Annotated in this window: 35 protein-coding genes and 3 pseudogenes; 22 read left to right on the top strand and 16 right to left on the bottom strand. The window is 71.1% G+C overall.

Going from position 1 to position 45,122, the window contains the following annotated elements:
• Nucleotides 1–743, bottom strand: a pseudogene (locus tag ACFVYS_RS38945) (Fe-S oxidoreductase); the annotation flags it as partial.
• A 364-nt stretch (nucleotides 744–1,107) separates the two neighbouring features.
• On the opposite strand from ACFVYS_RS38945, the gene ACFVYS_RS38940 reads away from it, so the two are divergent.
• Complete coding sequence (locus ACFVYS_RS38940; RefSeq protein ID WP_389509962.1) at nucleotides 1,108–1,449, top strand: DUF5713 family protein; 342 nt, start codon at nucleotides 1,108–1,110, stop codon at nucleotides 1,447–1,449.
• A 314-nt stretch (nucleotides 1,450–1,763) separates the two neighbouring features.
• On the opposite strand, the pseudogene ACFVYS_RS38935 reads toward ACFVYS_RS38940, so the two are convergent.
• Together ACFVYS_RS38935 and ACFVYS_RS38930 are read right to left on the bottom strand one after the other, a co-directional pair.
• Nucleotides 1,764–2,054, bottom strand: a pseudogene (locus ACFVYS_RS38935) (transposase); the annotation flags it as partial.
• A gap of 255 nt (nucleotides 2,055–2,309) precedes the next feature.
• Complete coding sequence (locus tag ACFVYS_RS38930) at nucleotides 2,310–2,948, bottom strand: flavin reductase family protein (RefSeq protein WP_389509961.1); 639 nt, start codon at nucleotides 2,946–2,948, stop codon at nucleotides 2,310–2,312.
• Nucleotides 2,949–3,169: 221 nt separating this feature from the next.
• Here ACFVYS_RS38930 and ACFVYS_RS38925 point away from each other — a divergent pair, with 221 nt between their 5' ends.
• Entirely contained in the window at nucleotides 3,170–3,394 is a 225-nt protein-coding gene (locus ACFVYS_RS38925; protein WP_389509968.1) for a hypothetical protein, read from the top strand.
• Here ACFVYS_RS38925 and ACFVYS_RS38920 read toward each other — a convergent pair.
• A complete protein-coding gene (locus ACFVYS_RS38920; protein ID WP_389509959.1) occupies nucleotides 3,391–4,227 on the bottom strand; it encodes a DJ-1/PfpI family protein in 837 nt (278 codons plus the stop codon). The two genes, ACFVYS_RS38925 and ACFVYS_RS38920, sit on opposite strands and share 4 nt — an antisense overlap.
• A 91-nt stretch (nucleotides 4,228–4,318) precedes the next feature.
• Between ACFVYS_RS38920 and ACFVYS_RS38915 the strand changes: the two genes are divergently transcribed.
• Complete coding sequence (locus tag ACFVYS_RS38915; RefSeq protein ID WP_389509957.1) at nucleotides 4,319–5,656, top strand: PLP-dependent aminotransferase family protein; 1,338 nt, start codon at nucleotides 4,319–4,321, stop codon at nucleotides 5,654–5,656.
• A gap of 726 nt (nucleotides 5,657–6,382) precedes the next feature.
• Nucleotides 6,383–7,135: a DUF2637 domain-containing protein gene (locus ACFVYS_RS38910; protein WP_389509955.1), complete on the top strand. Its 753-nt coding sequence runs from the start codon at nucleotides 6,383–6,385 to the stop codon at nucleotides 7,133–7,135.
• A 1,133-nt stretch (nucleotides 7,136–8,268) separates the two neighbouring features.
• On the opposite strand, the gene ACFVYS_RS38905 is transcribed toward ACFVYS_RS38910, so the two are convergent.
• Complete coding sequence (locus ACFVYS_RS38905; protein WP_389509953.1) at nucleotides 8,269–8,466, bottom strand: hypothetical protein; 198 nt, start codon at nucleotides 8,464–8,466, stop codon at nucleotides 8,269–8,271.
• Nucleotides 8,467–8,506: 40 nt separating this feature from the next.
• Nucleotides 8,507–8,776 carry a hypothetical protein gene (locus ACFVYS_RS38900; RefSeq protein WP_389509951.1) on the bottom strand — a complete coding sequence of 90 codons (270 nt, stop codon included), beginning with the start codon at nucleotides 8,774–8,776 and terminating at the stop codon, nucleotides 8,507–8,509.
• A gap of 659 nt (nucleotides 8,777–9,435) precedes the next feature.
• On the opposite strand from ACFVYS_RS38900, the gene ACFVYS_RS38895 reads away from it, so the two are divergent.
• Nucleotides 9,436–9,576: a hypothetical protein gene (locus tag ACFVYS_RS38895; protein ID WP_389509949.1), complete on the top strand. Its 141-nt coding sequence runs from the start codon at nucleotides 9,436–9,438 to the stop codon at nucleotides 9,574–9,576.
• 294 nt (nucleotides 9,577–9,870) lie between these two features.
• Here the strand turns inward: ACFVYS_RS38895 and ACFVYS_RS38890 are convergent, their stop codons facing one another.
• Nucleotides 9,871–10,308 carry a hypothetical protein gene (locus ACFVYS_RS38890; RefSeq protein ID WP_389509947.1) on the bottom strand — a complete coding sequence of 146 codons (438 nt, stop codon included), beginning with the start codon at nucleotides 10,306–10,308 and terminating at the stop codon, nucleotides 9,871–9,873.
• A 171-nt stretch (nucleotides 10,309–10,479) separates the two neighbouring features.
• On the opposite strand from ACFVYS_RS38890, the gene ACFVYS_RS38885 reads away from it, so the two are divergent.
• The 7 genes from ACFVYS_RS38885 to ACFVYS_RS38855 all read left to right on the top strand — a co-directional run bounded on the left by ACFVYS_RS38885 (nucleotide 10,480) and on the right by ACFVYS_RS38855 (nucleotide 15,982).
• On the top strand, nucleotides 10,480–10,830 hold the full coding sequence (locus tag ACFVYS_RS38885) for a VOC family protein (protein WP_389509945.1): 351 nt from the start codon (nucleotides 10,480–10,482) through the stop codon (nucleotides 10,828–10,830).
• A 1,018-nt stretch (nucleotides 10,831–11,848) separates the two neighbouring features.
• Complete coding sequence (locus tag ACFVYS_RS38880) at nucleotides 11,849–12,202, top strand: ferrous iron transport protein A (RefSeq protein ID WP_389509944.1); 354 nt, start codon at nucleotides 11,849–11,851, stop codon at nucleotides 12,200–12,202.
• Between the two features lie 597 nt (nucleotides 12,203–12,799).
• Nucleotides 12,800–13,399 carry a hypothetical protein gene (locus tag ACFVYS_RS38875; protein ID WP_389509942.1) on the top strand — a complete coding sequence of 200 codons (600 nt, stop codon included), beginning with the start codon at nucleotides 12,800–12,802 and terminating at the stop codon, nucleotides 13,397–13,399.
• 67 nt (nucleotides 13,400–13,466) lie between these two features.
• Nucleotides 13,467–13,700: a hypothetical protein gene (locus ACFVYS_RS38870; protein ID WP_389509940.1), complete on the top strand. Its 234-nt coding sequence runs from the start codon at nucleotides 13,467–13,469 to the stop codon at nucleotides 13,698–13,700.
• A 478-nt stretch (nucleotides 13,701–14,178) separates the two neighbouring features.
• On the top strand, nucleotides 14,179–14,595 hold the full coding sequence (locus tag ACFVYS_RS38865; protein WP_389509938.1) for a hypothetical protein: 417 nt from the start codon (nucleotides 14,179–14,181) through the stop codon (nucleotides 14,593–14,595).
• A gap of 457 nt (nucleotides 14,596–15,052) precedes the next feature.
• The gene (locus ACFVYS_RS38860) at nucleotides 15,053–15,766 is read left to right on the top strand and encodes a M23 family metallopeptidase (RefSeq protein ID WP_389509936.1); all 714 of its coding nucleotides are present in this window, start codon (nucleotides 15,053–15,055) and stop codon (nucleotides 15,764–15,766) included.
• Nucleotides 15,767–15,826: 60 nt separating this feature from the next.
• The gene (locus tag ACFVYS_RS38855; protein ID WP_389509935.1) at nucleotides 15,827–15,982 is read left to right on the top strand and encodes a hypothetical protein; all 156 of its coding nucleotides are present in this window, start codon (nucleotides 15,827–15,829) and stop codon (nucleotides 15,980–15,982) included.
• 6 nt (nucleotides 15,983–15,988) lie between these two features.
• Here the strand turns inward: ACFVYS_RS38855 and ACFVYS_RS38850 are convergent, their stop codons facing one another.
• Both ACFVYS_RS38850 and ACFVYS_RS38845 read right to left on the bottom strand, forming a co-directional pair.
• Nucleotides 15,989–17,539 (bottom strand): serine/threonine-protein kinase, encoded by a 1,551-nt coding sequence (locus ACFVYS_RS38850; RefSeq protein WP_389509966.1) that lies wholly within the window; start codon nucleotides 17,537–17,539, stop codon nucleotides 15,989–15,991.
• A gap of 11 nt (nucleotides 17,540–17,550) precedes the next feature.
• On the bottom strand, nucleotides 17,551–18,351 hold the full coding sequence (locus ACFVYS_RS38845; RefSeq protein WP_389509933.1) for a serine/threonine protein kinase: 801 nt from the start codon (nucleotides 18,349–18,351) through the stop codon (nucleotides 17,551–17,553).
• A gap of 781 nt (nucleotides 18,352–19,132) precedes the next feature.
• On the opposite strand from ACFVYS_RS38845, the gene ACFVYS_RS38840 reads away from it, so the two are divergent.
• The gene (locus ACFVYS_RS38840) at nucleotides 19,133–19,987 is read left to right on the top strand and encodes a LysR family transcriptional regulator (RefSeq protein ID WP_389509931.1); all 855 of its coding nucleotides are present in this window, start codon (nucleotides 19,133–19,135) and stop codon (nucleotides 19,985–19,987) included.
• Between the two features lie 82 nt (nucleotides 19,988–20,069).
• Here the strand turns inward: ACFVYS_RS38840 and ACFVYS_RS38835 are convergent, their stop codons facing one another.
• Both ACFVYS_RS38835 and ACFVYS_RS38830 read right to left on the bottom strand, forming a co-directional pair.
• Complete coding sequence (locus tag ACFVYS_RS38835; RefSeq protein WP_389509929.1) at nucleotides 20,070–20,261, bottom strand: hypothetical protein; 192 nt, start codon at nucleotides 20,259–20,261, stop codon at nucleotides 20,070–20,072.
• Nucleotides 20,262–20,356: 95 nt separating this feature from the next.
• Nucleotides 20,357–20,662, bottom strand: coding sequence for a hypothetical protein (locus ACFVYS_RS38830; protein ID WP_389509927.1), 306 nt, complete (start codon nucleotides 20,660–20,662; stop codon nucleotides 20,357–20,359).
• Between the two features lie 15 nt (nucleotides 20,663–20,677).
• On the opposite strand from ACFVYS_RS38830, the gene ACFVYS_RS38825 reads away from it, so the two are divergent.
• The 4 genes from ACFVYS_RS38825 (at nucleotide 20,678) to ACFVYS_RS38810 (ending at nucleotide 23,373) form a co-directional block, all read left to right on the top strand.
• Nucleotides 20,678–21,253, top strand: coding sequence for a dihydrofolate reductase family protein (locus ACFVYS_RS38825; RefSeq protein WP_389509925.1), 576 nt, complete (start codon nucleotides 20,678–20,680; stop codon nucleotides 21,251–21,253).
• A 91-nt stretch (nucleotides 21,254–21,344) separates the two neighbouring features.
• Nucleotides 21,345–22,091 (top strand): SOS response-associated peptidase, encoded by a 747-nt coding sequence (locus tag ACFVYS_RS38820; RefSeq protein ID WP_389509923.1) that lies wholly within the window; start codon nucleotides 21,345–21,347, stop codon nucleotides 22,089–22,091.
• A 70-nt stretch (nucleotides 22,092–22,161) separates the two neighbouring features.
• Nucleotides 22,162–22,437, top strand: a complete 276-nt coding sequence (locus ACFVYS_RS38815; protein WP_389509921.1) for a GNAT family N-acetyltransferase — start codon at nucleotides 22,162–22,164, stop codon at nucleotides 22,435–22,437.
• A gap of 603 nt (nucleotides 22,438–23,040) precedes the next feature.
• Entirely contained in the window at nucleotides 23,041–23,373 is a 333-nt protein-coding gene (locus ACFVYS_RS38810) for a hypothetical protein (RefSeq protein WP_389509919.1), read from the top strand.
• A gap of 471 nt (nucleotides 23,374–23,844) precedes the next feature.
• On the opposite strand, the gene ACFVYS_RS38805 is transcribed toward ACFVYS_RS38810, so the two are convergent.
• A complete protein-coding gene (locus ACFVYS_RS38805) occupies nucleotides 23,845–24,459 on the bottom strand; it encodes a TetR/AcrR family transcriptional regulator (RefSeq protein ID WP_389509917.1) in 615 nt (204 codons plus the stop codon).
• A gap of 198 nt (nucleotides 24,460–24,657) precedes the next feature.
• Between ACFVYS_RS38805 and ACFVYS_RS38800 the strand changes: the two genes are divergently transcribed.
• Entirely contained in the window at nucleotides 24,658–25,182 is a 525-nt protein-coding gene (locus ACFVYS_RS38800; RefSeq protein WP_389509915.1) for a cysteine hydrolase family protein, read from the top strand.
• Nucleotides 25,183–25,355: 173 nt separating this feature from the next.
• On the opposite strand, the pseudogene ACFVYS_RS38795 reads toward ACFVYS_RS38800, so the two are convergent.
• Nucleotides 25,356–25,646, bottom strand: a pseudogene (locus tag ACFVYS_RS38795) (helix-turn-helix transcriptional regulator); the annotation flags it as partial.
• Nucleotides 25,647–26,248: 602 nt separating this feature from the next.
• Nucleotides 26,249–27,496 carry a helix-turn-helix domain-containing protein gene (locus ACFVYS_RS38790; protein WP_389509913.1) on the bottom strand — a complete coding sequence of 416 codons (1,248 nt, stop codon included), beginning with the start codon at nucleotides 27,494–27,496 and terminating at the stop codon, nucleotides 26,249–26,251.
• Nucleotides 27,497–27,920: 424 nt separating this feature from the next.
• Between ACFVYS_RS38790 and ACFVYS_RS38785 the strand changes: the two genes are divergently transcribed.
• Complete coding sequence (locus ACFVYS_RS38785; protein WP_389509911.1) at nucleotides 27,921–28,571, top strand: LuxR family transcriptional regulator; 651 nt, start codon at nucleotides 27,921–27,923, stop codon at nucleotides 28,569–28,571.
• 435 nt (nucleotides 28,572–29,006) lie between these two features.
• Here ACFVYS_RS38785 and ACFVYS_RS38780 read toward each other — a convergent pair whose 3' ends face one another.
• A complete protein-coding gene (locus tag ACFVYS_RS38780) occupies nucleotides 29,007–29,525 on the bottom strand; it encodes an RNA polymerase sigma factor (RefSeq protein WP_385256534.1) in 519 nt (172 codons plus the stop codon).
• Between the two features lie 53 nt (nucleotides 29,526–29,578).
• Nucleotides 29,579–30,871, bottom strand: coding sequence for a condensation domain-containing protein (locus tag ACFVYS_RS38775; RefSeq protein WP_389509909.1), 1,293 nt, complete (start codon nucleotides 30,869–30,871; stop codon nucleotides 29,579–29,581).
• 425 nt (nucleotides 30,872–31,296) lie between these two features.
• Between ACFVYS_RS38775 and ACFVYS_RS38770 the strand changes: the two genes are divergently transcribed.
• The 3 genes from ACFVYS_RS38770 to ccrA are packed head-to-tail and all read left to right on the top strand — an operon-like array spanning nucleotide 31,297 to nucleotide 44,997.
• Nucleotides 31,297–39,894: an amino acid adenylation domain-containing protein gene (locus tag ACFVYS_RS38770; protein WP_389509907.1), complete on the top strand. Its 8,598-nt coding sequence runs from the start codon at nucleotides 31,297–31,299 to the stop codon at nucleotides 39,892–39,894.
• Nucleotides 39,887–43,765: a type I polyketide synthase gene (locus ACFVYS_RS38765; RefSeq protein ID WP_389509905.1), complete on the top strand. Its 3,879-nt coding sequence runs from the start codon at nucleotides 39,887–39,889 to the stop codon at nucleotides 43,763–43,765. The genes ACFVYS_RS38770 and ACFVYS_RS38765 overlap by 8 nt, the downstream gene beginning before the upstream one ends.
• Nucleotides 43,766–43,767: 2 nt before the next feature.
• The gene (ccrA, locus tag ACFVYS_RS38760) at nucleotides 43,768–44,997 is read left to right on the top strand and encodes a crotonyl-CoA carboxylase/reductase (RefSeq protein WP_389509964.1); all 1,230 of its coding nucleotides are present in this window, start codon (nucleotides 43,768–43,770) and stop codon (nucleotides 44,995–44,997) included.
• Nucleotides 44,998–45,122 lie beyond the last annotated feature (125 nt).

Genomic DNA, 45,122 nt, shown 5'->3' with positions numbered 1-45,122 from the left:
CAGATGTTCGGGAACGCCAGGAAACGGTGCCAGGCCACACCCATGTTGGTGTTCAGCGAGACCACGATCATCCAGATGAACGACGTCCCGATCTTCAGGCCGGCGAAGAAGTAGGTGAGGGTGTGCAGGGTGGGCGTGCTCATTCCCTCGAACCAGGCGAGCAGCGGGTAGGAGATGAAGAACGAGGCCTCGTAGTGCTCGACGTGGTGCAGGGCGCCTTCCAGGGCGTGCAGCACCACGATGCAGACGCCCACGGTGAGGATGACGTACTCGACGAAGTAGGCCTGGCCGGTCTTGGAGCCGGCGAAGCGTGACTTGCCGCCCGCGCGGCCGGCCCGGCTCAGTTGCCGGACGGCGATCAGGGTGATGATGCCCAGCGCCGTCATCGTGCCGAGGAACTCGACGAAGACGTTGTAGGGGGTCCAGTCGCCGATGACCGGCAGGAGCCAATCGGGCTCGAAGAGCTGGCCGGTGGCGTTGACGATGGTCAACAGCAGTGTGTAGAAGCCGACCGCCACGAACCAGTGCGCCACCCCGATGACACCCCAGCGGTTCATCCGGCTGTGGCCGGCGAACTCCCGGACCACGGTGAGGGTGCGTACGAGGGGGCGGTCCGTGCGGGTCTGGGCGGCGACGGGCTGGCCGAGCCGTATGAAGTGGTAGATCGCCAGGACGGCCCGGCCGAACAGCGCTGTACCGACCACGATGAGGACCAGCGACACGATGATCGCGGCGAGTTGCATGGGCGGACTCCTCGAACCTGCGAAAACGGAACTACTAAGCGGTAACTTAGGTGGTTCGGTCTGAGACTACCCATTTCCCGCGCCGGGCTGTAGTCGGGGGGTGTGGTGATTTGCGTCGCTCAACAGCCCGCCCGGCCCGCCGTCCCCGGCCGCATAACGTGCCTTCTGTCGCGGGGAGTTGGCTCCAGGCCGGGCGGGCGCCCGCGGCCGGACGGCCCCCCCCCGCCTCCGGATGGCTTGAGGGCTGAGGGCCTGTTGCGAGAGGGCTGGTCGCGACGCACCCAGGCGCACCTGGGCGGCGTCGCTTTGTCAGTGGTCTGGTGCATGATCGGCGCGTCAGTTCTTCTATGCGGGGTGGGGTGCTATGTCGATCACAAACGAGCAGGTAGCGGGACGTGCGTTTCTGCAGCCGCTGTACGCGGACACGTACTTTCCCCATCACGTCGTCGACAAGGGCAGGGCGATTCTGCTGCGGCTGTGCGAGCGGATTGAGGCTGAGCGGCCTTCGGATCTGGCGGCCCTGTATGTGCTCACACAGGCCGCGACGGATGAGTTCAACCTGCTGCAGGCGGAGTTCGAGGCGGCCGGGAGTGAGATCGAGACGGTAGCGCGCGAGGAGATCGCTGAGAACTTCTGGTTTGTCGCGGCGGCCTATGGCTTCACGGATGCGGACGTGGAGGAGCTGATCGTCACCCGGGACTGGTGAGCGACAGCGACAACCCGGCTGCTGGTCACGGCCGCTCGTTGAGGACTGCGACCGGCACGCACGCCAGGCCGTCGGTGAACTGTTGGCGTTTGGGCTCGTTGCCATGGCAGTTCTGGTGATGACTGGTACGAGCCATGCTCAAGGTCTGTGGATCCAGCTAGGAGCTTGGGTCAGTAACGAGCAAGCGTCGGCTTCCTGTGGTCGGCGGATCGGTCGCGGCGGCCCTGTCGCGGCTTGTGGAGCTCCGGTGGGGGTCTGCCCCGCAGGGTGTCCGGCCGGCAGGGCTCGTGATGTGGCCGGGGAGGCCAGGCTGGTCAGCCGGCCAGGGCGGGGGTCCCTGCTGTGCCGGTGTGCCGGAAGATCTTACGAAGGTTGTGGCAGGCGGCAAGGAGGCGCAATTCTCTTCGAGCGTCTTCCTCGCCGCGCAGGAGGAGTTGGCGGCCGTTCTGGCAGGTCATGATCTGTCCGAAGACGGGTTCGACGATGGCCTTGCGACGACTGTTTGCCTTCCGGCCGGGCTTGGTCCGCAACTTGCGGGCCAAGCGCTCCTTGAGCGTGGCGTTCTTGGGGATGCGCCCGCGTGGTGCGGGCGGGACCTGTTCGTCGAGCGCCTGGTCAACCAGGTCGGTGACGAAGCGGGCCAGGTGGTCTTCGGGCAGCCAGTCGTCCAGTGACGGCGGCAGCAGCAGGACCTGGTGCGGGTCGCATGCCCGGAACCGCTTGTCCACCACCGTCGGACGTGCCCGCGGCTGCTTCGGCTCGACCGGCTCGGCATCGAAAAACCCGTCCCTGTGGCGCATACCATGATCATCTCGCACGAATGGTCACGAGATGCAGGCGGGTGGCCGCCGGATGCCTGCTCAGGCGGCCGTCGACTGGAGCTGGTGCGGCATGTTCCAGCCCTCGGCGAGCCTCGACGGGTGAACGTTGTGGCCGCCGCCGAAGAACTCGCAGAACTTCATGATCAGCGGGTCCCAGCCGAGCGGGTCCACGTAGTGCGTCCCCGGGATGACCAGGTCTTCCGCGACATGGGCGCGAAGGACTTCGACCTCGAAGGCGGTGGCGTGCGACTCGGGGCCGCCGAAGGGATGGGCCGAGGCGACCTTGCACTCCAGCTGGACCGGACATTCCGCGGCTCTGGGGGCCCGGACCAGGTCCGATGCCTGCTCGGTCAGGTGGGCTGCCGAGAACTTTTCCGGCTCGTACCGGTAGCCCTGCTCCTTCTTGTAGTCCGGCACGGCCTGCTTCCCGGTGGTGAGCGCGATCCGGTCGACAGCATCGACCATCGCCGACGAGGGCAGGTTGAGCACGCACTCGCCCTCCCGCAGCAAGTTCCCGGTGGTCTGGGCGTTGTTGCCGAGACCGAGCATGCAGGACTGGCCCAGCCACCACGCCGAGGACATCGGCGCGAGATTCGCCGTGCCGTCTTCGTTGAGTGAGCTGATCAGCACCACCGGAGTTCCGAAGTACAGGACCTTGAGCTCGGGAACGACGTGCATGCGCTGTGCCTTTCGCGGAGTGCCAGACGGACAGGCCCGCGATCGGGAACACGAGCCTTCGCTGACTCTCTCGTGAGCGAGCCACTGGCACTGGCGGAAATGCGGCATCGCGTTTCGGGCGAGGGAACGATCATCCGATGCCAGAACCAGCCCGGCGTCGGTTACTGGGACACGCTCCTAGGGGAGCACGCGAAGGGCGTACCTTCCCGAGTGATCGACTGATGGTCATCGAGTGGGCCGGTGTTCGCAGCACCGGTCGGGAAGGCATGCCCGTGCTCAGCGTAGTCAACGACGACGGCACCACGCCGAACGGCTTCTTGATCGACGCGATCGTCCGGGAGGGCGCCCGACGGATGCTCGCGGCAACCCTGGAAGCCGAAGTCAACGCCTCTATTCGTGCCAGGTGCCGGCCCATCAGCAGGTCGGCGAGCTTCGAGTCCCCCTAGCTCTTGTTGGGGCTGGAGCTGCGCTGCTCCCAGTGCAGGTCGTCGAGTCGGATCCGGCCGAGGCTGGCCAGATTGCTGCTCATCATGGTCGCTCGGTTCATTCGTGGTCTCCCTGTCCAAGAGTCCGGTAGGTGGGCGGGCCGCGAACGAGCGGCCAGGCTGCCGGGGGGCGTGGCTTCCTGGCCGGTGGCTGCTTGCGACTGGCTGGTCAGACGCGCGCCGGTGCGGGGGGCGGGAAGGTAGGGGGTGATGTTGCGCCAGGCGCGCTCGACGTATTCCTCCTTCTCGCCGACGGGGGCGACGTAGTGCAGCGCGCTTTCGGCGGCGTCGTTGCCCTCAAGGCGGGCGATGATCCAGGCCGCGAGGTAGTGCGAGGCCAGGCAGCCGCCTGCGGTGGCGATGTTGCCTTTGGCGTAGAAGGGCTGGTTGAGCACCTCGACGCCGGCGGCGACGACCCAGGGCTTGGTGATCAGGTCGGTGCAAGCGGGGATGTCGTTGAGCAGGCCGAGCTTGGCCAGCACGAGCGCGCCGGAGCACTGCGCCGCGATGAGTTGGCGCGCGGGGTTCAGCCCACGCAGGATGTTCATGATCGCCGGGTCTTCGACGACCTCGCGGGTAGCGATGCCACTGCCGATGACGACGGCGTCAGCGGCGCACGCCTCCTCAAGAGTGGACATCTGTTCGATAACCACCCCGTTCATCGACGTCACCTTGGGGCTGGGGGTGGCGATGGTGACGCGCCAGTCGTCGGTCTTGATGCGGTTGAGCACGCCGAGCGCGATCAGGGAGTCGAGCTCGTTGTAGCCCTCGAACGTGAGGATGGCGATGTGCACGGCAGCTGTCCTTCCGTATGTGGGGTAGGTCCTGACGGTATGAACCCACGAACAGGACAGTCAAAGAATTGTCATGGATACAATTCGGTGCATGGCAGCCTCGCGGTACAAAAAGCTGGTCGACGCTCTCGCGTCCGACATCCGGGCGGGGCGGCTCGCCGCGGGCGTGCGGCTGCCGACACACCGCGGGCTCGCCGCCCGCGAAGGCATCGCCGTGGTGACCGCAACCCGGGTGTACGCCGAGTTGGAAGCGGTGGGCCTGGTGAGCCGGGAACAGGGCCGCGGCACGTTCGTGCGTGATATCGCGGTTTCCGCCGGTCACGGCATCGATCAGCAGGTCGTCGCCACGGATGCGGTCGACCTCAACTTCAACTATCCATCGGTGCCCGGCCAAGCCGATCTCCTACGGCAGGCCCTGCGCGAGGTGGCCACCTCCGGTGATCTCGACTCACTGCTGCGCTACCAACCACATCGAGGCCGTCCCCAGGACAGGGCCTCGATCGCACAACACCTGAGGTGTCGAGGGATCACCACTGACGCGGATCGGATCCTCATCGCCAGCGGCGCGCAGCACGGCCTGGCCATCACCGTCATGGCCACGCTCAACGCCGGCGACGTCGTGGCGGTCGACGCACTCACCTATCCCGGTTTCAAGGTGCTCGCGCACGCCTTTCATCTCGACCTGGAGCCCATACCGACAACCACCGACGGACCGAATCTCGATGCCCTCGAGAAGCTGTGCGCGACCCGCCCTGTGCGCGCGATCTACACCATGCCCACCTTGCACAACCCTCTGGGCTGGGTCATGCCGGCAACCGACCGAACCCGCCTGATCAAGATCGCTCGACAGCACGGTTCGCTCATCATCGAAGACGCCTCCTATGCCTACCTGGTCGAGAACCCTCCGCCACCTCTGGCCGCAACCGCGCCGGACATCACCGTCTACGTCTCGGGACTGTCCAAGAGCATCGCCACCGGCCTGCGGGTCGGCTTCGTCGTCGCCCCGCCTTCCGCGGTGCCCTCGCTCGAACGCGCCATCCGGGCGACTACCTGGAACACCCCCGCCCTCACCACCGCGATCGCCTGCCGCTGGCTCGACGACGGCACGGTGGACCACTTGGAAGCGCAGAAGCGAGACGACGCCACAACGCGCCAATCACTCGCCAGACAAGAGCTGGCAGGCCTACCACTCATCAGCCATCCCTCGTCCTACTTCACATGGCTGCCGCTGCCCGACGATGCACGCGCCGATCGCCTGACCGCCACCCTCGCGCGTCGGCACATCTCGGTCACCACGGCGGAGCCGTTCACCACCTCGACGCACACGCCGCAGGCGATCCGCCTCGCTCTGGGCTCGACCGATCTGGACAGTCTCAGGTCGACGCTGCGTACCGTGCGACGAGTCGCCGTCGAGGACGCCTACGCCTGAACTCCCCTCGAGCGGACGAGCCTTGCCCGCACCGACGTCTGCGTACGAAACCGCGTCAGCGCTGAAGGCATGGGGGTCCGGTAGGCCTGACACCCGGAACCGATGAGGGAATTACGGCACGGACCAACTGGCGGAAGAGCAGTCCGGCCGGCCTGTCCTCGGAGAGCGCGAAGCGGACGGTGTCCGGGACGGTGTCGCGTCCGGTCGAACGCGCCGCCGGGGTCACGCATTCCTTTCTATCGGCGGCGAATCCTATTTACCGCTCTGGTGAATCCGAGGACAAGCCTCTCGGCCCATAAAGTGCGAAGTGAGATACGTAGGACTTGATCAAGGTGCACTCACTCATACAGGTGTCGCGGTCACTCATCTGCCCGCGCACCTGGAGGAGAAGGAGCGGCGTTAGCGAGATATGACAAAGGCAACGCCCCCTGGTCTCCCGCAACGCAACGCAAGGCCGGGTAATGTACCTGAGGCCCCTGGCTTGACAGGGAGGAAATTCACTTGGACGCCTGGGGTGACTTACTCGGTGCTTGCGGCCCAAGGTGCCGCGATCGGGGACGACGTGTGGGTCGAACGCCGGATTACCGAGCCGCTGCTACGCGAATTTCTCGGGCTACTGGAGGCAATTCAGGAGGAATTCAATTCTCGGTGGAACGGCCAAGAAGACTCTGACCGTCATGCGAACTCTGACCGTCGTGCGAACAGTGCGTGACGGAAGAAAATATCATGAATCATGACTATGTGAATCCTCCATCGGCGCAGCGTGAGTGGTACTCCGATGCGTACTCCTATGGCTGGAACGGGGGGCCTGACGACAGCGTCCACGCAGGGGTTCCCTACACTGCACCGCACCCGGGGGGCTGGGACCCGGTCGAGGAGCTTGCCAATCTCCTGCAGGAAGCTGTTCCTGCGGAGCAATCGGCAAGGGTGCCGCCACTTCGCAGGGAGCATCCATCCGATGTCGACTTCAGCGACCCGCTGGAGAGCCTGGGTGCTCAGCTACCGCCTCCCCGACGCTCTTCTGCCGGGCATCGCAAGATGCAAGTTCGAAAAGCCCGCCTCAAGTGGTTGCAGACCGGCAGCTTCGCCCTCGTCGCCCTCGTCGCCGTCATCGTGGCGATGGTGAGCGTTTTCGGCGGCATGGTGGCCTACAAGCCGCTGCAGAACATCACGTCCGGAACAGGTGCCGACATCGCCCCCTCCTGGCCTCTTCTCGTGTACGGCCCCTGGATGGTGGCGTCTCTGTCCATCCTGCGCACTGCCCTGCATCAACGCCGAGCGGTGCACTCGTGGTTCATCGTTCTGCTCTTCTCCTCCGTCGCGGTAATGCTGTGCGTAGCACAGGCAGATAAGACCTTCACCGGAATTGCTGGAGCTGCCCTGCCTGCCCTCGCATCTCTCGCATGCTTTCAGCAACTCGTCCGGCAAATCACACTGACCCTGCCACCACGACAGGCCACGCGCCGCCACAGGCAGTAGCGGACCGAGTAAGCCGTGTTGGGCTGCTGTGCGTAGGCAGCCAGGACCAGGACGGGTGTGGTCACCGTGGTGGTCGGAGTCCGCAGCAGGTAACGGGAGCCGAGCCTGCGGCCTCAAGCCGGCCGGAGGGGACACGGGTGACGCCTGGCAGGGCGGCAAGCGCTGCTTCGAGGGTGACCAGCCAGCGCCGGGCATCGAGGTGCGCCTCGCCGGGGTGTGGAGGGCGCGCAAGGGACGCTCGGCCTTCAAGGGCCGTAAGCCGGGAACAGCGGCCGGGTCGACGTCCTCGACAGGCAGTCCGTGTTCGCAGCCAGGACGAACGTCCCGTAGCCGTACCCGTCCTGCGGGGCACGGCAGCGCCTGCCGCTTCCCGTAGGGCTCCCCGCCAAGCCGGCCAGCGCCGCGCCGCATCTACGGCCGTGGCCAGGCGCGACCGCCGGTGCCGGGTACGGACCGAGGCGGCCGTCACTTCACCGAGGACGCCGAGCATCGCCCCGGCCGCACGCGACACCCCGGCCGCGCGCCGGCCCACCACCATTACGCGCAATCGCGGCTCTGCTGTAGCGAGTGCGAACGCGATCGGCTGCCCCACCACCCCGTCACCGACTACCAGCACATCTGCCGGCCCCGTTCCTGCACCCAGGCTGCCTCGGCCACCGGCTCTATCCCTGCCCCTGCGAGGCATCCGAGGGGCCCGGGCCGGGCAGGGTTCGGGCCCCTCGTCTGCCGCACGCGTCCAGGGGGAGATGTACGCGTCGCGGTGCCCAACGACGGGTGTGCAGAAAGGTCACACCAAGCAGCGTCACCGCCGCGGCGGCCGCGACTGACCCGCCCGGACCAAGGCCGTGCCGACCACGCACCGGTGAGGCGGCATGACCGGCATCCTGCGCGCCGCCCCCGTCCATGGGCGGCCCGCCGCTGGCGTGTTCCGGGCCTACATCTGTACTTGCTCGTAGGTGACGGTGGTGTCGGGGCGGGCTGCGGCGAGGTGGGTCAGGGCGTCGTGTTCGGCCGGGTCGGCGGGCAGCTGCCAGCGCAGTTCGGTGGCGGTCCAGGCGTCGGCGTACTCGCAGCAGTAGGTGTTGACGGGGAGCCTGTCGGCGGGGTCCTTGTCGCTCTTGGAGCGGTTGGAGCTACCCGAGACCGCGATCAGTGAGGTGGGGGGCTCCTTGGTCGTTGGCGTAGGCCTCGCGCCGGGCGGGGGTCCACGCGGGGGCGCTGGAGTCCCAGGCTTCGGTGAGGGGGACCATGTGGTCGACGTCGAGGGAAGACGCCGCGGTCACCCACACCTGGTCGTCCTCGGAGAACCAGCGCCCGCCCGACAGTGCCACCTCGCGCCGACTTCCGGGGCGAGCTTCGCCTCGGACAGGATCACTCCCGGCGGGTGTCACAGCCGTCGCCGAGGTCGAGGCCCCTGTTCCGGTGCTTGAACTGCCCGCGGCTGTAGCCGTCTCGGCTCTCCGGCGCCTCACCGATCCACTCCAAAGCCTGGAACAGCGGAACATCCTGAGCGGTTGCCGGGGTCGACCCGGCGATGGCCGGACCTACGACTGGAAGTGCGGGCGCGGCGGTGGCCGGCGCGGCGGGGGACAGCAGCGCGAGAGCGAGCACGGCGGTCATGCGGGACAGTTTCTTGATCACACCCGGGTTGTAGCGGCCAGCCCTCTGGAGCAGATAGTGCGGGAAGACCGGTTCTCCCAGGCGGGCGCCGGAGTTCACCTGGATAGACGCCGCATCAGATCGGATTGGCGAGTGCGCGGTCGTCGGCACTGGTGACTCTGCCACGACGTCGGACCGGGCTTCAGTGCCTGCTCCTGAACCTCGTCTCACCTGGTCGCGGCGGTAAGCGCGAAGTGAGAGCTTTGAGCAAGTTCGGGGAACAGTCACGGTGACTGTTCCCCGAACGGAAGCTCCGCGAAGACGCGGCAGCAGAGCGTAATCAGAAGGGAATCGGCGCGAGGTGGACGGTCCGGATGTGGTGTCTTGTCCCAACCCGAACACCCGGTTCGCCTGTCATGCCGTGAACGACGGGTGAGACCGGCTAACTGGCGGGAGTAGGTGAGGGTCCGAGTGGAGCTCCTGGCTCAGGTAACTTCCCGAAGCCGACCCGAGGACCCTCCCCGCCCCCCGAATCGCTCAACCTCTGTACGCAAGAAGGATGTTGCATGGCAGCGGTCGCGGGCAGTCGATGGACAGGAGGGAGAGGATCTATGAGGCAACGCTCCGATCCGCACGCAGTGCCGTCATGGGCCAAGGCAGGTAACCGGTGGACCCCATGGGTTTTCTGGCCGCTGCTCTGCTTGAGCATCGCTTTGCTGGTGTGGCGGCTGATTGATGGCGACAGTGCGGTGCGCATCATGGTGGCGGCCGGCCTGGTCGCGCTGTACGCCTGGCTGCTGATCGCCAACCGGACCGCGAGGCGCAAGCGGGACAGACGCTGACACGCATCGTGTCAGGGTCCTTCGGGTCAACGAACTCGACTGCCCGGCCTCGACGGCGAGGGGAGGAGGCAGTGTTCCGACCCTGCGCTATTCCTGGGTTGGACGGCCGCTGGGAGGCTATTGGGCGACCGGCCGCGTGGTGCCGCCCGTGGCTTCTGCGGTGCAGCACGCCTGGTGCCGGTGCCGCCTCGCTCGTTACTGCTCGCCGCCTTGGGCCGTCAGGTCCAGGGCGGGACAGCGCGGGCAGGGCGGTGGATGGCTCACGGCGGTGTGCGGCGTTGCTGATGCCTGGCTTCAGGCACGGGAGATGCCCCAGTCGGCGACGTTGCCGGTGCGGTTGAAGTAGGCGTTGGTGCACACGTCGTACATGCCGCCGGCGGGTCCGTGGCCGTTGGTCACCAGGAAGCCGCCGTTGCCGGCGTAGGTGTTCCACAGGTGGACGACGTCCCCGATGTGGAGGTGGGTGTCCTGCGGGGTGGAGGTCAGGCCGAAGATCCGCCACTCGGCGGTGCCGCGGTCGGCGGTCTTGGCGGTGTGAACGTCGTACTTGGCGCCGGCCTTCTTCTGGTCCGCAGAGGCGACCTCGTTGGTGTCCAGGTAGCTGCCGGCCTGGTAGAGGTTGCGCAGGGTGATGAGGTCGCCGCTGGCGACGGGCGTGCCGGCGGTCTTGCCTTCGGCGGAGCCGACTTCCCAGGTTCCGGCGCCCGGGCCCCGGGTGGGGCTGTCGGACAATGGTCACAGGCCTTGACCTGCCTAAATGCAAACTTGTGCAACACCCTTCAGTGCTGTCCGTTGACTTTCTCAGTCGCCGTGTCATCGAACCCAGTCGAAGATCTTCTTGGCCTTGGCGTGCCAGGATGCCGGGGACACGACCGTCAGCACGTCGATCGACCGGAGCCAGCCATGATCAGCGGCGCGCATGTCATCCTCTACAGCCAGGACGCCGAGGCGGACCGCGCCTTCATCCGTGACGTCCTCGACTTTCCCGGCGTCGACGCGGGTGGCGGCTGGCTCATCTTCAAGCTGCCCCCGGCCGAAGTCGCCGTGCACCCGACCGATGGCCCGCCCCAGCACGAGTTCTACCTGATGTGTGACGACCTTGATTCCCAGCTCGGCGAGTTCCGCGCCAAGGGCGTTGAGATCACCCGCCCGGTCAGCGAACAACGCTGGGGCAAACTGACCGCTATCCGGCTCCCCAGCGGCGCCGAACTTCCGCTCTACGAACCGCTGCACCCCATCGCGCACAGCCTGTGACCCCACAGCACTCAACTCGGCCCATCGCGCCACGCTCAGATGCTGTGTCAACGAACTCAGTCGTTGCAGGGGAAGGCGTCGCGACCGACTCACCAGCAGGTATGCGCCCTCATGGACGCGGCTCTTGTCGTGGCCGCCGCAGTCGGCGAACCACTGGACGAGAAGGCCGGCCGCCGGGCGGTCGGGGGGCGCCGGTGTCGGACGCCGGGCACAGCTCCAGGTGGATCGGCCGCCCGTGTTCGTTGTCCTGCCGTGCCACCCCACCACTGTCATCCTCGCCCGGTTCAGCACTGGCATGGGGCAGAGGCTCGACCCTAGGCGCCCCCGCCTCGAGGAGCAGCCCGCTCCCGGTACGCGTCCACGTTGTCCAGGATGCTCGGCCCACCAGACACGGGCGCTGTTCCGGACCGACGTCGCCGTTCTCAGGTGTGGGCGGCATTCGGGCGGGGGAGAACCTAACGGCCCGCTGTCTGCAGTGAGTTGGCAGGGAGAGTAGTGGGCCGTACCGAGGGAGGGGTGACCGCATGCCGAGGCGTGGTCTTGCACCAACGAAGGTGTGTGTCTGCCCTGAGTGCGGGGCCTCGACCAAGGCGAGTCTGCGCAACGGCCACCTGTATGAGCACTCGGCGCCGGGGTGCCCCGGCATTTGCCCGAAGTCCGGGGAAGTGGTCCTGACGGGCCCGGAGCTTCAGAACAGCTATGAGTGCGCGTGCGGTACGTGGGCCCGGATCACGCACAAGGACACTCTTGCCCAGCACTCCATGCCGGAGGGGGAGCGGTGCCCCCTGTCCGGAGAGCCGATAGCGGCTCCTGCCGCTCCCCGTCCCGTCGTGGACGGGCTGTTGCGCATGGTGCCCGCCGCGCCGGCCCGGGGGTGGGCGAAGCCGGTCACCGGCAGCGGCGGTTCCAGCGTCTACGCGATCCTGGCCGGCCTGCCAGGCCACGGGCGACGTCGCCGCTGAGCTTGTCTCTTTTTATCTTCTGGCGCTCCTGAAGCGATGCGGGCAGGGTGGGCGGCATGTCAGAAAGCTCCGGCCCTGTTCCTGCGGACGTAGACGACCGCCAGGCGATAGAGCACATCCTCGGCCGCCCCTTGAGGCCGACATGGCCGATGGGTGCACTGGCACCGGGCAGCCGCGTCACGGTCATTCGCGACCAGGAGTGGGATGGACCTTGGCAGCTCGAGTTTGCTGGAACGATCGATGCCCTGGGTGCACCCGAACCCAACGAACATGCCCAGTCGCTCAGCGGCGAGCTGCTGTACTGGGTCACCTTTGACGCACCGCAGTACGACTGCGACGGGGCCGGTCCCTACCGCAAGGCCCAGATTTGGGGTCGTTACCTACGGACCGAGCAAGAGCCCCAAGCGTAGGGACACCCGCAAGGCCCGCCCGCCCGGAACCGCGGCTGGCCCTGCTCCTCTGTTCACCGGAGCGGGCGGGCTGTCCGTCACGGCCGGATGGTCGCCCGCCCGTGCTTGATGGCGGGGGCGGGCGCGGGCGGCGAGATGCTCGCCGAGCACCTGGGCACCCGTCGTGGTGTCGCCGATCAGTGGGTGGTGGGCGGTGATGCTTGCAGGGTCACTTCGCCGAGCACCCGCTGAAGGCCGAAGGGCCCTTTCTGCGCGGCGGCCTGCGCATCCACTTCGGCCGCTGCCGCCAATCCTGGCCCCCGCCCAGCCCGTGGAGTCCGATAGGCCGTCCGACGCCGCTCAACGCGCCCTGCACGTCCTCGATCGCGGGCCGTCTCCTCGAGCTCGAAACCGTGCCGCCGTCGAGTATCGCCACCGCGCGGACGCTGGCCTGCTGTTCATGGTCTCCAGCTTGGCCCTCGTCTCATGGCCGCCCTTCCCCATCGGGCTCGGAATCACCGCAGCCCATCCGGGGCCAGTGTGTGAGCGGTCGAAACCGACAGGCTCCTCGGGGGTGGGTCATGAGAAGGTGACCTTCGGCGTAGCAGAGGGGGGAAAATGGGGCTGACCTACGGCTACGACATCTACTTGCGTCCCCGGAACGTCGCCAGGGCACTGGCCAATCTGGCCGAGCTGGCGCCACCGACCCGTGACGTACCGCCGCTTGAGCTCACGCTGCCCGGCGGGGACCGGCTCACCCTTCCGTTCACGTCCCACTTCATGAGCGAGCCGCTCGACTGCTCCACAGGCAGCACGCTTGAACTCGACACGTCCATCATGTTCGGCGCTGATGACGCGGTGCGCGAGTACGGAGAGGTACACGGCCATGAAGCCGACGCGGAAGGGCGAGTGAAGATCGGCTATGTCTACCTGACGGTCCGGTTCGAGTCCTTGCTGAGCCCTCGTTACGCATCGGTGGAGTTCTGGGCAGCGACGTCGGCGATGAGCCGCTTGTTCGCGCAATCGGCCCGTGTCAGGGAGGTGTTCACCGGACTCACCGCAGCCAGCGGCGGAGTGTGCTGCCTGTTCGACACCGGCGACGGTGGCCCCGAGCAAGTGTGCTGGCTCAACGGTAGGGCGACCCAGGAGATGGTCCCCGGTCCCCGCTTTCCAGATCGGCAAGCCCTGGTGGCGACTTGGCCCGACCTCGACCAGTGAGCACCGGTGCCCCTTTGCGCGGCACAACCCTGACAGACCATCCGGAAGCAGTTTTGAGGGAGAGCCCGTGCCTGGACTTGGTCGCCTGCAAGGGCGAGTCGAGTCCTCGGTCTCGCGTGTCTCTCTCAAGCCGCTGACGCAGATCCGGGCAGGTGAGCACGTCGAGGCCACCGTGTCGATCGTCGCGGTGCAACGGTTCGCCGGGCGGGTACGCCTGCTGCTGAAGAGCGACGACGGCGAGTCGGCGCATGCCCGGGTGTCCGCCGCTCTGCGGGGGTGGCGGACACCCGGGGGGCGGTAGGCCCACCGGCGCATCCGGGGCAGCGGGGGAGGGGCGGGGCCGGCCTGCCCGGCCCGCTGGCGTGGTGCCGGCCGGAGACACCGCGCCGAGGTTCGGGCCGACGTGATCACCACCACCGAGCCGCCGGCCCGCCTGCGGCACCCGAACTTCATGCGTATCGACGACCGTCACACGGGGGTGGCGAGATCATCTGGCGGCATGGCGGCATGGCGGCATGGCGGCATGGCGGCATGGCGGTCTGGCCGGGCCTGGCCGGCGGGCGGGCTTCATGACCTTCGACTGCCTGTTATCGGAGGCGTGTCACTCCGGAATCTTCCGGATGCCGCTCCCTGTGTTGCCCCGGATACCTTCCAGGCACTGGTCCCGGCCAGGGTGGCGAGGACCCGGTGACGGCGATCGCATGGCGCACAAGGCGGCCGGAACCTGTCTGGTCACAGCCCTGCCCCGGAAGGCGCCGGTAGGCGACGAAGGAGAAATCATGATCGTGAAACACATCAAGGCGACCGCGGCATCCGTCACGGTGGCCGCAGCGATGGCCGGAATCCTGGCCGCTCCCTCGGCCCAGGCCGCGACGTCGGCCCCGGCGGCGGCAGCGGCGGCCGAGTGCGGCGTGCGCGCTCACGACAATCGGTTGTGGTGCGGGAACAGTGGATCGGCGCCGACCCGGGCGGAGCCGTTCCACGAAAGCCCCATCACCGGTCTGCTGCAGTCGACGTTCAGCTACTTCACCTGCTGGTCGCCGGGCGGACTGCACGGCGGCGGCAACACGACCTGGTACCGCACGGTTCCCGACTGGAGCAGCGACGGGCGGGAGGGCTATGTGCCGGCCGACTGGGTGTTCACTCCCAGCTGGTTCGACGCCGACCCGAGCAGGTACGGCCTGCGGCGCTGCTGACATGGCGACCTCGGCCCCACCGGGACGCACACCCCGGTGGGGCCGGCCGTGGCCGCAGTGACCTGATGCGCCCTCATATCAGCTCATCGGCAATGGAGTCGACCATGCCCGGCATGGACCTCCGGCGCACTCGCCCTACTCCTCGCCACGGCCGGTTCGGCCTCGCCGAACGCCCGGCGAGCCGGTCCCGGCCACGGGCATACACAGCGAGCTGACCGACCCGGAAAACGGTCTCCGCGTCGACGTCGTCGTCGAGGTCCGCCTGACCTTCCGCGGAGTCCAGGGCGGCAAAGCCCCTACGTGTCGCGCCTCGTGACTCAAGGGCCACACGACCGGGGGCGTCACCCGGCAGTGCTGACGACGCTCGTCCGGGACGGGTCGGGCCGGGCCCGCCCGGCCCGGAGCACCGTACGAAACGACCGCCCGGCACCGAGTCGGGCGGGCAAGGAGGGATTCCATGCGCACACCCCGCAGCAGACACGCCATCGGGTCGCCGCTGCCCAGGCCGTTCGTCCTCGTCGTCGCGGCCGTCCTCGCGGTGTTCGGGATGTGGGCGGCTTCGGGGACGGCCCCGGCGGCCGCCACGCCGACGCAGGCGACCGCGGGCGCCCGGCCCGACTTCCGGCTGCCCTTCGCCTGCGGCGAGACCTGGCAGTTGCAGACCTACCAGGGACACGCTCCCGACGACAAGAAGCTCGACATGTACCGCGTCGGGGGGCAGACCCTCGGCGCTTCGGTCGTCGCCTCGGCCGCCGGCACGGTCACCGAGTTCTTCGAACCTGGAGGCCTGGAGATCAATCACGGAGGCGGCTGGTTCTCGGTGTACCTTCACCTGGACCGCATCGACGTGCGGCTGGGTCAGCAGGTGTCCTCGGGCGCGCCGCTCGGCAGGCTCGGGCTGGTCGGGACCACCTCGGCGCACCTGCACTACGAGCAGCTGTACGACACCAACGGCGACGACGACGGCGAGACGGACGAGATGGTGCACCCGGTGCTGCAGGGCACCGAGTACCGGCTTTCCCCCTCCGGGCCGTTCCCCCGAGTCACCAGCACCAACGCCTGCGGCGGCAACCCTGTTCCGGAGCGGTTCTGGGTGGACACCTTCGCCGACGCCCCCGGTTACGCGGCGGTCGACTGCGTCGGCGACACCAGCCCTCGTTGCGCGGTGTAGGGCAAGCTACTCAAGGGCACCAACTACGTCCTGTGCAAGAAGGCGGGCGACGAGGTGCGCGTGGGGAACTCCTACAACCACTGGTGGCTGCTCACCGACCTCGACCAGGTGGTGCCGGGCGGCTCGGGCCGCGCGTACGTCTCCGCGTACTACCTCCAGCGCTGGGGCAATGACGAGGCGAAGGACAACGAGGGGCGCGACATCCGGCTGTGCTGACCGACGTCAGCCCGGAGAGGGCCGGGCCGGGCACTCCGCCAGCGCCGGACGATCCTTCGTCCGCACCGCCGGCAGCCAGGCCGTGGTCCGGCCCTTCTCCGCCGTGAGGCGCACCCTGTACCACTGCACCGAACGCGTGCCCGCTTCGTCGGCGACCGGCATCCCTTGGGGGAGTTGGCAGTCGGCGGTCAGGACGTCTCCGTCCCACACCCTGGTCAGCACGACGTTGTCGATGTCGTACGGCAGCAGGGGGTCGATCGCGAGTCCGAGGCTGCACAGGTTGTCCCGCTCACCGGGCCGGTGGCACGACCGCTCGGCGTTGTACACCTTGACGCGCGCGTTCGGCACGATGCTCGGCGTCGCCGCACCGCCTCGGCCGGAGCCGGAGCCGGAGCCGCTGCCCGGTGACCGCTCCTCGTCGTCGTACTGGAGCCACCCGACGGAGCCCAGGCCGCCCGCCGCCACGATCAGCGCGGCGGCGGCCAGGATCATGCGCCTGTTCCGGGCCCCTGGGGGCGCTGCGGACCGCTCCTGCTCGGCCCGGATACGACCCAGCAGGCTCTCGACGGTGTGCGCGGCACGGTCGGTGTGTGCCGGACTGAGGCAGTCGGCCGCCAGATCACGCCAGAAGGGCGGCACGCGCGGGTCCATGCGCAGCGGTGCGCGTCCGTCGGCGTACTCCTGGGCGGCGGCTCCGCGGGCCGCGGGCGTGGCCCCGGGGAAGGGCGCGGCACCTCCGGTGAAGACCTGGTGGATCATCACGCCCAGTGCCCAGATGTCGGTGCTCTGCCGCACCTGTACGCCCCGTTCGCCCAGCGACGCCTGCCAGCGTTCCGGCGGCAGGTAGTCAGGGGTGCCCAGGGGAGGGATGTAGGCGTGGGTGCCGGTCAGCTCCACGGAGAGACCGAAATCCGCCAGCCGTGCCGATCCGTCCGCCATGATCAGGACGTTGTCGGGCTTGAGGTCCCCGTGCACCCAGCCCAGTCCGTGCAGGTGCGCGAGCCCTTCGCAGACCTCGGTGAGCAGCCGAGCTCCCTCTCGCGCCGACAGCGGCACTTCGCCGGACGGGGCGGAGGATCGCGCAGCGGTCGACGAGGGGCCGCCCCGACCGGAGGGAGAGGAAGCCTCCAGCCGCTCACGCAGGTTGCGTTCGGCCCGCTCCATGACGAGCACGACGGCCCCGTCGAAGGCCGAACCGGCGGACTCGCCGAGCGTGATGGATTCGAACAGCCTGATCAGCCGGGGATGCCGGGTGCGCCGACTGAGCTCGGTTTCGCGCCGGGCGGTCTCCACCAGCCCGCGCGCCTGTCGCGGCGCGAGCCCGGCCGTGGGCAGGAACTTGAGGGCGACCTCCGACGGGGTCGTCTCCCCAGGTGCGGCTGACCCGCCCTCGTTCGGGTCGCCGCCGCGCCCGCTGTCGCCGCCGTGTCCGCCGTCACCGCCGCCGTTCGGATCGTCGACGCGCCTGGCCGCGTACACCGTCCCCCATCCACCAGCTCCGATCAGGCCGGTGACCTCCCATTCACCGACCCGGTAGCCGCGTGGAACCATCTCCATGGATTCGCTGTTCACCCTCCCGCCACCCCCGTCCGGTGCAGCGACGATCTCCTCGACGGCAGGAGTCTTAAGTGCTCCTCGCGCACGAGCCCGAAACGCAGGGCGAGTCCTGCCACCGCCTCCCGCTTGCCGTTGCGTCGCACGCCCTGACCCGGTCCGGTCGTCGCCGGGGCGGTGATGCGCAGCTTTTCGTCCGCCAGATAGTCGATGTGGGAGCTCACCGCCCGGTTGGTCAGCCGCTCGCAGCCCGGCTGGTTCCGCAGCCGTTCCACGATCTGGGGCGTGGTCGCCACCGCCACCGTGGACTCGTCGCGCAGGCGCGGCTCGCACAGCGCGACCAGGACGAGGAAGTACGTGGAGGTCTCGTCCAGGGAGAAGCCGGCGAGCGTCCCGGTGCCCGTCAGACCCGCCACGCCGCTTCCGCCGAGGTACACGTGGTCGGGGGCGAACACCTGGAAACTCACGGCGGAACCCCGGGTGGGCAGGACGATGCGTGCGAACTCGAAGGGCACGGGGGCTCCGGCCCTGCGGGGCGGGACCCTGAAGTATTCCCCCGCTCCTTCAGGGTTCTCCACCAGATAGGTCTGGTTCGTACTGAGGTTGCTCAACTGCCAGTGGTCCTCCGTCACCCGGATCTCTCCGGCGAGCCGGGATACCGCCGGATTCGCCATGCGCAGATCGACGGGGACGGACGCGGAGCCGCGCCCGAAGCGGGCGACCTCCCCCGGGCCGAGCCGAAGGCTCACCGGCTCCGACGCGGGCGTGGTCTCCGCGCTCCCGTCCGACGGCAGATGAACCAGTACGCCGCTCATGGTCTCCTTCTCCTCCTCGAAATCCTGGCACCGGGCCGCGCATCCGCCCCTGTCCGGACGGTATTCATGAGCTGTGGGGTTCGGCCCGGCCGGCGCGGGGCTCGGGTGCGAGCTTCAGTAGTCGCTTCGTCGAAGTTCCGGGACGGCCGAAGGCGTTCAGCCCGCTCCGGCCCCTAAGAGGCGACGGCGGCAGTACCGGTTCCCGACCGTTGGCGCTCTCTGCGGAGTCGTGTTCGAAGGGTCAACCCAGCGCTGCCGAAAGGCCGTTGGGCGTGGGGAGTGCGTGCCGTCGGAGCGTCCCGCGAGCAGGCGGGGGCGTGCCGCATCGGCCCGGGGGACGGCAGTCCGGTCCGGCCGGGCGTCCGGCACGTACGGGGAGCGGGCACAGGCCCGGAACTCGCGGTGCGCGGCAGAGCAGTCCTCAGACCGTGCCCGCGCGCGGTGTGCGCCGCGTGCCCTTCCGGGTGAGGATCGTGCCCGCGGATCGGCAGTGGTGCTGCGGCGGCCTGCTGGTCTCGGTCATGGTCGGTCCCCCGTCTGATTCCCTGCAACGAGCGGTGCGGCAGTGCCCGGCGCGCAGCCGGGAGGGTCAGTTCCGGCGACCAGGGCAGCGCTCAGAACACTCACACGGCGGCACCCTCGTTGTCATGGGATTCAGGCATGCGGAATCCCATCGTGTCGATAAGGTAATCCTCATGAATGAGGAAAGAGGGCAACTGCCATAGCCGCCACGGGATCCGAGAGGCCTGCGGAACCGAGCGTTCACCAACTGCGTCTGTTCGTGGTACTCAGCGAGGAACTCCATTTCGGGCGCGCCGCCGCCCGTCTGTTCATCACGCAGTCCGCGCTCAGCCAGCAGATCCGGGACCTGGAACAACGCCTGGGTGTAAGGCTGTTCGAGCGCACGAGCCGTGCGGTCGCTCTCACCGTCGCCGGGCGGGCCCTGGTCCCCGAGGCGCGAGCAGCGGTCGACGCCATCGCCCGGGTGCGCAGGATCGCCGACGCCCAGGCACGCCGGATTTCGGTCCAGCTCGTCGTGGGAACCATCGGGGCCGAGGCTGCCATGCCGCACACCCGCGCCGTCCTGCGTACCCTGCTGGACCGGCACCCGGGGATGACACTGCAGGTCGTCAACCTGAACTTCGCCGACCACCTTGCTGCTCTCGTCCGGCAGGAGGTAGACGTGATGTTCCTGCGGCCCCCTGTTCCGGACGGCATAGAGGTGCGTCATCTCGCCACCGAGCCCCGCGTGGCGTGCGTTCCCGCCGGCGATCCGCTGGCCGCCCTGCCCAGCGCGAGCCTGGCGCAGTTCGCCGGCCGACCCGTCGTCGCCATGCCCGAGAAGGTGCCGCGGGTGTGGTGGGACTTCTGGGCGGTGGACCCGCGCCCCGACGGCAGCCCCGTGCGGTACGGGCCGGTGGTGACCGACATGGAGTCCCTGCTGCACGCCGTGGCCGGCGGAACTGCGATGTGCTTCCTTCCGGCAGCCGCACGCGACCTGTTCCCCCGCCCCGGCATCCGCTACATCGACGTCACCGATCTCACCCCGTGCAGTGCCGCCCTGGCCTGGCTCGCCGAAAGGCGCGACGAACCCGGCATCGCGGCCATACGCAAGGCAGCCCGCGCCGTTCCCTGAAGCCGGCGGGGGAGGGCGGGCGATCGGGTGACACTGGACGCCGGCCCAGGGGAGCCGATCGCGTCCGGCGTACGCCTCACCGTCAGTCCCTACAGAGGCGCGGCGGGGGCGCCGGGGGCTCGGGGTGCTCGTCCTCCGCGTAGTCCTCGGCGAGTTCCTGCACGTCCGCGTCCGGGGACGCGCGGGCCGCCTCACGCCACTGTCCCAGCAGGCCGGGCGCACCCACCTCGTCCAGCAGCATCGCCAGGGCCTGCATGGCGAAGACGTCGGTCACCTCCTCGCGCAGCGTCGCGGCCGTCAGCGGTGCAGCCCGGCGTGCAGGGCCTCGGCGTACGCGTGTCCGGCGTGCAGGACCTCGGCGTGCGCGTGTCAGGAGCCGCTCAGCCGGCGCAGCACGAGCCGGGCGAAGATGCCGGGCGGTCCCAGGCCCAGGGAGCAGGCGTAGAGCTCGAGTACGACGACTTGTGCCAACTCCGGGCGGTCCCAGCCCACGTCCTTGAGCAGATGCAGCGGGGCGAAAAGGTCGCCTCCGCCGTTCAGCGCCTTGCGCAGCGCCGGCAGTGGGTCGGTCTCGAACAGCACCCGCCGGGCCTTGCTGTACGAGTTGCTCGCCCGGACGTAGTCGTCCCAGGCATCCTCTGCCTCGCTCTTCTCCTCCTTGCAGAACCAAGCCATCGCGTTCCCCTCGGCGTGCAAGCTCTTCCCGGCCGACGACCCGGCGTCCGCCGACCACTGCGCCCCGTACCTCAGACCAACCGACCACCGGATAGTCGCTCTTGCGCTCCGAGACGCGGGCAACCGCTCCGTGCACACCTTGATCGCGCCCGCGATGCGCCTCAACCACAGCTCTGCCGATGGATATTGACGGGGTATCCGATCGTGCCTACATCGAAGCGCTCCGGTGAGGAGAGGTCGTCGAGTCTCGCGCGGCGCGCTCGCTACGACCGGGTGACGAGTTCGGTACCGGCGACTGCTGCCGAGGCCGTCGGCGCTCCCGTCAACGACGGCATCGAGCACGCCGTCGACCGGGCCCGCGAGGCGGCCGGCGACCGCGATGTCCGCATCGCCGGCGGCGGCGCGACGATCCTGGAGCACCTGAACGCCGGCCTGGTCGACGAGTTCTCGATCACGCTGGCACCGGTACTTCTCGGCGCCGGGACCCGGCTGTTCGAGGGCGTGGACGCGTCAAGGATCGCGCCGGAGCCGGTCCGTTCGGAGCCGTCGTCGCGGGTGACGCACCTGACCTACGCCGTGCACCCACGGTAGCCGCGCCGCCCACTCCACCGGCCTGGTCGGTGCGCCGAGCGGACCCGAATGGTCGGTGACGGCTCCCGGCCGCGGATGGCACAGTGGCGGCATGTGCGGCCGATACGTCTCCACCCGCAGCCCCCAGGACCTCGCCCCCCTCTTCCACGTCTCCGACCCGCCTCCCGAGGAGACGCTCGCACCGAACTGGAACGTCGCCCCCACCGACAATGTGTGGGCCGTCCTCGAGCGGGCGCCCCGCGACAGCGACGACCGCACGGGAGTCCTGCGGGAGCTTCGGTCGCTGCGCTGGGGGCTGGTGCCGTCGTGGGCCAAGGACGTGAAGATCGGCTCTCGGTTGATCAACGCACGGGTGGAGACCGTGCACGAGAAGCCCGCCTACCGCCGCGCGTTCACGCGTCGCCGCTGCCTGCTGCCCGCCGACGGCTTTTACGAGTGGGAGCAGGTCAAGGAGCCCGACACCGGCAAGACCCGCAAGCAGCCGTACTTCATCCACTCCGAGGACGACCAGGTGATGGCCCTCGCCGGATTGTACGAATACTGGCGCGACCCGGCCGTCCCACACGACGACGACCCGGACGCCTGGCTGATGACCTGCACCATCATCACCACCGAGGCCACCGACGCAGCCGGCCGCGTCCACCCCCGCATGCCGCTCGCCCTCACCCCCGACCACTACGACGCCTGGCTCGACCCCACCCACCAGGACGCCGACGACCTGCGCGCCCTCCTCGGCCAGCCCGCGGGCGGCCACCTCGACGCGCGTCCCGTATCCATGACGGTCAACAACGTCCGCAACAACAATCCTCACCTCGTCGACGAAGTCACCATCGGGTGAGGGGACTTCACCCGGCCTGGACCGCTCGAACGCCTGCGCCGACCTTCGGCGAAGTCGAGATTCCGATGGCGTGACGCAGCATCCGGCGTCAAGCATCGCCGGATGCACGAAGTGCGGTTGTCCGTCCTGGAGGGGGTGCGGCCTGGCCACCCGTGCGGTCCTTCTGGTCTCCCGGTACGCCGCACACGAGGGCGGGAAGGAGGCGGTGATCCGGGTGGAGCCGGAGAACGCGACAGCTGCCGCGGTCGCCGAAAGGGCGGGGTTCACTCCCGGCAAGCGCACACACGGTAAGGACGGGACCCGTCTCGACTGGTACATCAGGCGCCTGCGCAGCGAAACCCGGTGACGACCCGGTGCCCCCAGCCGGCACGGGGACGTTTCGCACCGCCGGATCAGCGACCACATGACGGCCCTTGACGTCCGTTTCCCAACTCCCTTCCAGGCAAGGCACGCAGCAGTGCAAGGGCCGGATACTGCACAGCTCCTGTGGGGTGCCGTCGGAGACGGAGCCGCGTGGGGAGCCGGGAGTGTCGCCCGCCCGCGATCCCGTATCCCAGGCACTCACATATCTGCACGTCAGGTGGGCTGGGATGATTCCATCGTCGCCGAAGGGGCGGCAGTCGTTGCGCCGGACTCCGGTGGCCCCCGATGCTCTTGGTGTCGCCACCTGCCGGGGCCGGACCAACCCACCGTGTCAGGGCGACGTCCGGACACGTATGCACCAGCGGTTGGTCCCACGGCCGCCGCTCTTGATACGTCGTCACCCATGCCCATGCCCATGACGCCGCTTGCCGTACTCGTTGCAGCACCGGCCTCGCCCTGCTGACCAGCGGCATCCGCAAACGGATCACCATCCGGCTGCCATGCCGGTTGATCCACCTAGTTACCAGTTACTGGAGATTCGATGAAGTCCGTCATCCGAAAGGCAGCATGCTTCGCGGGGGCGAGCGTGGCCGTCGCAGCCATGTCCGTGACCGGCGCATCGGCAGCCCACGCGGAGTCCCCCACCCACGGCTGCCCGTACCCCTACGTCTGCTTCTACGTGGACGAGCAGGCCTACAACGCGGGCACACCGATCACGAAGTACCGCGATGTCACCAGCTCCTATCAGACGGTCAGGTCCCGCCCGCACTACCACGTCGTGAACACCCGGAACGACGACGTGGCCTATCTCCGACTCCAGGACGGGAACTCGATCTGCCTGCCCCCGAACAACGAGACCGTGTTGGCGAACGCTTACAGCGTCACCGGAATAAAGATCTCCAGCAGTTCCACCTGCTGATCTGCTCGAACGTCCGTTGCGCGGTTCCGTGGTGCAGCAGGACGGCACGGCTCCAGGGCCACTCCTGAACGCCCGGCTCGCTCCGCTGGATAGGGTCGGGGCGTGGACCGCAGCAGCAGACACCCGGCCGACGCGTTCGCCGGGGGAGCAGGGCGCGAGCCGTCGCCCCGCACGACTCGGGGGCTGTGGTGGGGATCGGCCGGGCTGGTGCTCGCCGTCCCGGGCACCTCGGTGCTCGTCGCCGGTGCGGAGCACGGCAGACGACTGCCCGTGGCGGTGGCCCTGGTCCTGGCACAAGCTGGCGCCGTTCATGTCGGCGTCGACCGTGCGCCGCCGGCCGGCCCAGGACGCGCTCAAGCCGTGGCAGCACCGCTCTTGCCGACTGCCCAGCGCCGATCCGTGATCGGCGATCTTCGACGCCTCCCGTGCCCGAACACCGTCGGCTATGAGCACCTGGGATGCGCCTGTCCGTCATGCGCTCGAAGTCGGACCGCCCTGTGCTACGCGGGCGCCCGCCCGTAGGCCGTCGTACAGGATGGCCACGACCTTCTCGCGGGCAGCACCGGCATGGAGGTGACGCAGGGCGTACAGGACTCCGCCGAGAACGGCCATGAGGTCGGCGATGCCGATGTCACCGCGGACCGCATCGTTGTCCTGGGCGCGGATCAAGAGATGGCCGATCTCGTCGTGGAGCCGGGTGACATCCGGCGCCAGCGCCGTCCTGATCTCGACGCCGGAGCCGGCCAACGTGTCGACGAGATCCGCCTTCGCCGCCGCGTCCTCGACAACCTGGTCCAGCAACGTGAAGAGGGCTGCTGCGGGGTCTTCACCATGTCGCAATGCCTGAGCGCGATCGACCAGACGTCGAAGACGCTCCCGCACGACGGCTTCGAGCAGTGACTCCTTCGTGGGGAAGTGACGGTACAGGGTTCCCGGCCCCACGCCCGCCCGGCGCGCGATCTCGTCCAGGGGGACCGACACTCCCTCGGCGGCGAACGCCCTCCGGGCTACCTCCAGAAGCCGGTCCCGGTTCCGACGGGCATCAGCCCGAAGTGGCCGCGGCTCGTTTTCCACGACATCTCCCATGCTCGGCAGAACAGTAAGCGGGGCGTACTCTCCGATTCGATGTTAGCTTAGCGGGGCGCACTCTCCGGATCCCGTGGAGGCCCCGTCGAACGGTGGGTTGTCGTGTCAGTAGAGCCTGACCTGCGCCCCCCTGCGCACGCGAGGCCGCCGCGCCTCCGATCACCACCGGTCTCACCCATGAAGGAAATCCGAGGTTCCATGACATTGGACAACGCAGCCGACCGGACGCAAACCGCCTTCCTTGCGCTGGACTACGCCACCCGCATCGTCGAGAACTACAGCCACGACCCGGGCGTCACCGACCGGGCGGCGCACGCCCTCGCCTCCGCCCGGCAGGCGGGCGCACCTGTTTTCCACATCACCCACGAGGCTATGCAAGACCAGTTTCACCCTTTGCTCGGCCCCCGTGGCGACGAGCCGGTGCTGGGCAAACGGACCCTGGGCGCCTTTGCCACCACTGACCTGCACGAGCGCCTGCAGGCGGCCGGTATCCGGCGGGTCATCCTCGGCGGCGTCGCGACTTCCGGCGCGGTGCTGTCCACTGCGCGGTGGGCCTACGACATCGGGTACGAGGTCCTGGTCTGCGTTGATGCCTGCGCAGACCCCGATCCGCAAGCGCACGCGGCCCTGGTGGACGATTCGGCCTTCCCCGACAGCTGGCTGGGCCTCTGGCGCATCGCCCGCATGGTGGATTCGAACGCCATCACCAGCCTCCTCTCCTGACGGGCGACGGACTGTTCACCTCACCTGACGCGGTACTCGAGTGCGCATCGACAGGTCGGCGGCAAAGGAGTCCGGCACCTCGCCCGCCGAAGTCGAGCGAATCGCGAAGGTGACCGCCGGTTCCCTTTCCAGGAGGGGTGGCCGCGCCGCGCAGCCGCCCGCCGCCGCGCTGTCTACAGGTTGTTCAAATACGTCAGTACCGCGAGCACCCGGCGGTGCCCGCTGTCGCTGGGCGGGAGGCGCAGCTTCAGGAAGACGTTGCCGATGTGCTCGCTGACCGACCGTTCCGTGACGACGAGTGTGGTGGCGATGCCGGCGTTGTCCTGTCCCTCGGCCATAAGCGCCAGCACTTCGCGCTCGCGGGGGGTCAGCGAGTCGATCGGCGAATCCCGGCGGCGGCTCATCAACTCGGTCACGACCTCCGGGTCGAGGGCGGTGCCGCCGGCCGCCACCCGCACCACCGCCGGATTGGAGTGGCTCCGGCGACCCTGGGAGACGGGCGCCTTGAACAAGAGCGCGGGCCGCCCGAGCTCCTCGCACGCGATGACGGTCGTCGCGACGACCCGCCCGAAGCCCGGCCGTCACTTGGTGGCCGTGAACCGGCCGAAGCCTTCGCAGGCCGCGCGGCCTGTGTCGATGTCCGACGGGATCGGTACATCACTGAGGGGCGCCGGCCCTCCCAGCGACGGGTACGTGGAAGGGCCCCGGCGCGGGGTGTGCGCTGGCCAGACACCAGCCTCATCGCCCCGAAGGCAGGAGGTGCCGCTGTTGTCCGTCGAGGCCGACGACTGCACCGAGGAAGCCCCGGTCGGCGCAGCCGAGTTCGGCAAGCACGCGGGTCACCTCCGCCGTGAGGTGAAGGACACCGACGGCCGGCCCCGTTGCTCGATCAGCTTCTCAGGGCGCCCACGGCCCGAGCATGGTGCGCCGAGGCCATCTGGGTTTTCGGCGGCGGGCGGCGGGCGGTCCGGTGGCCGGGGCGTGCCGCGGCCCACGCCTGCCGTGCCGGAGCGGACCCGTCACCCGGGACCACGGACTCGCCGTCGTCCGACCGGAGGGACGGCGTCTAGCGCACGGCGCCTCCGACGCCCGGGGCGCGTACGTCGGCCAGTGTGGTGGCCAGGGACCGCCAGACGTGGGTGGCCAGATCGAGGTTGTGGGCGTCCGTGGCCTGCTGCCCGAGGCGGCGCAGGGCCGCGACGCCCTGGTCGACCCGGCCCTCCAGGATCATCAGACGGCCCTCCAGGACCGCCAGCCGTAACCGGTCCCCGTGCGGCAGCCGGAGTTCGCCGTCCGGCGGCAACGCGCCGCACAGCGTCCGGGCCTCGTCCAACCGGCCCTGGTGGAAGGCGAGATGGGCGCGCAGAGCGCCTACCTCCTGCAACTGGATCGGGGTGCCGATGAGTGCGAGGACCACGTCGGCCTCGCCGAGCCAGCGCTCCGCCGCCGCCACGCACGGCGGTGACATCTGGAGCGCGGCGGCCGTCGCCGCCGTACGCAGCCGGGTCCACAGGATCAGGTCGTCGCCTCCCCGGAGCAGTGCCAGCGCCCCCTCCAGCCGGGACCGGGCGGTTTGGTGGTCGCCCCGCCGATCGGCGACCACCGAGGCGGTCCACAACGCCTCGGCGGCCGGCTGGGGGGCGGCTGTGGGCAGCAACTCGCTCTCCAGCTCACGTACATGGCGCTCGGCCGCGTCCAGCCGGCCGAGCTCGGTCTCGACGGCGATCAGGACCGTCTGGGCGGCCATGACGTCGGCGACCGGCAGCCGCTCGGCGCGTGCGACGGCGAGCGCGGTGACGGCGACCGGTTCCGCCGCCCGCGCCTTGCCCAGGGCGTACAGACAGCGCGCGTACTGCACATGGGACCGCACCCGGAGGTCGGGTGCCGTGATCAGTTCGCTCAGTTCGATCAGCTCGCGCAGATGACCGCACTCCTGCTCGAAGTCTCCCTGGCCGCCGCTGATCCGGCCGAGCAGCCACAGCGCCTGCCAGCGGCCGACGGGGTCGTCGTGCTCGTCGTCGCGCACCGCCTGGAGGAGGGCGGTGGCGCTGTCCGTGCCCGGCGGTGCCGAGACCGCGGCGGCGAGCGTGCGGCTCAGGCAACCGCCCGCGCGCGGTTCGGTCAACGCGCTGACGTCCACGCCGAGTTGCTGTGCCAGATAGCTGACGGTTCGTCCGGTGGGCCGGCGTTCGCCCGACTCCAGACGGGAGAGGTATCCGGTGGACATGCCCTCACCGACGACCACAGCCTGGCTCAAGCCCCGCTCGAGCCTGAGCTTCCTCAGCTGCCGGCCGAAGTGCGGCTGCTCAAGCATTTCGCCCTCTGATCCCCTGAGGTCCTTTTGAGTCTTCTGATCGCCCCGTGTTTCCGAGGCCACGTCCGGAAGTTGCCCATACTTTAGGGAGGCTGGGCAATGGGGGCAACATGGTTGCGCACGCGAGGTTTCTCCTGTCATTTGCCATGGCTCCCTGCGTACCGAGTTTCGGAACGACCGGGCAGAGGATCCTGTTTGGCTGAAATTGCCCCATGGCCAGAAGAGTTGGCAATGGACACGGCCGGATAGGCAAACACTTGCCAGGCGGGTTGTCCGGCCATAGCCTCCGAGCTGCCGACCTGATGTGATATCGCCCCAACCCGGTGGCGGCCGCGCGAAAGTGACGCGCGGACAACGTTGTCTCGCGGGGTTGCCGGAAAGGGCGGGGTGCATCGAAACCCCCATGTACAGAGGGAAAGACGGTATGTCCGTGGTGACCACAAGCATCACCGCCTCATCCACCACCGTCGTCAAGGCGGGCGGCGGCGTGAACCGCCGCCGCACCTACACGGCCCATGTATGTCCGAAGGGCATGACCATCACGGCCGCGGAAGCCGATTTCGCGGCACAGTTCGGGGCGAGCCCCGGCGAGATCTGCGACCGCACGCTGAGCGATCTGCTCCGGGCAGGCACGCCCGAGTTGCTGCGTCATCGTTTCACCGACCTTTCCGAGGGCCGCACGAGCTGGTTCACCGAGCGGGTGGTCGGTCGGCACGACAGTGGCCGTGTCTTCGCCGCCGACCTGACGGCGATAACGGTCACCGGCGCGACCGGGCCGGCCGGACTGGTCCTCCTGCTGAGCCCCCTGGGGGCGGCGGGCGAGCCGTACCCCCGCGACCTGACGCTCAGCGAACTCGACGTGCGGGTCCTGGAGGGCGTGGCGGGCGGTGCGTCGACCGTGCAGCTGGCCGGCCGCCTGTACCTGAGCCGTCAGGGCGTCGAGTACCGCGTGCGCCTGCTGCTGCGCCGTTTCGACGCTCCCAACCGGCCCGCCCTGGTGGCCCGCGCCCACGGGCTCGGGCTGTTCGCGCCCGGCCAGTGGCCCCCACGGGTACTGCCGGAGCTCATCGAGTAACGGGCACGACGGGGGACACACGGCGGGCGGTGGCCGTCGGCGGGATCGTCCCGCCTACGGCCACCGTCGCGTCCGTCCCGGGGCCCCGGCGGGGGGCGAGGTCCGGTGCGTGCTCCGTCGGGCACCTGCTCGAAGCGCTCGGGGGAGTGCCGGCCGGCCGTCCTTGTGCGGCGTGCACCCGGGCCCGGGCGGAAGCGGAGTACGGGCGTGCCGGGCGGCGCGACGGGACGCCCGCCGCCCGCCGGGACTCCAGGGCCTTTCTCCCCGGTCCCGCCGCGGGGCGCGGCGTCGGCAGGTGCCTCCGCCGCGTCGCCGTCACGCCCCGGACACTCCGTACGGACTGCCTCCTCCGCCTCGCGTCCGCGCGCAGCGGATCCCGCTCGGGCCGGCCGGAAGGCACTGCCTCCGGGCGCGGCGGGATCCACAGGAGGTGCCTCAAGCCGCCGAGGGCTGCCAGGCCTCCCGGAAGCGCAGTCGGGCGCGGTGCAGCCGGGACCGTACGGTGCCCACCGGCAGTGACAGGACACGTGCCATCTCCTCCTCGTTGAGGCCGTAGGCGCGCAGGGTGAGAACCTGCCGGTGGGACATGGACAGCCGGTCCAGTACGTCGCTGATGTGCACGGCGTCCAGCGGGTTCGCCTCCTGCCCCGGCTCGACCCGCTGGTACGGCCCCTCCTCGCCGGCCCGTTTCACCGTGCGCACGGCCTCGCGGACCGTCACCGAACGCACCCAGCCGTAGAACGCGGTCGGCTCCCGCAGTGTGCGCAGACCCCGGTAGACGGCGAGGAGCGCCTCCTGCGTGGCGTCCGCGCCGTCGTCGTGCGTGATGGACCGGCACAGTCGTGCGACGTACGGGACGATCCCGGTCAGCAGTTGGTTCATGGCCTGTTCGTCGCCGGCCTGGGCGCGCGGCAGCAGCGCCAGGGGCGTGGGGATGTCGCTGACGTTGCTCATGTCGGCGCAGGGCTCCTTACGGTGGCCGGTGAGGTGCGGTGCGGTGGGCCGCCTCAGCCCGCCGCCGTGGCGACGGGCTCCGCGGCGGCGGCGCAGGCATCGAGCACCGCACCGACCCCGTCGCGGAAGGCCCGGACGAACTCCGGGCTGAAACAGGCGGTGAAGTACGGGAACTCGATGGCCAGCCGTCCCTCGAACGAGACGACACAGGCCATCACCGGGCTGCGCCCGGCCGCCGGGAAGTACTGCTCCCGGGCGGGCACCAGCCGGACGTCGGTGGCCTCCAGGCCCTCCGGCAGCCGGGGCCCCGGGACGACGCCCATGTTCGTGGCGATCACCGTCGCCAGTTGCAGCGTGGGGTTGCGCGGGATCTCGGGCGTGATCCGCATCTCGTGGTAGGGGCCGTCACCCGCGACGAAGTCGCCGAGCCGGGAGTGGACGGTGCGGGCCAGCTCGACCGGGTCAGACTCCGGGGCGACGTCCAGGGCCTGGAGGTGGCTGGTGACGGCGGGCACCATCACCAGGGCGGGCACCGGGGGCGACAGCCGCGAGCGCAGATCGACGGGGGAGAGACAGCGCAGGGCACGCGGCTCGCCGCCGGGCAGACGCCGGCGCGCCGTCGTGAGCAGGGCCGCGGCGACCAGGGCGTGCACGGTCACGCCCGCCGTGCGGGCGGTGCGGCGCAGCCGGCCGGTGCGTTCCTCGTCCAGCGTCAGCCGGCACACCTCGATACGGCCCTCGACGGCGGACGGATCCGTGACGTCGTACGCCACCAGCTCCGCCGGGTGCCGGCGCGCTTCGTCCACGCGCCGTTCCAGGTACGTGGTCGTCGCCGCCGCGTCCACCTCGGGCAGCAACTCGCTCACGGGCACCGCCCAGCCGGGAAAGCCGGCCGCGGCGCCGGGCCGCTCCTCGCCCTCGGCCAGGGCCCGGTACCGTTCCCAGATCTCGTTGTGCAGGGCGATGCCGCTGTGTCCGTCGACGACGGTGTGGTCCACCGAGAGCACGAACAGGTGGCCGTCTTGCTCGGGCGCGCTCACCAGGACCGCCCGGCTCAGGGGGCCGCCGACGGACAGCGGCGTGTTCAGCTCCGTGGCGTAGGCGTCCTCGGCGGCGCCGGTCCGGGTGCTCAGCCGGGGGCGCGCGGCCTCGTCCAGCAGGTCCAGTGCGAAGCCCTCGCCGTCCGGCACGATGCGGGTCCGCAGCGCCGGATGCGCCTCGGTGACCGCGTCGAACGCGGCCGACAGCGCGTGGATGTCGAGACGGCCGCGCAGGGTGCAGGAGAGCACCGCTCGGCTTCGCTGCCCGACGTACAGCGTCTCTACCGGACACAACGCACGGCGCATGACCCAGGCCCTCTTTTCGTCCGCTCATTCCCGAAACCGCGCGCCGACCATCGGTCGGTGCCGCGGATCCGGCTCAACGTCCTTTCGAGAGTGCACGGTCGGGCCGGTGCGAATCCAGCCGATGCGGAGCGCCCGGGGAAAGTCTCGTGTTTTCCCTAAAGTTCGTCGCGGGCGCGGCTATCCCGTGACCCGCGTTCTTTAGGGAAAAACCTGAATTCCGTTCGCAGGGCCGGATCGGGCTTGACCGGGTTCGCCCGGAAGCCCCAGCGTGAGGACCTCGTGAACCGGCGGCGGGCCGCGATACGGCCACGTCCCCGGAGCGCGGCCGTAAATGCCCGGCCCGGTGGGCCGGGGCCGCTTCCCTGTCAGACCGACCGGGTTCTTTCCGGCCGGGCCGTTACGGCTTGCCACGTGAGGGTTGTGCTATGTCACTCCACGAGGAGTCTCTCCCCGAGGACGAACGTCGACCGCTGTCCGGCGCCCAGGAAGGCCTCTGGTACGCGCAGCGGCTCGCCCCCGACAGCGCCGCGTACAACACCGCGGAGGCGGTGGAGATCCACGGCGGCCTGGACACCGCTCTGTTCGAGGCGGCGCTGCGCCGCACGGTCGGCGAGGCCGGCACCTTCGCGCTGCGCTTCCTCGACACCGACGACGGCCCCCGCTGCCGTCCGGCGCCGGACGCCGACGACTGGCCGCTGCACCGGGTCGACGTGAGCGACGCCGCGGACCCGGAGGCCGCCGCCTGGAAACTGATCCGCGCGGACCTCGCGACCCCGGTGGACACCGACAAAGGCCCGCTGTTCGCGCACACCCTCCTCACCCTCGCCGCCGACCGCCACATCTGGCTGCTGCGGGCCCATCACCTCCTGCTCGACGGCTACAGCTACAAGCTCCTCGGCCGCCGCCTGGCCGACGTCCACAACGCGCTGGCCGAGGGCCGCGACCCCGGCCCCGGCGGCTTCGCGCCCGTCGGCCGGCTGCGGACCGAGGAGGCCGCCTACCTCGCCTCCGAACGCCGTGACCGAGACCGCGACCACTGGACCCGCCGCCTGGCGGACCTCCCGGAACCGGCCCGCCTCACCCGCCGTACGGCCCCGCCGCGCGCCCCGTTCCTGCGCCACACCGTCGAACTCGGCCCCCGGGACGCCGAGGCGCTGTCCGCCGCGGCTGCCGGCCTGGGCATCACCCGCGCCGACCTGCTCGCCACCGCCCTCGCCGTCTACCTGCACCGCATGACCGGCACGGACGACCTCGTCCTCGGCATGGCCACCATGAGCCGGCTCGGCAGCGCCGCCCTGCGCACCCCGGGCACCGCATCCGACGTGCTGCCCCTGCGCGTCACCGCCCGACCGGGCACCCCCTTGGCGGAGTTCGCGCGCACGGTGGCCGACGAGCTGGCCGCACTACGACGGCACCAGCAGTACCGGGGCGAGTTCATCCGCCGCGACCTCGGCCTCCTCGGCACCGGGCGCCGCCTGCACGGACCCGTGCTGAACATCGTCCCCTTCACCGAGGAACTGGACTTCGCCGGCAGCACGGCGACCTGGCACCACCTGTCGGGCGGCGCCGTGGACGACCTCCAGATCAACGTCCGGCCCGGCACCCGGCCCGGCGCCCTCTGGCTGGCCTTCGACGCCAACCCCCACCTGTACGAGGCGGACGAACTCGCCCTGCACGGCGAACGGTTCCTCGCGCTGCTGCGGCGGCTGGCGCAGGCGGCACCCACCACCGCGCTCGCCGATCTGGACCTGCTGCTGCCCGGCGAGCACCCGCGCAGCCGGCCGGTACGCGAGTTCCCGGTCACCGGCACGCTCACCGAGCTGTTCGAGCGGCAGGTGCACGCCCGGCCCGGACGGATCGCCGTCACCCACCAGGGCGCGCACCTCACCTACGGCCAACTCAATGAAGAGGCCAACCGGTTGGCCCGGCTGCTCGTCGAACGCGGCGCAGGACCGGGCCGGACGGTGGCCCTCGCGCTGCACCGGGGCCCGCGGCTGCTGCCCGCCCTGCTGGCGGTCCTCAAGACCGGAGCGGCCTACCTCCCGCTGGACCCCGCCCACCCGGCCGAACGCCTGCGCCTGGTCATGGCGGACGCGGCGCCCGTCCTGCTGGTCACCGAGGGCGGCCTCGCCGCTGACCTCGGCGATGACGTCACCGCCGTCGTCCTGGACGAGCCGGCCGTCTCCGCCGACCTCGCCACGCGCCCGGCCGCCGACCTGACCGACGCCGACCGCGGCGGACCGACCGGCCCGACGCAGATCGCGTACGTCATCCACACCTCCGGCTCCACCGGCCGCCCCAAGGGCGTGCCCGTCCCGCATTCCCACGTGGTCCGGCTGTTCGCCGCGTCGGCCGAGCACTTCGACTTCGGCGCCGACGACGTGTGGACCCTCTTCCACTCCTACGCCTTCGACTTCTCCGTGTGGGAGATCTGGGGCGCCCTGCTGCACGGCGGCAGGCTCGTCGTCGTGCCGTACGCCGTCAGCCGCTCCCCACGGGACTTCCTGCGGTTGCTGCACGACGAGGGCGTCACCGTCCTCAACCAGACACCGTCCGCCTTCGAACAGCTGGTGGACGCCGACGAGGAGCCCACCGCCGGAGCACTGCGCTACGTCGTGTTCGGCGGGGAGGCGTTACGTCCCGAACGGCTGCGCCCGTGGACCGCCCGGCACGGCCTCGACCGGCCGGCTCTGGTGAACATGTACGGCATCACCGAGACCACCGTGCACGTCACCCACCACCGCCTCACCCCGGACGACGTGAAGGACCCCCGCCGGGGCAACGTCGTCGGCACCCCGCTCGCCGACCTGCGCGTGTACCTCCTGGACCCGCAGGGCCGGCCCGTGCCGCCGGGCGCCGTCGGCGAGCTGTACGTCACCGGCGCCGGGGTGACCCCCGGCTATCTGCACCGCCCCGAACTGACCGCCGAGCGCTTCCTGGACGACCCCCACGGTCCGCCCGGCAGCCGCATGTACCGCTCGGGGGACCTGGCGCGGCTCCGCGCCGACGGCGCCCTCGACCACCTCGGCCGCGCCGACCGGCAGGTGCAGCTGCGAGGTTTCCGGGTCGAGCCCGGCGAGATCGAGGCCGTCCTCGCCGAACACCCCGGCATCGCCCGCGCCGCCGTCGTCGTGCGCCGTGCCGACCACGGTGCCGAGCAGCTCGTCGCCTATCTCGTGACCACCGGTGAACGACCGCCCGCCGCGGCCGAGGTGCGCGCCCACGCGGCCGCCCACCTGCCCGAGCACATGGTCCCCGCCGCCTGTGTGCTCATGGACACCCTGCCGCTGACCGCCAACGGCAAGCTGGACACCGACGCGCTGCCCGCGCCCGACCTCACCGGTGCGGCGGCCGGCGCCCGGCCCGCGAGCACCGAACAGGCGCTGGTGTGCGCCCTGTTCGAGGACGTGCTGAAGCTGCCCCGGGACACCGTCGGCATCGACGCCAACTTCTTCGACCTGGGCGGCGACTCGCTGCTTGCCACCCGGCTGCTGGCCCGGCTGCGCCACAGGTCCGGCACCGACGTGCCGATCACCGCCCTGTTCGACGGTCCGTCGCCCGCCGCCCTCGCCCTGCTCCTCGACGGCCGCCCCGGCACGGCTCCCGGCCGGCCCGCTCTCGGCGAGCGGCCCCGTCCGGAACGCGTCCCGCTGTCCTACGCCCAGGAACGCATGCGGTTCCTGAACCGGCTCGACGGCTCCACGGCGACGTACAACATCCCCCTCGTCGTGCCGCTCGGCGCCGCCGCAGACACCGAGGCGCTGCGTGCCGCGCTGGGCGACCTCGCCGACCGGCACGAGATCCTGCGCACGGTGCTCGCCGACCACGAGGGCACGCCGTACCAGCGGATCCTGCCGGCCGGCGGGCCGCGCCCGCCGCTGCCCGCCGTCGACTGCCCCGCCGACGAGATCGGCGCGCACCTGGCCGCCGCCTCCCGCCACCGCTTCGACCTCACCGGTGAACCTCCCCTGCGGGCCTGGCTGTTCGGCACCGGTGAGGACCGGACCCTGCTGCTCGTCCTGCACCACAGTGCCGCCGACGGCTGGTCCCTGCGGCCCCTCGCGGACGACCTGACCATGGCCTACGCGGCACGCCGCGCGGGCACCGCCCCGGCGTGGGACGCGCCCGCGGCGCAGTACGCGGACTACGCGCTCTGGCAGCGCGCCCTGCTCGCCCCCGGGCCGGACGGTACGGGACACGCCGAGCGGCTCACCGCGCACTGGCGGCAGGCGCTGGCCGCAGCACCGCAGGAGTGCACCCTGCCCGGCGACCGGCCCCGGCCGACGGCACCGCGTGACGGCGCCCATGTCACCGAGCATGTACCCGCCGCCCTGCACCGCGACCTCACCGGCCTCGCCGAGCGCGAGGGCAGCAGCCTGTTCATGCTGCTGCACGCCGCCGTCAGCGCCCTGCTCACCCGCTGTGGAGCCGGTGAGGACATCGTGCTGGGTGTCCCCGTCGCCGGGCGCTCCGAACCCGGCCTGGACGATCTGATCGGCCTGGTCACCAACACCCTGGTGCTGCGCGCCGACACCTCGGGCAACCCCGCCTTCCGTGAACTGTTGGCCCGCGTCCGGCCCGGCGACCTGGCCGCGCTCGGCCACCAGGAACTGCCCTTCGACCGGCTGGTCGACGAACTGAACCCGCCCCGCCGGCCCGGCCGGCACCCGCTGTTCCAGGTCATGCTCGCCCTGCAGAACAACGAGGCCGCCGTGCTCCGCCTCGACGGGCACCCGGCGCTGCTGCGGCCCACCGCCACCGGCACCGCCAAGTTCGACCTCTTCGTGGACGTTCTCGAACGGCACACCGCCGACGGCACCCCCGACGGCCTGGACCTGCACATCGAGTACGCCACCGACCTGTACGACCCGTCCACCGCCGAGGAGTTCGCCCGCTCGCTGGGCCGGCTGCTCGCGGCCGTGAGCGCCGACCCGGACGTACGGCTCGGCGGGCTCCCGGCGCCTGCGCCGCGCACACCGGCCGCGGCACCCGGCCCCGACACCGCAGGTCTGACCGAGGCGGCCCGGTCCGTGCCCGGCATCCGCGACGCCGTCGCGCTGCCCGCGGCCGACGGCGGACCGCCCCGGCTGTTCGTGGTACCGGGCCGCGCGGAGGCCACCGAGGCCGTCGAACGCCTGCTGGAGCGCACCGGCACCACGACCGTCGGTGTCACCGCCGTCAGCACCCTGCCCCGCGATGCCGACGGCGCCCTCGACCCGGCCGCCCTCACCGCCCTGCCCGCCGTCGACCGCGCCGCCGCCGGGGCCTGGCAACAGCGCCTCGCCCGCGTCACCGGTGTCGGCGCCGTTGAGGCAGGGGTCGAGGACACCCCGCGGGAACTGGCCCGCAGGCACGCCGCCGCCCCGCGCCGCGCCGCGCCGGCGTCCGACGGCGGCAGCCGTGGGGCGGCCGGGACACGGCCCGCCCTCAGCGAGGGCCCCGAGCAGGCCGAACCCACCGTGGCCACCTGGGCCCAGGCCCTGGTACGGGCCGCCGACCACGCGCGGGGCGACATCGTGCACGTCCACCCCGACGGCAGCGAGACCCGCCGTGACTACGCGTCCCTCGTCCCCGAGGCCTCCCGGGTCCTCGCCGGACTCCGGCGTGCCGGACTGCGCCCCGGCGACCAGGTGATCCTCCAGTGCGACACCGGTGAGGACTTCCTCGCGGTGCTGTGGGGCTGCATTCTTGGCGGCTTCGTCGCCGTACCGCTCACCGTGCCCGCCTCCTACGACACCCCCTCGGCCGCCCTCACCAAACTGGAGGGCATCTGGCGGATGCTCGGCCGGCCCTGGATCGTCTGCTCGCCCGCGCTGGAGGCGGGCCTGCGCGACCGGATCGGCCACGACGGCGGGTCCGGTCTGCGGCTGACCACGGCCGACGCCCTGCGGGACGCGCCCGAGGACCGCAACTGGTACGCCGCGCAGCCGGACGACCTCATCCTGATGCTGATGACCTCGGGCAGCACCGGCCTGCCCAAGGCCGTCCGGCTGACCCACCGCAACGTGCTGGCCCGCTCCGCCGCCACCGAGGCCATGAACGGACTCGGCGCCGACGACGTGACCCTGAACTGGATCCCGCTCGACCACGTCACCGGCGTCGTCATGTTCCACCTGCGCGACCTCTATCTGGGCTGCCGGCAGATCCACGCGCCCACCTCCTGGATCCTCCAGGACCCGCCGCGCTGGATGGACCTCGCCCACCGGCACCGGGTCAGCGTGACCTGGGCCCCCAACTTCGCCTTCGGGCTGCTCGCCGGACAGGCACCGCGCTTCGCGGGCCGCGACTGGGACCTGACCCCGATGCGGCTGGTGATGAACGCCGGCGAGGTCGTCGTGGCCGCCGCCGCGCGCGGCTTCCTGCACGCGCTGCGGCCCTTCGGACTGCCGCAGGACGTGATGCACCCCGGCTGGGGCATGTCCGAGACCTGCTCGGTGGTCACGGACGCGGTGCTGCCCGCCGAACCGCCCGGCACCGACGAGACGTTCGTCAGCTGCGGCCTGCCCTACCCCGGCTTCGCCATGCGCGTCGTCGGCGAGGACACCACCGTGCTCACCGAGGGTGAGGCCGGCCGGCTCCAGGTCCGGGGCACCTCCGTGACCGGCGGCTACCACGACAACCCGGCGGCCAACGCCGAGGCGTTCACCGACGACGGCTGGTTCGACACCGGCGACCTGGCGTTCCTGCGCGACGGCGAGCTGTTCATCACCGGCCGCGCCAAGGACGTCATCATCGTCAACGGCGTCAACCACTACAGCCACGAGATCGAGACCTGCGTCGAGGAACTGCCCGCCGTGGTCCGCAGCTTCACCGCGGCCTGCGCGGTCCGCTCCGACGCGTCCGCCGCCACCGACGAACTCGCCCTGTTCTTCCACCTCGCCCCCGTCCCCGACCGGGCCGCCGCGCTGCGGGAGATCGCGGGCAAGGTCACCCGCGAGATCGGCGTCAGCCCAGCCTTCCTGGTCCCGGTCGGCCCCGGCGACATCCCCAAGACCGAGATCGGCAAGATCCAGCGGACCAAGCTGCGCAAGAGCTTCGAGGCGGGAGACTTCGACGACGCCGTCCGTGAGGCTCACCTGCTGCTGGGCACCGCCGCCACCCTCCCCGACTGGTTCCTGAAGCCCGTGTGGCAGCCGGCCGCCGCTCGCGCCGCGCGCATCCTGCCGCCTGGCCGGCACACCCTGGTCCTGGCCTGCGACGGCCCCGGGACCCACGGCCTCGCCGACCGCCTGGCCCGGGCCCTGCGCGCCGACGGCGCCCGCTGCACCGTCGCCACGGACGGACCGTCCTACGAACGCCTCGACGCCGCCCGCTACCGGATCCGGCCCGCCGCCGACGCCGACCACACGGCGCTGCTGCGGGACCTGGCCGCCGACGAGCGGCCGGTCGACGCCGTCGTCCACCTCACCGCCCCGCACGGCGGCGACGCGGCCCCGGACGAGTCGGCCGCCCGCACCCTGCTGGCGTTCGCCCGGGCGCTCGGCACCCGGCCGACGGACCTGCTCCACGTGACGGTGGACGCCCAGGCGGTCGGCGCGGGCGAAGCGCCCTCCCCGGCCCAGGCCATGGCCGGTGCGGTCCTGAAGTCGCTGCGGGAGGAGTCACCGGGGCTGCGCTGCGTCCACCTGGACGTCGAACGGGACACCGACCCCGTACCGCTCGTGACGGCGGAGGCCGCGCAGCCGCCTGTGGACACCGAGGTGGCCCACCGCGGCGGACGGCGTCACGTGCGCCGGCTGGCCCCGCTGCCCGAGGCGCCCGACCGCAGGGAGCCGCCCGCCACCGACGGCTTCCACCTTGTCAGTGGAGGGCTCGGCGGAGTCGGTGGCGCACTGGCCGCCCACCTGCTGGCGACCCCCGGCACCCGCCTGCTCCTCCTCGGCCGCAGTCCGCTGCCCGAGGACGACGCAACCCACCAGCGGCTGCGCGAACTGGGCGACGTGCGCTACGCGTGCGCCGACGTCACCGACGAGCACCAGGTGCGGGTGGCGGTGGACGGGGCCACCGAGGCCTGGGGCGTCCCCCTGACATCGGTCTGGCATCTGGCCGGCGCACTCGTGGAGCGGCCCGTCGGCGACCTGGACCCGGACGCCTGGCGCTCGGCGCTGGACGCCAAGGCGCACGGCGCCTGGACCCTGCACCGGGTCAGCGCCGACCATCCGGTGACCTCGTTCGTGCTGTTCTCCTCCGTCAACGGCTGGTTCGGCGGCGCCATGAACACCGCCTACGCCGCCGCCAACGCCTACCTCGACGCGCTCGCCCTGCACCGCCGCGCCCGGGGCCTGCCCGCGCAGAGCCTGGCCTGGAGCATGTGGCACGAGCGGGGCATGAGCAGCGGCTACGGTCTCACCGCACTCACCGAGGCACGCGGCTACCGGGTACTGGACGCGGCCGCCGCACTGCGCTCCCTCGATCTCGCCCGCACCCTGGACGAACCCCATCTGCTGATCGGCGCCGACCGCACCGCCCCCTGGGTCCGCAGCCATGTCGCCGAACCGGCCCGGCAGGTACGGCGGCTGGCCGCCCGCGTCGCGCTGGAGGAGGGCGCCGACCTCGGCGCCCTGCACCGGGCGGCTGCCGACGCCGCGGGCGCCGCCCCATGGGTACTGCGCGCCGCCGGCAGCGCCGAACGCCCGGAGGCCACCGACGACACCGGGGGACGGATCCACGCCCTGGAACAGCGGCTCGCCGAGCTGTGGTGCGGGGTGCTGCACCGCGACCGGGTCGGCCGGGACGAGAACTTCTTCGACCTGGGCGGCAACTCCCTGCTCCTGGTCGGCGCGCAGAACGCCGTCAACCAGGAGTTCGGCTGCGAGCTGACCGTGGTCGACCTGTTCGCGCACCCCACCGTGCGCGACCTGGCCCGCCACCTCGTCGGCCGTACGCCGTCCCCCGGGACGCCGACGGACGGCGCCGTAGACCCGCCGAGCGGGCTGGACCGGGCGAAGGAACAGGCACGACGGCAGCGCGCGGCCCGGGCCCGCCGCTCCGCACGGAACGGAAAGGGCCAAGGCCATGCATGAGACCAACGGGTCGCTGGACACACCGGAGGAGGACCTGCCGGCCGTCGCCGTCATCGGCATGGCCGGCCGGTTTCCCGGCGCCGACGACCTCGACGCGTTCTGGGACAACCTGGCCGCGGGCCGCGAAGCCGTACGACCCGTCACCGACGAGGAGTTCCTGGCCGCCGGCGGCGACCCGCGCGATCTGGACGACCCCTCGCTGATCCGCATGGCCTCCGTCGTCGAGGGCATCGACCGCTTCGACTCCGGATTCTTCGGCTACCTGCCCGCCGAGGCCGCCGTGGTCGACCCCCAGCAGCGCCTGCTGCTGGAGACCGCCTACCACGCCCTGGAGAACGCGGGCTGCCTCGCACCCGGCACCGATCACGGCACCTTCGGCGTGTACGCGGGCGCCGGCGACAGCCGGTACTACCCCGCCCACGTCCACCCCCGCCACGCCGGACAGCCCGGCTCCGTCGAGCTGGTGCACGCGGCCACCGCCAACTCCCTGGGCACCCTCGCCCCCCGCATCTCCTACGAACTGGGTCTGACCGGCCCCAGCGTGTCCCTCCAGACGGCCTGCTCCACCGCGCTCGTCGCCGTGCACACCGCCTGCCAGGACCTGCTCGACCACCGCTGCGACACCGCCCTCGCCGCCGCCGTCTCCCTCAACCCCTCGGCGGCGCTCGGCTACCGGCACGTACCCGACGGGCCCTTCTCGCCCGACGGACACTGCCGGGCGTTCGCCGCGGACGCCGCCGGCACCTCCTCCGGGGACGGCGTCGGCGCGGTCGTCCTCAAACGGCTGGCGGACGCCCTGGCCGACGGCGACCGCGTCCGGGCCGTGATCCGGGGCAGTGCCGTCAACAACGACGGACGGCGCAAGGTCGGCTTCAGCGCGCCCAGTTCCGCCGGACAGACCGAGGTCGTGCTGGCCGCGCAGGCCCAGGCGATGGTGGACGCCGACAGCATCGGCCTGGTCGAGGCGCACGGCACCGCGACGCGCCTCGGCGACCCCATCGAGGTGGCCGCGCTCACCGAGGCGTTCCGGGAGTCCACCCGGCGGCGCGGTTACTGCGCGCTGGGCTCGGTGAAGACCAACATCGGCCATCTGGGCGCGGCGGCCGGCATCGCCGGGCTCATCAAGGCGGTCCTCGCCCTGGAACACCGGCAGATCCCGCCCAGCCTGCACTTCGACCGGCCCAACCCGCTCATCGACTTCGCGGCCGGACCGTTCCGCGTCCCCACCGCGCTGGAGGACTGGCCCGCCGCCGGCCATCCCCGGCGGGCCGCGGTCAGCGCCTTCGGGATCGGCGGCACCAACGCCCACGTCGTCCTGGAGGAGGCCCCCGCTCCCGCGCCCTCACCGCCGCGCGCCCCCGAGGACGGCGGCCGCCTGGTGCTGCCGCTGTCCGCCCGGACCGCCGGCGCCCTGCGCGGTCAGGTCGAGAGCCTCGCCCGCCACCTGGAACGCCGCCCGGGCCTGCGCCTGGACGACGTGGCGCACACGCTGCGCACCGCCCGCCCCGCCCTGCGCCACCGCCTGACCGTCAGCGCCGCCTCCCGCGAGGAGGCCCTGTCCGCCCTGCGGGCCGCCGCCCCCGACACCCCGGCCGTGCCGGACGAACCCGCCCGGGTGGCGTTCCTGCTGCCGGGCGGAGGCACCCAGTACCCCGGCATGGGCGCCGAGCTGTACCGCGACCAGGACGTCTACCGCGACACCGTGGACGAGTGCGCCCGCATCCTGCGCCCCGTCCTCGGCACCGACCTGCGCACCTCCCTCTTCGAGGGCGCACCGGCCGACCACACCGCCACCTTCCTCGGCCTGGTCGTCACCGAGTACGCCCTCGCGCGCACCCTGACAGCCGCCGGGGTCCGCCCCGACGCGCTCATCGGCCACTCCCTGGGCGAGTACACGGCGGCCTGCCTGGCCGGGGTCATCGACCTCGCGGACATGCTGCCCCTGGTCACCGAACGGATCCGGCTGATCAGCGGGGCGGGCGGAGCGACCGTCAGCGTGGCGGCCCCGGCCGAGGAGGTACTGCCGCTGCTCGACGAGGAGTTGTCCCTGGCCGCGGTGAACGGGCCCGCCGCCTGCACCGTCGCCGGGTACGAGGAGGCCGTGGCCCGCTTCGAGCGGGAACTCGCCCGCCGGGACCTCCCGTTCCGCCGGGTGCGGATACCGGCCGCCGCCCACTCCCACGTCCTGGACCCGGTGCTGGAGACGTACGAGCGGCACCTGCGCGGCGTCACCCTGCGCCCGCCCCGCATCCCGTTCGTCACCAGCGTCACCGGCACCTGGATCACCGACGCCCAGGCGACCTCGGTCCGGCACTGGCTCGACCACACCCGCCGCACCGTGCGGTTCACCGACGCCATCACGGCCCTGTGGGAGCGCGGGCGCCCGGTCCTGGTGGAGATCGGACCGGCGGACACCCTGACCGGACTGGCCACCGCGCAGCTGGACCCGGACAGACCGGTGACGGTCACCACCATGCGGCACGCCAAGGCCGACGCCCGCGACGGCTTCGTCCTCGCCGAGGCGCTGGGCCGGCTGTGGAGCGCCGGTGCGGACACCGCGCTCCCGCCGGTGCCGGGCACGCCGCGGCCGGTGCCGCTGCCGCCGTACGCCTTCGAACGGCACCGGCACTGGATCGACGCCCCCGGCGCCCGCTCCACCGCGTCCGACACCCCGGACACGGTCCAGGACGAGCCACACCTCGCGCCCCGGCCCCGGCTCACCACCGAGGCCGTGCCGCCGCGCACCGAGCGGGAACAGGCCGTCGTCCGGCTGTGGGAGCAGACCCTCGGCATCGGCGGCATCGGGGTCCACGACAACTTCTTCGACCTCGGCGGCGACTCCATGCGGGCCGTCCTGCTGGCGGGCCGGCTCCGCCGGGCCGGAGTGCTCGACGTGCCCGCCGCCACCCTGCTGGCCGCGCCGACCGTCGCCGGTGTCCTCGCCGCCACCGAGGACACCGACGACCAGCGGTCCGGCGGCACCGCGAACGCCCTGGCCCCCCTGCTGCCGCTGCGCCGCGAGGGTGGCGCCGCACCGCTGTTCTGCGTCCACCCCGGCGCCGGCGTCTCCTGGCGCTACACCGGCCTGCTGCCCCACCTCGGCGGCGACCAGCCGGTGTACGGCATCCAGGCCGCCGGTCTCGACGGCACCCGGCCGCCCGCACCCGACGCCCCGGCCATGGTCGCCTCCTACGTCGATCTGGTCCGCGAGGTCCAACCGCACGGCCCCTACCGGCTGCTGGGCTGGTCGTACGGCGGCTTCGTCGCCCACGCGATGGCCTGCGCGCTCCAGGAACAGGGGGAGCGGGTGGAACTCCTGGCCATGCTGGACGCCCCGCAGCCCTACGCCAGCGCGTACGACGCCGGGACGGCCGAGCGCCAGGTGGCGGCCCTGCTGATGCGGGTGGCCGGCCTGCCCGTGCCCTCGGACGGCGAACCGCCCGCGGTGGCGACCGTCCTGGACCGCATCGACGCCAAGGTCACCACGGATCCCGCCGGTTCTCCGGTCGACCGCGCGCAGGCCGCCGCCGTCGCCGCCGTCATGCGCAACAACCTGCGCCTCGCGCCCCGGTTCGAGCCCGGTGTCTTCCACGGGGACGTCCTGTTCTTCAGCGCCGGCGACGAACCGGCCACGGACTTCACCGGCGACCTTGCCGTACTGCCCGGCAAGGCGGACGCCTGGCGTGCCCAGGTGCGCGGCACCCTGCACGACCACCAGGTGCCGTGCGGGCACTACGAGATGACCGAACCCGAGCCCCTCGCCCTGATCGGCACGGCGGTTGCCAAGGCACTGCGCGGCACCGCCGATCCCACCGCGCACGTACCCGTTCCGCCCCCCGGGGGCCCCGACCGTCCAGGAGACCCCGCATGACCGTGACCGCACCCCAGGACCTCTACGAACTCGGCGACGCGCCCGAACCGGGCACCGTGCCACGGAAGATGTACGCCTCGCTGATCCGCCGGGAGCGCTACGGGCAGCCCGTCGACGCGTTCCGCACCGAGGTGGTCGACGTCCCCCCGGTCCGCCGTGGCCAGGTGCTGGTCAAGGTGATGGCGGCCGGCGTCAACTACAACAACGTCTGGGCGGCGCTGGGGAAGCCGCTCGACGTGATCGCCGCCCGGCAAAAGGCCGGTGCGGTCGAGGACTTCCACATCGGTGGCTCCGACCTGTCGGGCATCGTGTGGGCCGTCGGAGAGGACGTCGAGGGCGTTCGGCTCGGGGACGAGGTCGTCGTGCTCGCCAGCCGCTGGGACGAGTCGGCCGAGGACATCCGCCTGGGCGGTGACCCGGCCGCGTCCGTCAGCCAGCGGGTGTGGGGCTATGAGGAGAACTACGGCTCCTTCGCCCAGTTCGCGGTCGTGGACGACTACATGTGCCACCCCAAGCCCGCCCGGCTGTCCTGGGCGGCCGCCGCCTGCTACATGGCGACCGCGGCCACCGCCTACCGGCAGTTGTTCGGCTGGGACCCGCACACCGTCCGGCCCGGCGACCCGGTGCTGATCTGGGGCGGTGCCGGTGGCCTGGGCAGCATTGCCATCCAGCTCGTCCGGCACGTCGGCGGCATCCCGGTCGCCGTCGTCTCCAGCGAGGAACGCGGCGCGTTCTGCATGCGGCTCGGCGCCGAGGGCTGGATCGACCGGCGCGACTTCGACCACTGGGGCCGGATGCCCGATACCTCGGACGACGCCGCGATGAGCCGCTGGCTGTCCGGGGCGCGGGCCTTCGGGCGGCGCTTCTGGGACGTGCTCGGCGAGCGGCGCAGCCCCCGGATCGTGCTGGAGCACTCCGGCGCCGACACCATCCCCACCTCCGTCTATCTGTGCGACAACGCGGGCATGGTCGTCATCTGCGGCGGCACCACCGGCTACAACGGCGACGTCGACCTGCGGTTCCTGTGGATGCGGCAGAAGCGGCTCCAGGGCTCGCACGCCGCCTGTGCCCGCGAGGCCCGTGAGATCACCCGGCTGATCGACCAGGGCGTCATCGACCCGTGCCTGTCCCGGACCTTCGGTTTCGAGGAGATCGGTCTGGCCCACCAACTCATCCACGAGAACCGTCACCCGATGGGGAACATGGCGGTCCTGGTCAACGCGTCGGAGTAGAGGGTGCGGTGGCCGGGCCGTCCGACGGCCGGCCCGGCCACGGTCCCTCCGACCGAAGACCCGCGGTCCGCCCGGCACGGCGAGCCGGCCCGCGAGGGACTCGACACCGGCTCGGGCCCGGCCAC

It is taken from the genome of Streptomyces sp. NPDC058295, assembly GCF_042880655.1.
GTDB classification, from domain to species: Bacteria; Actinomycetota; Actinomycetes; order Streptomycetales; family Streptomycetaceae; genus Streptomyces; species Streptomyces coriariae.
Note: the sequence above shows the minus strand (reverse complement) of the source record. Positions and strands in the feature narration are given on the sequence as shown.

Excerpts from the sequence above, each read along its gene's own strand:
- ACFVYS_RS38820 (WP_389509923.1), top strand. The coding sequence starts at position 21,345 with ATGTGCGGCCGATACGTCTCCACCCGCAGCCCCCAGGACCTCGCCCCC.
- ACFVYS_RS38940 (WP_389509962.1), top strand. The coding sequence starts at position 1,108 with ATGTCGATCACAAACGAGCAGGTAGCGGGACGTGCGTTTCTGCAGCCG.
- ACFVYS_RS38915 (WP_389509957.1), top strand. The coding sequence starts at position 4,319 with ATGGCAGCCTCGCGGTACAAAAAGCTGGTCGACGCTCTCGCGTCCGAC.
- ACFVYS_RS38865 (WP_389509938.1), top strand. The coding sequence starts at position 14,179 with ATGATCGTGAAACACATCAAGGCGACCGCGGCATCCGTCACGGTGGCC.
- ACFVYS_RS38880 (WP_389509944.1), top strand. The coding sequence starts at position 11,849 with ATGTCAGAAAGCTCCGGCCCTGTTCCTGCGGACGTAGACGACCGCCAG.
- ACFVYS_RS38770 (WP_389509907.1), top strand. The coding sequence starts at position 31,297 with ATGTCACTCCACGAGGAGTCTCTCCCCGAGGACGAACGTCGACCGCTG.
- ACFVYS_RS38790 (WP_389509913.1), bottom strand. The coding sequence starts at position 27,496 with ATGCTTGAGCAGCCGCACTTCGGCCGGCAGCTGAGGAAGCTCAGGCTC.
- ACFVYS_RS38845 (WP_389509933.1), bottom strand. The coding sequence starts at position 18,351 with ATGAGCGGCGTACTGGTTCATCTGCCGTCGGACGGGAGCGCGGAGACC.
- ACFVYS_RS38780 (WP_385256534.1), bottom strand. The coding sequence starts at position 29,525 with ATGAGCAACGTCAGCGACATCCCCACGCCCCTGGCGCTGCTGCCGCGC.
- ACFVYS_RS38775 (WP_389509909.1), bottom strand. The coding sequence starts at position 30,871 with ATGCGCCGTGCGTTGTGTCCGGTAGAGACGCTGTACGTCGGGCAGCGA.
- ACFVYS_RS38850 (WP_389509966.1), bottom strand. The coding sequence starts at position 17,539 with ATGGAGATGGTTCCACGCGGCTACCGGGTCGGTGAATGGGAGGTCACC.
- ACFVYS_RS38830 (WP_389509927.1), bottom strand. The coding sequence starts at position 20,662 with ATGGCTTGGTTCTGCAAGGAGGAGAAGAGCGAGGCAGAGGATGCCTGG.
- ACFVYS_RS38765 (WP_389509905.1), top strand. The coding sequence starts at position 39,887 with ATGCATGAGACCAACGGGTCGCTGGACACACCGGAGGAGGACCTGCCG.
- ACFVYS_RS38885 (WP_389509945.1), top strand. The coding sequence starts at position 10,480 with ATGATCAGCGGCGCGCATGTCATCCTCTACAGCCAGGACGCCGAGGCG.
- ACFVYS_RS38785 (WP_389509911.1), top strand. The coding sequence starts at position 27,921 with ATGTCCGTGGTGACCACAAGCATCACCGCCTCATCCACCACCGTCGTC.
- ACFVYS_RS38860 (WP_389509936.1), top strand. The coding sequence starts at position 15,053 with ATGCGCACACCCCGCAGCAGACACGCCATCGGGTCGCCGCTGCCCAGG.
- ACFVYS_RS38805 (WP_389509917.1), bottom strand. The coding sequence starts at position 24,459 with ATGGGAGATGTCGTGGAAAACGAGCCGCGGCCACTTCGGGCTGATGCC.
- ACFVYS_RS38910 (WP_389509955.1), top strand. The coding sequence starts at position 6,383 with ATGAATCATGACTATGTGAATCCTCCATCGGCGCAGCGTGAGTGGTAC.
- ACFVYS_RS38925 (WP_389509968.1), top strand. The coding sequence starts at position 3,170 with ATGGTCATCGAGTGGGCCGGTGTTCGCAGCACCGGTCGGGAAGGCATG.
- ACFVYS_RS38800 (WP_389509915.1), top strand. The coding sequence starts at position 24,658 with ATGACATTGGACAACGCAGCCGACCGGACGCAAACCGCCTTCCTTGCG.
- ACFVYS_RS38930 (WP_389509961.1), bottom strand. The coding sequence starts at position 2,948 with ATGCACGTCGTTCCCGAGCTCAAGGTCCTGTACTTCGGAACTCCGGTG.
- ACFVYS_RS38875 (WP_389509942.1), top strand. The coding sequence starts at position 12,800 with ATGGGGCTGACCTACGGCTACGACATCTACTTGCGTCCCCGGAACGTC.